The sequence below is a fragment of the Vibrio marinisediminis genome (genome assembly GCF_014050145.1).
GTDB lineage: Bacteria > Pseudomonadota > Gammaproteobacteria > Enterobacterales > Vibrionaceae > Vibrio > Vibrio marinisediminis.
This window is the reverse complement of the sequence record NZ_JACFYF010000002.1, coordinates 288,358-345,613: the sequence shown is the minus strand read 5'-3', so window position 1 is coordinate 345,613 and position 57,256 is coordinate 288,358. Positions and strand designations below refer to the sequence as shown.

General features: G+C 45.1%; 57 protein-coding genes and 1 riboswitch (1 of these 58 cut by a window edge). Of the genes, 31 read left to right on the top strand and 26 right to left on the bottom strand.

Features of this window, described 5'->3' with window-relative positions:
* From fabG to H2O73_RS05720, 10 genes are all read left to right on the top strand, one after another.
* On the top strand, positions 1-548 hold the 3' portion of the coding sequence (gene fabG, locus H2O73_RS05765; RefSeq protein WP_182107882.1) for a 3-oxoacyl-ACP reductase FabG. The gene continues 187 nt to the left of window position 1, outside the view; 548 of the gene's 735 nt are visible here — the last part of the coding sequence; its start codon lies beyond the left edge, outside the window; it ends in the stop codon at positions 546-548.
* A gap of 236 nt (positions 549-784) precedes the next feature.
* Entirely contained in the window at positions 785-1,018 is a 234-nt protein-coding gene (acpP, locus tag H2O73_RS05760) for an acyl carrier protein (protein WP_004406112.1), read from the top strand.
* A 98-nt stretch (positions 1,019-1,116) separates the two neighbouring features.
* Positions 1,117-2,358 carry a beta-ketoacyl-ACP synthase II gene (fabF, locus tag H2O73_RS05755; RefSeq protein ID WP_182107522.1) on the top strand — a complete coding sequence of 414 codons (1,242 nt, stop codon included), beginning with the start codon at positions 1,117-1,119 and terminating at the stop codon, positions 2,356-2,358.
* Positions 2,359-2,430: 72 nt separating this feature from the next.
* On the top strand, positions 2,431-3,234 hold the full coding sequence (gene pabC, locus H2O73_RS05750) for an aminodeoxychorismate lyase (protein WP_182107520.1): 804 nt from the start codon (positions 2,431-2,433) through the stop codon (positions 3,232-3,234).
* Positions 3,231-4,247 (top strand): endolytic transglycosylase MltG, encoded by a 1,017-nt coding sequence (gene mltG / locus H2O73_RS05745; protein WP_182107519.1) that lies wholly within the window; start codon positions 3,231-3,233, stop codon positions 4,245-4,247. The genes pabC and mltG overlap by 4 nt, the downstream gene beginning before the upstream one ends.
* 2 nt (positions 4,248-4,249) lie before the next feature.
* A complete protein-coding gene (tmk, locus tag H2O73_RS05740) occupies positions 4,250-4,882 on the top strand; it encodes a dTMP kinase (protein WP_182107517.1) in 633 nt (210 codons plus the stop codon).
* Entirely contained in the window at positions 4,882-5,844 is a 963-nt protein-coding gene (locus H2O73_RS05735) for a DNA polymerase III subunit delta' (RefSeq protein ID WP_182107516.1), read from the top strand. Before tmk ends, H2O73_RS05735 begins: the two co-directional genes overlap by 1 nt.
* Positions 5,835-6,605 carry a TatD family hydrolase gene (locus H2O73_RS05730; RefSeq protein ID WP_182107514.1) on the top strand — a complete coding sequence of 257 codons (771 nt, stop codon included), beginning with the start codon at positions 5,835-5,837 and terminating at the stop codon, positions 6,603-6,605. Before H2O73_RS05735 ends, H2O73_RS05730 begins: the two co-directional genes overlap by 10 nt.
* A 442-nt stretch (positions 6,606-7,047) precedes the next feature.
* On the top strand, positions 7,048-8,475 hold the full coding sequence (gene ptsG, locus H2O73_RS05725) for a PTS glucose transporter subunit IIBC (RefSeq protein ID WP_182107512.1): 1,428 nt from the start codon (positions 7,048-7,050) through the stop codon (positions 8,473-8,475).
* 205 nt (positions 8,476-8,680) lie between these two features.
* Positions 8,681-9,100, top strand: coding sequence for a hypothetical protein (locus tag H2O73_RS05720; RefSeq protein ID WP_182107510.1), 420 nt, complete (start codon positions 8,681-8,683; stop codon positions 9,098-9,100).
* 85 nt (positions 9,101-9,185) lie between these two features.
* Here the strand turns inward: H2O73_RS05720 and H2O73_RS05715 are convergent, their stop codons facing one another.
* Both H2O73_RS05715 and H2O73_RS05710 read right to left on the bottom strand, forming a co-directional pair.
* The gene (locus H2O73_RS05715; protein WP_182107508.1) at positions 9,186-9,281 is read right to left on the bottom strand and encodes a MetS family NSS transporter small subunit; all 96 of its coding nucleotides are present in this window, start codon (positions 9,279-9,281) and stop codon (positions 9,186-9,188) included.
* A gap of 2 nt (positions 9,282-9,283) precedes the next feature.
* The gene (locus tag H2O73_RS05710) at positions 9,284-10,756 is read right to left on the bottom strand and encodes a sodium-dependent transporter (RefSeq protein ID WP_182107506.1); all 1,473 of its coding nucleotides are present in this window, start codon (positions 10,754-10,756) and stop codon (positions 9,284-9,286) included.
* 606 nt (positions 10,757-11,362) lie between these two features.
* Here H2O73_RS05710 and H2O73_RS22195 point away from each other — a divergent pair.
* On the top strand, positions 11,363-11,875 hold the full coding sequence (locus H2O73_RS22195) for a type II secretion system protein (protein WP_182107504.1): 513 nt from the start codon (positions 11,363-11,365) through the stop codon (positions 11,873-11,875).
* On the opposite strand, the gene H2O73_RS05700 is transcribed toward H2O73_RS22195, so the two are convergent.
* Complete coding sequence (locus H2O73_RS05700; protein WP_182107502.1) at positions 11,872-12,468, bottom strand: outer membrane protein; 597 nt, start codon at positions 12,466-12,468, stop codon at positions 11,872-11,874. The genes H2O73_RS22195 and H2O73_RS05700 overlap by 4 nt on opposite strands.
* A 129-nt stretch (positions 12,469-12,597) precedes the next feature.
* Here H2O73_RS05700 and cydH point away from each other — a divergent pair, with 129 nt between their 5' ends.
* The 4 genes from cydH (at position 12,598) to H2O73_RS05680 (ending at position 16,373) form a co-directional block, all read left to right on the top strand.
* Positions 12,598-12,690 carry a cytochrome bd-I oxidase subunit CydH gene (gene cydH, locus H2O73_RS05695; RefSeq protein WP_182107500.1) on the top strand — a complete coding sequence of 31 codons (93 nt, stop codon included), beginning with the start codon at positions 12,598-12,600 and terminating at the stop codon, positions 12,688-12,690.
* An 11-nt stretch (positions 12,691-12,701) separates the two neighbouring features.
* Positions 12,702-13,850, top strand: coding sequence for a patatin-like phospholipase family protein (locus H2O73_RS05690; RefSeq protein WP_182107498.1), 1,149 nt, complete (start codon positions 12,702-12,704; stop codon positions 13,848-13,850).
* A gap of 256 nt (positions 13,851-14,106) precedes the next feature.
* Positions 14,107-15,324: a sugar metabolism global transcriptional regulator Mlc gene (gene mlc, locus H2O73_RS05685; protein WP_182107496.1), complete on the top strand. Its 1,218-nt coding sequence runs from the start codon at positions 14,107-14,109 to the stop codon at positions 15,322-15,324.
* 101 nt (positions 15,325-15,425) lie between these two features.
* Positions 15,426-16,373 (top strand): chemotaxis protein CheV, encoded by a 948-nt coding sequence (locus tag H2O73_RS05680; RefSeq protein WP_182107494.1) that lies wholly within the window; start codon positions 15,426-15,428, stop codon positions 16,371-16,373.
* Positions 16,374-16,444: 71 nt separating this feature from the next.
* Here H2O73_RS05680 and H2O73_RS05675 read toward each other — a convergent pair whose 3' ends face one another.
* The 4 genes from H2O73_RS05675 to H2O73_RS05660 all read right to left on the bottom strand — a co-directional run bounded on the left by H2O73_RS05675 (position 16,445) and on the right by H2O73_RS05660 (position 22,502).
* Positions 16,445-19,528: an error-prone DNA polymerase gene (locus H2O73_RS05675; RefSeq protein ID WP_182107492.1), complete on the bottom strand. Its 3,084-nt coding sequence runs from the start codon at positions 19,526-19,528 to the stop codon at positions 16,445-16,447.
* A gap of 14 nt (positions 19,529-19,542) precedes the next feature.
* A complete protein-coding gene (locus H2O73_RS05670) occupies positions 19,543-20,958 on the bottom strand; it encodes a Y-family DNA polymerase (protein ID WP_182107880.1) in 1,416 nt (471 codons plus the stop codon).
* A gap of 2 nt (positions 20,959-20,960) precedes the next feature.
* A complete protein-coding gene (gene imuA / locus H2O73_RS05665; protein ID WP_182107489.1) occupies positions 20,961-21,638 on the bottom strand; it encodes a translesion DNA synthesis-associated protein ImuA in 678 nt (225 codons plus the stop codon).
* 120 nt (positions 21,639-21,758) lie between these two features.
* Positions 21,759-22,502, bottom strand: a complete 744-nt coding sequence (locus tag H2O73_RS05660) for a YciK family oxidoreductase (RefSeq protein ID WP_182107487.1) — start codon at positions 22,500-22,502, stop codon at positions 21,759-21,761.
* A 90-nt stretch (positions 22,503-22,592) separates the two neighbouring features.
* Here H2O73_RS05660 and sohB point away from each other — a divergent pair, with 90 nt between their 5' ends.
* Complete coding sequence (sohB, locus tag H2O73_RS05655; RefSeq protein WP_182107485.1) at positions 22,593-23,654, top strand: protease SohB; 1,062 nt, start codon at positions 22,593-22,595, stop codon at positions 23,652-23,654.
* Between the two features lie 195 nt (positions 23,655-23,849).
* Positions 23,850-24,350, top strand: a complete 501-nt coding sequence (locus H2O73_RS05650) for a fasciclin domain-containing protein (protein ID WP_182107483.1) — start codon at positions 23,850-23,852, stop codon at positions 24,348-24,350.
* A 126-nt stretch (positions 24,351-24,476) separates the two neighbouring features.
* Here H2O73_RS05650 and H2O73_RS05645 read toward each other — a convergent pair whose 3' ends face one another.
* From H2O73_RS05645 to agaR (H2O73_RS05605), 9 genes are all read right to left on the bottom strand, one after another.
* Positions 24,477-25,331, bottom strand: coding sequence for a tagatose bisphosphate family class II aldolase (locus tag H2O73_RS05645; protein WP_182107480.1), 855 nt, complete (start codon positions 25,329-25,331; stop codon positions 24,477-24,479).
* Complete coding sequence (gene nagA, locus H2O73_RS05640) at positions 25,322-26,560, bottom strand: N-acetylglucosamine-6-phosphate deacetylase (RefSeq protein ID WP_182107478.1); 1,239 nt, start codon at positions 26,558-26,560, stop codon at positions 25,322-25,324. Before nagA ends, H2O73_RS05645 begins: the two co-directional genes overlap by 10 nt.
* Positions 26,550-26,990 (bottom strand): PTS galactosamine/N-acetylgalactosamine transporter subunit IIA, encoded by a 441-nt coding sequence (gene agaF, locus H2O73_RS05635; RefSeq protein WP_182107476.1) that lies wholly within the window; start codon positions 26,988-26,990, stop codon positions 26,550-26,552. Before agaF ends, nagA begins: the two co-directional genes overlap by 11 nt.
* Positions 26,991-27,065: 75 nt before the next feature.
* A complete protein-coding gene (agaE, locus tag H2O73_RS05630; protein WP_182107474.1) occupies positions 27,066-27,950 on the bottom strand; it encodes a PTS N-acetylgalactosamine transporter subunit IID in 885 nt (294 codons plus the stop codon).
* Entirely contained in the window at positions 27,940-28,716 is a 777-nt protein-coding gene (gene agaW / locus H2O73_RS05625; RefSeq protein WP_182107472.1) for a PTS N-acetylgalactosamine transporter subunit IIC, read from the bottom strand. The genes agaE and agaW overlap by 11 nt, the downstream gene beginning before the upstream one ends.
* A gap of 17 nt (positions 28,717-28,733) precedes the next feature.
* Positions 28,734-29,207 carry a PTS N-acetylgalactosamine transporter subunit IIB gene (agaV, locus tag H2O73_RS05620; protein WP_182107470.1) on the bottom strand — a complete coding sequence of 158 codons (474 nt, stop codon included), beginning with the start codon at positions 29,205-29,207 and terminating at the stop codon, positions 28,734-28,736.
* A gap of 22 nt (positions 29,208-29,229) precedes the next feature.
* Positions 29,230-30,387, bottom strand: a complete 1,158-nt coding sequence (locus H2O73_RS05615; RefSeq protein ID WP_182107468.1) for an SIS domain-containing protein — start codon at positions 30,385-30,387, stop codon at positions 29,230-29,232.
* Positions 30,384-31,694, bottom strand: a complete 1,311-nt coding sequence (locus H2O73_RS05610) for a D-tagatose-bisphosphate aldolase, class II, non-catalytic subunit (protein WP_182107466.1) — start codon at positions 31,692-31,694, stop codon at positions 30,384-30,386. The genes H2O73_RS05615 and H2O73_RS05610 overlap by 4 nt, the downstream gene beginning before the upstream one ends.
* A gap of 8 nt (positions 31,695-31,702) precedes the next feature.
* The gene (gene agaR / locus H2O73_RS05605; RefSeq protein ID WP_182107464.1) at positions 31,703-32,479 is read right to left on the bottom strand and encodes a transcriptional repressor AgaR; all 777 of its coding nucleotides are present in this window, start codon (positions 32,477-32,479) and stop codon (positions 31,703-31,705) included.
* Between the two features lie 627 nt (positions 32,480-33,106).
* Between agaR (H2O73_RS05605) and cspE the strand changes: the two genes are divergently transcribed.
* Positions 33,107-33,319 (top strand): transcription antiterminator/RNA stability regulator CspE, encoded by a 213-nt coding sequence (cspE, locus tag H2O73_RS05600; RefSeq protein WP_182107463.1) that lies wholly within the window; start codon positions 33,107-33,109, stop codon positions 33,317-33,319.
* Positions 33,320-33,670: 351 nt separating this feature from the next.
* On the top strand, positions 33,671-33,880 hold the full coding sequence (locus H2O73_RS05595) for a hypothetical protein (RefSeq protein ID WP_182107461.1): 210 nt from the start codon (positions 33,671-33,673) through the stop codon (positions 33,878-33,880).
* Between the two features lie 60 nt (positions 33,881-33,940).
* Here H2O73_RS05595 and agaR (H2O73_RS05590) read toward each other — a convergent pair whose 3' ends face one another.
* Together agaR (H2O73_RS05590) and rrtA are read right to left on the bottom strand one after the other, a co-directional pair.
* Positions 33,941-34,711: a transcriptional repressor AgaR gene (gene agaR / locus H2O73_RS05590; RefSeq protein ID WP_182107459.1), complete on the bottom strand. Its 771-nt coding sequence runs from the start codon at positions 34,709-34,711 to the stop codon at positions 33,941-33,943.
* Between the two features lie 97 nt (positions 34,712-34,808).
* The gene (rrtA, locus tag H2O73_RS05585) at positions 34,809-35,381 is read right to left on the bottom strand and encodes a rhombosortase (RefSeq protein WP_220457482.1); all 573 of its coding nucleotides are present in this window, start codon (positions 35,379-35,381) and stop codon (positions 34,809-34,811) included.
* Between rrtA and H2O73_RS05580 the strand changes: the two genes are divergently transcribed.
* Positions 35,361-35,963: a tRNA-uridine aminocarboxypropyltransferase gene (locus H2O73_RS05580; protein ID WP_182107457.1), complete on the top strand. Its 603-nt coding sequence runs from the start codon at positions 35,361-35,363 to the stop codon at positions 35,961-35,963. The two genes, rrtA and H2O73_RS05580, sit on opposite strands and share 21 nt — an antisense overlap.
* Before the next feature lie 102 nt (positions 35,964-36,065).
* Positions 36,066-36,165: riboswitch (purine riboswitch) on the top strand.
* Positions 36,166-36,248: 83 nt separating this feature from the next.
* Entirely contained in the window at positions 36,249-37,259 is a 1,011-nt protein-coding gene (locus H2O73_RS05575) for an adenosine deaminase (protein WP_368737150.1), read from the top strand.
* A 60-nt stretch (positions 37,260-37,319) separates the two neighbouring features.
* On the opposite strand, the gene H2O73_RS05570 is transcribed toward H2O73_RS05575, so the two are convergent.
* The 3 genes from H2O73_RS05570 to H2O73_RS05560 all read right to left on the bottom strand — a co-directional run bounded on the left by H2O73_RS05570 (position 37,320) and on the right by H2O73_RS05560 (position 41,399).
* The gene (locus H2O73_RS05570) at positions 37,320-38,636 is read right to left on the bottom strand and encodes an anti-phage deoxyguanosine triphosphatase (RefSeq protein ID WP_182107453.1); all 1,317 of its coding nucleotides are present in this window, start codon (positions 38,634-38,636) and stop codon (positions 37,320-37,322) included.
* Positions 38,637-38,723: 87 nt separating this feature from the next.
* Positions 38,724-40,223 carry a DHA2 family efflux MFS transporter permease subunit gene (locus H2O73_RS05565; RefSeq protein ID WP_182107876.1) on the bottom strand — a complete coding sequence of 500 codons (1,500 nt, stop codon included), beginning with the start codon at positions 40,221-40,223 and terminating at the stop codon, positions 38,724-38,726.
* A 111-nt stretch (positions 40,224-40,334) separates the two neighbouring features.
* The gene (locus H2O73_RS05560) at positions 40,335-41,399 is read right to left on the bottom strand and encodes an HlyD family secretion protein (protein WP_182107451.1); all 1,065 of its coding nucleotides are present in this window, start codon (positions 41,397-41,399) and stop codon (positions 40,335-40,337) included.
* 127 nt (positions 41,400-41,526) lie between these two features.
* Here H2O73_RS05560 and H2O73_RS05555 point away from each other — a divergent pair, with 127 nt between their 5' ends.
* The gene (locus H2O73_RS05555) at positions 41,527-42,423 is read left to right on the top strand and encodes a LysR family transcriptional regulator (protein ID WP_182107449.1); all 897 of its coding nucleotides are present in this window, start codon (positions 41,527-41,529) and stop codon (positions 42,421-42,423) included.
* A gap of 26 nt (positions 42,424-42,449) precedes the next feature.
* Here H2O73_RS05555 and yfbR read toward each other — a convergent pair whose 3' ends face one another.
* On the bottom strand, positions 42,450-43,034 hold the full coding sequence (yfbR, locus tag H2O73_RS05550) for a 5'-deoxynucleotidase (protein WP_182107447.1): 585 nt from the start codon (positions 43,032-43,034) through the stop codon (positions 42,450-42,452).
* 98 nt (positions 43,035-43,132) lie between these two features.
* Complete coding sequence (locus tag H2O73_RS05545) at positions 43,133-44,347, bottom strand: pyridoxal phosphate-dependent aminotransferase (protein WP_182107445.1); 1,215 nt, start codon at positions 44,345-44,347, stop codon at positions 43,133-43,135.
* Between the two features lie 221 nt (positions 44,348-44,568).
* Here H2O73_RS05545 and H2O73_RS05540 point away from each other — a divergent pair, with 221 nt between their 5' ends.
* The 7 genes from H2O73_RS05540 (at position 44,569) to H2O73_RS05510 (ending at position 52,137) form a co-directional block, all read left to right on the top strand.
* Entirely contained in the window at positions 44,569-45,876 is a 1,308-nt protein-coding gene (locus H2O73_RS05540; RefSeq protein WP_182107443.1) for an isochorismate synthase, read from the top strand.
* The gene (gene menD / locus H2O73_RS05535; protein ID WP_182107441.1) at positions 45,876-47,585 is read left to right on the top strand and encodes a 2-succinyl-5-enolpyruvyl-6-hydroxy-3-cyclohexene-1-carboxylic-acid synthase; all 1,710 of its coding nucleotides are present in this window, start codon (positions 45,876-45,878) and stop codon (positions 47,583-47,585) included. Before H2O73_RS05540 ends, menD begins: the two co-directional genes overlap by 1 nt.
* Positions 47,572-48,363, top strand: a complete 792-nt coding sequence (gene menH, locus H2O73_RS05530; protein ID WP_182107440.1) for a 2-succinyl-6-hydroxy-2,4-cyclohexadiene-1-carboxylate synthase — start codon at positions 47,572-47,574, stop codon at positions 48,361-48,363. The genes menD and menH overlap by 14 nt, the downstream gene beginning before the upstream one ends.
* Positions 48,364-48,384: 21 nt before the next feature.
* Positions 48,385-49,251: a 1,4-dihydroxy-2-naphthoyl-CoA synthase gene (menB, locus tag H2O73_RS05525; protein ID WP_182107438.1), complete on the top strand. Its 867-nt coding sequence runs from the start codon at positions 48,385-48,387 to the stop codon at positions 49,249-49,251.
* Between the two features lie 206 nt (positions 49,252-49,457).
* Entirely contained in the window at positions 49,458-50,444 is a 987-nt protein-coding gene (menC, locus tag H2O73_RS05520) for an o-succinylbenzoate synthase (RefSeq protein ID WP_182107436.1), read from the top strand.
* Positions 50,444-51,823, top strand: a complete 1,380-nt coding sequence (menE, locus tag H2O73_RS05515; protein WP_182107434.1) for an o-succinylbenzoate--CoA ligase — start codon at positions 50,444-50,446, stop codon at positions 51,821-51,823. Before menC ends, menE begins: the two co-directional genes overlap by 1 nt.
* A gap of 140 nt (positions 51,824-51,963) precedes the next feature.
* Positions 51,964-52,137, top strand: coding sequence for a hypothetical protein (locus H2O73_RS05510; RefSeq protein ID WP_182107432.1), 174 nt, complete (start codon positions 51,964-51,966; stop codon positions 52,135-52,137).
* Positions 52,138-52,149: 12 nt separating this feature from the next.
* Here H2O73_RS05510 and H2O73_RS05505 read toward each other — a convergent pair whose 3' ends face one another.
* The 3 genes from H2O73_RS05505 to H2O73_RS05495 form a co-directional block, all read right to left on the bottom strand.
* Entirely contained in the window at positions 52,150-53,073 is a 924-nt protein-coding gene (locus H2O73_RS05505) for a YeiH family protein (RefSeq protein ID WP_182107430.1), read from the bottom strand.
* 165 nt (positions 53,074-53,238) lie between these two features.
* Positions 53,239-55,113 (bottom strand): MFS transporter, encoded by a 1,875-nt coding sequence (locus H2O73_RS05500; protein ID WP_182107428.1) that lies wholly within the window; start codon positions 55,111-55,113, stop codon positions 53,239-53,241.
* A gap of 16 nt (positions 55,114-55,129) precedes the next feature.
* Positions 55,130-55,720, bottom strand: coding sequence for a TetR/AcrR family transcriptional regulator (locus H2O73_RS05495; protein ID WP_182107874.1), 591 nt, complete (start codon positions 55,718-55,720; stop codon positions 55,130-55,132).
* Between the two features lie 210 nt (positions 55,721-55,930).
* On the opposite strand from H2O73_RS05495, the gene H2O73_RS05490 reads away from it, so the two are divergent.
* Both H2O73_RS05490 and H2O73_RS05485 read left to right on the top strand, forming a co-directional pair.
* Positions 55,931-56,806: a Tim44 domain-containing protein gene (locus H2O73_RS05490; RefSeq protein WP_182107426.1), complete on the top strand. Its 876-nt coding sequence runs from the start codon at positions 55,931-55,933 to the stop codon at positions 56,804-56,806.
* Positions 56,807-56,920: 114 nt separating this feature from the next.
* Positions 56,921-57,238, top strand: a complete 318-nt coding sequence (locus H2O73_RS05485) for a DUF1244 domain-containing protein (RefSeq protein ID WP_182107424.1) — start codon at positions 56,921-56,923, stop codon at positions 57,236-57,238.
* Positions 57,239-57,256 lie beyond the last annotated feature (18 nt).

Here is a 57,256-nt window from a genome sequence, read left to right as displayed (position 1 = left end):
TTGAGTCTATCGAAGCGACACTTAAGACCATTAATGATGAGTTTGGTGTGATTGATATTCTAGTGAACAATGCTGGTATCACACGCGATAATCTATTAATGCGTATGAAAGATGACGAATGGAATGACATCATCGACACGAACTTAACGCCTATCTTCCGCATGTCTAAAGCAGTACTGCGTGGCATGATGAAAAAGCGTGCAGGTCGTATCATTAATGTAGGCTCAGTCGTGGGCACTATGGGTAATGCGGGTCAAACAAACTACGCAGCAGCGAAAGCAGGCGTCATTGGTTTTACTAAGTCGATGGCACGTGAAGTGGCTTCACGTGGTGTAACGGTTAACACTGTTGCTCCTGGTTTTATCGAAACTGATATGACTAAAGCTTTGAATGATGACCAACGTGCTGCAACACTTGCGAACGTTCCAGCCGGTCGTTTGGGTGATCCTCGTGAAATTGCTTCAGCTGTTGCATTTTTAGCATCTCCAGAAGCGGCATACATCACAGGTGAAACTTTGCATGTTAACGGCGGCATGTATATGGTTTAATAGCTGAGTTTATACATGAAAGAGCGGCGAACTTGTAAGGTTTTCCCAGTAAAACTGTAAAACTTGCTATTAGCTTGCACAAGATTTGTGCATGATATAAGTCAAAAATGTATTGAATTTCGGTTAAAATCGCTAAAATTGTGGTTTGACCAGCAAGGTCCCACTTGCAACTTTCAATAGTTCTAATAAACTACGGAACTATCGCATTGAGCGAAATCTGTAAAGGAAAAGAAAAAATGAGCAACATCGAAGAACGCGTAAAGAAAATCATTGTTGAACAGCTAGGTGTAGACGAAGCAGAAGTTAAAAACGAAGCTTCATTTGTTGATGATCTAGGTGCTGATTCTCTAGACACTGTTGAACTAGTAATGGCTCTAGAAGAAGAATTCGACACTGAGATTCCAGACGAAGAAGCTGAGAAGATCACTACTGTTCAAGCTGCAATCGACTACGTGAACAGCGCTCAGTAATATCTCCCCCCAGGCGGCCTTCTGGCCGCCTGAGTTTTTTTATAACTCTTCTATATATCTCATAGAATCATTTCATTTCATTTCCGGAGAATAAAATCGTGTCCAAGCGTCGTGTTGTTGTCACTGGCATGGGTATGTTGTCACCGGTAGGCAACACTGTAGAATCATCATGGAAGGCCCTGCTAGAAGGTCAAAGTGGCATCGTTAATATCGAACACTTTGATGCTACTAATTTCTCTACTCGCTTTGCAGGTCTAGTCAAAGATTTCAACTGCGAAGAGTACATGTCTAAGAAAGACGCTCGTAAAATGGATTTGTTTATCCAATACGGTGTCGCTGCTGGTATTCAAGCTCTAGACGATTCAGGCTTACAAATTAACGAAGAAAACGCACCACGTGTTGGTGTTGCAATCGGTTCGGGTATCGGCGGTCTTGATTTAATTGAAACTGGTCATACTGCACTGGTTAACAAAGGCCCTCGCAAAGTTAGCCCATTCTTCGTTCCTTCAACTATCGTAAACATGGTTGCAGGTAACCTCTCTATCATGCGTGGTCTTCGTGGTCCTAATATAGCTATCTCGACTGCATGTACGACAGGTCTACACAACATCGGTCACGCTGCGCGTATGATTGCTTACGGTGATGCCGATGCAATGGTAGCGGGTGGCTCAGAGAAAGCTTCTACGCCACTCGGCATGGCTGGGTTTGGTGCTGCGAAAGCACTGTCTACTCGTAACGATGAGCCTCAGAAAGCATCTCGTCCATGGGATAAAGATCGTGACGGTTTCGTACTAGGTGACGGTGCTGGCATGATGGTACTTGAAGAGTACGAACACGCAAAAGCACGCGGTGCTAAGATTTACGCGGAGCTTGTTGGCTTTGGTATGTCTGGCGACGCTTACCACATGACTTCACCAAGTGAAGATGGGTCAGGTGGTGCACTAGCGATGGAAGCAGCAATGCGTGACGCAGGTATCGTAGGTACTCAAGTTGGTTACGTAAATGCTCACGGTACATCAACGCCAGCAGGCGATGTAGCTGAAATCAAAGGTGTTAAACGTGCTCTTGGTGAAGAGGGTGCTAAACAAGTTAAAGTATCGTCAACTAAATCTATGACAGGTCACCTTCTAGGTGCAGCGGGTTCAGTTGAAGCGATCATCACTGTTTTGTCTCTTGTTGACCAAATCGTTCCACCAACGATCAACTTAGACAACCCAGAAGAAGGTTTGGATATCGATCTTGTTCCTCATACGGCTAAGAAAGTCGATATGGAATACGCTATCTGTAACTCTTTTGGTTTCGGTGGTACTAACGGTTCTCTAGTCTTCAAAAAGATTTAATCGAGAAACGGATTTGTGATAAAACGGCTTAATGCTTTTGGCATTAGGCCGTTTTTATTTTAGGGATATATTGTGTATTGGCTTAACGGACACCCAGCCGATTCAATTTCACTACTGGATCGCTCTTTTCAATATGGTGATGGCTGCTTTACGACTATGCTGACCAAACAAGGCAAGCTCGTATATTGGTCTTATCATCTGCAGCGCATGCAAGCTTGTTTAGATGCACTCGCAATACCTCATCCTGATTGGGCTCAAGTAAAAAATTGGTTAGACCTCGCGGCGACTGGCGACTCACTCGCAGGGTTGAAACTTCATATTAGCCGAGGAGAGGGCGGCAGAGGCTATAGCGCTACTCAAGTCAGTACTCCTAATGTTACTATTAGCAACTTTGCTTATCCTGCGCATTACCGACAATGGCAAGAGCAGGGTATTGAGCTTGGAGTTTGCACGACGCGATTAGGTATTAATCCGTTGCTCGCCGGGCACAAACACAACAACCGCTTAGAACAAATACTGGTAAAGGCTGAGTTAGATCAGCGCAAGCTTGTTGACGGGATAGTGCTGAATTTTGCCGGTGATGTGATTGAAACCAGCATGGCAAATCTGTTCTGGTGGCAGGGAGAGCAGCTTTGTACGCCAAATCTTGAGGCTTCCGGTGTGGCTGGTGTCGCAAGGCGAAGAGTGTTGGAATTCGCGGAACAACAAGCGATCGATGTTCAGATTGGCTCGTTTGAGCTGGTTAGTTTACTCAATGCCGATGAAGTGTTTATCACTAACTCTTTGTTAGGTGTTGCCCCTATTAAGGCAATTGAAGGTCACCGCTTTCCTATTGGTGCGATGACGAGAAGTATTCAGGAGATGTTATCCCCGTGATTAAGAAAATCACCTTTCTATTTGTCCTGGCAGCAGCCGTTGCTGCGGGCGCGTTTTTCTATGTAACGAAACAAGTTGAACTTTTTGTACAACAACCGTTGCAGCTTTCTGAGCAACAAATTTTTACCGTAAAAGCGGGAACCAGTTTTCAACGAGTACTGGCACAGTTGACCGAAGAAAAGCTTATTGTGTCTAATGACGTTGCACGTGTTGTCCGCCATTTTCATCCAGAGTTGACACAATTAAAAGCGGGTACCTATTTAATTACCCCGCAGATGAACTTAACTCAAGCGTTAGAGCTGTTTAAAACTGGTAAAGAACACCAGTTCTCTTTGACTTTTGTTGAAGGCTCTCGCTTTAGTGAGTGGCGCACCATTTTGCAATCTGCCCCTTATCTTGAACATAAAATCAAGGATATGAGCGAGGCGGATATAGCCGAAGAGCTTGGGCTAACCCACGAAAAACTTGAAGGCTTATTCTTAGCGGAAACCTTCCATTACACATTTGGTACGTCTGACTTAGACATCTTGAAACGCTCTGCAGATAAGCTCAAATCGGTGCTTGATTCTGCGTGGCAAAGCCGACAGAAGAACCTGCCATTAAAAACTCCGTATGAAGCGCTAATTCTTGCATCCATTATTGAAAAAGAAACCGCGGTGGAATCTGAACGCGAGCGAGTGGCGTCGGTTTTTGTCAATCGTTTAAATAAACGTATGCGTTTACAAACCGATCCTACGGTGATCTATGGTATGGGTGATAAGTACAAGGGTAATATCCGTAAGAAAGATTTACGCACAGCGACCCCGTACAACACTTATGTCATTTTCGGTCTGCCACCAACACCAATTGCCATGGCGGGTGAAGCATCTATTCAAGCGGCTTTAAACCCAGAAGATAGCAATTACTATTACTTTGTGGCGAGTGGTAAAGGAGGGCATGTGTTCTCAAAATCACTGGCTGAACATAACCGAGCGGTTCGCGCATACTTAAGACAATTAAGAAGTAACAAATAACTATGAAACCAGCGAAATTTATTGTTGTAGAAGGTTTAGAGGGTGCGGGCAAAAGTACGGCTATTAATGCCGTACTGAATGTACTTCAGCAAGCGGGCGTGGACTCGATTAAGCATACACGTGAGCCTGGCGGTACGGTTCTAGCGGAAAAACTTCGTGAGCTTGTCAAACAAGAGCATGAAGGCGAAGTTCTACAAGATATGACCGAACTTCTAATGATGTACGCGTCTCGAGTTCAGTTAGTTGAGAATGTCATTAAGCCGGCTTTAGAAAGTGGTACATGGGTGGTGGGTGATCGCCATGACATGTCTTCTCAAGCATACCAAGGCGGTGGTCGACAAATTCCAAAAGCGACGATGAAAGCATTACGCGGCACCACGCTTGGTGAGTTTAAACCTGATTTTACTCTGTATCTAGATCTAGACCCTCGCATCGGTCTTGAACGAGCTCGTGGTCGTGGTGAATTGGACCGTATCGAAAAGATGGATATGGGCTTTTTCGACCGCACACGTGAGCGCTATCTAGAGATAGCCGCTGCGGATAGTAGTATTGTGGTGATCAATGCAGAGCAAGATATGGATAAAGTCGCTGCTGATATTGCAGCGGCTCTTCAACAATGGCTGGAAACACAGTAATGGCATCGCTCTATCCTTGGCTAACGCCTCTTTGGCAACAATGGCAAACGCATCTTGAAGCCGACCGCTTCCCAAATGCGGCACTGCTGATTGCTAAGCCGGGTTTTGGCGAAGAACAGCTTGTTAGCCAATTTAGCCGTGCTGTGATGTGCAGTAACTTTGCTGCAGAACCTTGTGGTTTTTGTCACAGTTGCCAGCTTATGGAATCTCAGAATCATCCGGATTTTCATTGGATTAAACCAGAGAAAGAAGGCAAGGCAATTACAGTCGATCAAATTCGCCATTGTAATCGTTTGGCGCAAGAGTCGTCACAGTTATCAGGTTATCGCCTTATTGTGATTGAGCCTGCTGACTCGATGAATGAATCTGCGGCTAATGCACTATTGAAAACGCTAGAAACGCCTTCGACAAGCTGTTTATTCTTGTTGGTTAGTCGTTCTACAAGTCAACTGCTACCAACCATTACTAGCCGTTGCCAGCAATGGCATGTGACGCCACCAGAGGCGGAAGAACTGGTTCAATGGCTGACTAGCCAAACACAACAGCAAGTGCCAAATTACGCTGCGCATATCAACGGAAATTCGCCGCTCAATACGCTAAAGTTTGTTGAAGGTGGTGAACAAAAACGTTACGAGTCGATAGAACGACAAGTGATCGACGTGATTTGTCAGCGTGGTGATGCGGTCAAACTAGCCAAAGAACTGAGTACTGATATTGAAAAATCGTTACTTTGGGTGTGGTACCTACTGACTGATACACAAAAAGCACATTTTGGGTTACAGCTTCCTTCCGCTGTCCCAGGTGCTTGGGGACTGGTTGAGCATATTGATTACGATCTGCTCTATCGTCAAACGGATGCGTTGCAAAAGTTAATTGAACAGTTAGTTCAACATACAGGGCTCAATCGTGAGCTATTGATATTAGATTGGTTATTTAAATTTAACGGGGAAACATGTTTGTAGACTCTCACTGCCATCTCGATAAACTGGATTATAAAGACTTACACCAAGGGATTGCAGATGTCGTCGCGAAAGCAAAAGCGGCAAACGTAAACGAATTACTGTCGGTTGGTGTCACGTTGGATGCTTTTCCAAATATGATTGAAATGATCACGCCATTTGACAATGTATATGCATCATGTGGGGTACACCCATTGGATGTTGAAAGTGATTTTTCTTTTGAGTTGATGCGCGAGTATGCTCAACACCCTAAGGTCGTTGCTATTGGTGAAACGGGGTTAGATTATCATTATCAGCCTGAAACCAAAGCCTTGCAGCAACAGCGGTTTGAGCAACAAGTATCACTAGCGGTTGAATTGGACAAGCCTTTAATCATTCACACTCGTAATGCACGCCAAGATACATTAGATATTCTTAGAAATGGCGGAGCGGACAAGTGCGGTGGTGTGATCCACTGTTTTACTGAGGATCTCGCTTTTGCTGAGGCGGCAATGGAGCTTGGCTTCTATATCTCTATTTCGGGTATTGTGACTTTTAGACAAGCGACAGAGTTAAAAGAAGTTGTGAAAGCGATTCCTCTTGAACGTTTGTTGATCGAAACGGATTCGCCATACCTAGCTCCAATTCCTCATCGTGGAAAACAGAATCAGCCAGCTTACGTTGTTGAGGTCGCAGCTTATATTGCTCAACTTAAGCAAGTTGCTCTTTCTCAAGTTGGGGAAAAAACCAGCAAAAACTTCCGAAAACTTTTTTTGAGACAATAAAAGTAACTTGGTGAAAAAAGGAGCGAAAGCTCCTTTTTTTTATGCCTGTTTTTGATGTAATCGATTTATTGTTGGTTGATTTGCGCAAATGTTGCTTTATTTGCCTGTTAAGTTGCTATATGTAAATTTGTTATAAAAAATAACATTGAGCTTTATTTTATTCGATGGCTAAAATTAATGCTTTTTGGAAATTTTTTCTTTTTTTTCAACCTGATAGGTGCGGTTTTGCTTTGTTAATTCTCTTTTTTGCGTGTGATCTATCTATTAGTTTGCAATAAAAACTATATACGCACTAGCAAATGCGGCGAGCCTCAATATATATTTAGAGGCGGAAAATATAACGCAACAACTGGTTACATTTTCAATGGGTGCTAACATTTAGGCTACGGGGGTGTGCCGTTAGAGCCCAGATAACTCTAATAATTCTTTCAGGAGCATGAACATGTTTAAGAACCTTTTTGCTAACCTGCAGAAAGTCGGTAAATCTCTGATGCTACCAGTATCAGTATTACCGGTTGCAGGTATCCTACTTGGTGTAGGCGCGGCCGATCTTAGTTTTATCCCAGATATCGTTTCTAACCTAATGGAACAAGCTGGTGGTTCAGTCTTCGGTCAAATGGCATTGCTATTTGCTGTAGGTGTAGCACTTGGCTTTACAAATAACGACGGCGTTGCAGGTCTAGCTGCAATCGTTGGTTACGGCATTATGACAGCAACACTTGGTGTGATGGCTGGCGTAATGGGCGTTGAAAAAATCGATACAGGTGTACTAGGTGGTATTCTTGTGGGTGGTGTTGCTGCTTGGGCATTTAACCGCTTCTTCAAGATTCAGCTTCCTGAATACCTAGGCTTCTTCGCTGGTAAGCGCGCAGTGCCAATTATCACTGGTTTCACTGCTATCGGTCTAGCTGTTGTACTATCTGTAGTATGGCCACCAGTTGGCGGCGCTATCTCTGCATTCTCTGATTGGGCAGCGCACCAGAACCCACAACTAGCATTCGGTATCTACGGTGTTGTTGAGCGTACGCTTATCCCATTCGGTCTACACCACGTATGGAACGTTCCATTCTTCTTCGAAGCTGGTACTTGTGTAAACGCTGCTGGCGAAACACAAAACGGTGTTCTTACATGTTACCTAGTTGCTGATGAAGCATCTCGTGCAGCAGGCAATGGCTTCGGTCAGCTAGCTGGTGGTTACATGTTCAAGATGTTTGGTCTACCAGCTGCAGCAATCGCTATTGCTCACTGTGCTAAACCAGAAAACCGCGCGAAAGTAATGGGTATCATGGCATCTGCTGCTTTGACTTCATTCCTAACGGGTATCACTGAACCAATCGAATTCTCGTTCCTATTCGTAGCACCAATCCTATACGCAATCCACGCTCTACTAGCTGGTTCTGCATACGTATTGGCTAACACGCTAGGTTTCGTACACGGTACTTCATTCTCACACGGCTTGATCGACTTCCTAGTTCTATCTGGTAACGCTCAAAAGATGGGTCTAATGGTAGCTTGTGGTCTAGCTTACGCAGCGATTTACTACATTGTGTTCCGTGCAGTAATCACTACGCTAGATCTTAAGACTCCTGGTCGTGAAGATGAATCTGACGATGCAGTAGCAGTAACTGGTTCAGAAATGGCTGGTGAACTAGTAGCAGCATTTGGTGGTAAAGAAAACATCACTGGTCTTGATGCATGTATCACTCGTCTACGTGTTGCCGTTGCTGATACAGCAGCCGTTGACCAAGACAAACTTAAACAGCTAGGCGCAGCGGGTGTTGTAGTTGTAGCTGGCGGTGTACAGGCTATCTTTGGTACTAAATCAGATAACCTAAAAACTGACATGGATGAGTGGATTCGTAACCACTAATCACAGAATATACCTTCCCCTATAGGTATTCAAAGGAGGCTTCGGCCTCCTTTTTTCATATCTACGGAACCCGATCGAAGGTTCTTATCTTCAAAGTTTCCCTGCCTTTTTCTCTATTTTGGCACGCCGTTAACGTGGCTCTGACCCATTAGTTTGTTAAACGATGAAAATATTACTGGTTTAATTCTTAATGGCTGGAGAGGTTATGAAAGCAGTGGTAGGCAAGTTTGTGTTGGGTAGTGTCGTGGTCGTCACTAGCTTAAGCGCATATGCAAATAACGATAAGCCAGCAGATCTAGCAATCGGTCTTGCGGTGGATCAACAGCTAAGTGTTGTGGTTGAGCTAGACAACCAATACCGTTTCATTATTGGAAATCAAGGTGCGGCGTTTGACTATATTGCTAAACGCGGTCAATTCAATACTGAGGAGCCTGTGAATTGGTATGTGGGTCTCGGTGGATGGGGAGAATGGGATGACGGCTTTGGGGTTCGAGTCCCACTTGGTGTTAGCTACCAAGTTAGCGACGGTTGGCAACTGTATGGTCAAGTTCAACCTGAGCTTGATATGCATAAAGGCTGGGAGTTAGGCGTTGGAGCCGCTATGGGCGCAACCTATCATTTCTAATTATCCTAGTTTTAGGATAACGACAATTTGCCCAACAAAAATGCCGGCTGTTAAGCCGGCATTTTTATGATCTATTTACTTTGAATTACTGCTTTTTCATTGCTCGTCTGATGCATATTGCTGCACCACCCCAAGTAATAGAAAGACCAATGACCATCATGATAATTGCACTTGTAGTCATGATTATACCTCCTGTGGTTTATTACGGCTGGTGGTGTTGATTAGAAGACCAAATACAAACAGCGCGGCAATCACAGCCCATCCCATCGTTAGGTCGTAGCCGCCATAGCCTTCAGTGAATAGTGTTTGCAATTTTGTCGCTAGAATAATCGCCAGCATCACCGGTGTGATAAAGCGCATGCAGACATCAAACCACTGACCAATGGTGAAGTCAGACGTAGAGTTAACGTACTCACGTACACTTGGTACTTTGTTCAGCATCCACGCCATCAAAATAACTTCAACCAGAGCGCCCAGCATAATACCGACGTTATTGGCAAAGTGGTCAATCAAATCAAGAAGTAGTAGACCACCGTTAGTTGCAAAGGCCATTGAAACCACTACACCTACACCGATTACTACATTTGCGGCTTTCTTGCGGCTCCAGTTGAGTTTGTCGATGATGGCAGAGGTTACCGCTTCCATAATTGAAATGTGTGAACTCAAACCCGCGACCACTAGAGCAAAGAAGAATAGTGGACCTAGAATGTAAGGTGCTGGCAGCAAGTTAATGGCTGCTGGTAACGTAACAAATGCAAGGCCTACACCAGCTGAGACGACTTCTGTTAGTGGTTTGCCTTGTTCTTGAGCCATGTAGCCAAGTACTGAGAAAATCATGATACCGGCAAGAATAGAGAAGCCACAGTTGATCAATACTGTCATGAAGGCATTGTTTGTGATGTCCGATTTCTCAGGAAGGTAGCTTGAGTAAGCCAGCATGATGGCAAAACCGATACTCAGAGTGAAGAAGATTTGACCATATGCCGCAGCCCAAACTTTCACGTCCCAGATTTTGTTGAAATCGGGCTCGAACATATAGTTCACACCATCTAAAGCGCCCGGCAAGAAAATCATACGACCGATCAGCAGTACAACCATAATAAATAGTATTGGCATCATCACCTTGGATGCGCGCTCAATCCCAGATTTTACCCCACTCACGATGGCTGCATAAGTAATCGCCCAAGCTAGTAACATTGCACCAGCGATTTTCCATTGGATGCTACCTAGTGCTGTTGGTGAGTTATCTCCGCCCAGCTTTAAGTACTCTCCAAAGAAGAAGGCATTGGTATCGGTTCCCCAACTTTGGGTAAACGACATGCCAAAGTATGAAATAGCCCAACCGATAACCGCAACATAGTAAACGGCAATGACAGCCGCGACTCCAACTTGGAACCAGCCTAGCCATTCAAATTTTGAGTGGATTTTTGATAGTGTTTTCGGTGCACTGCCACGGTATTTTTGACCCATGCTGAATTCCAAAATCATAAATGGAATACCAGCGGTGATCATGGCAAATAGGTAAGGAATGAAAAAGGCGCCACCACCATTTTCGTAGGCCATATATGGAAAACGCCAAATGTTACCCAAACCGATAGCTGATCCTACTGCGGCTAGAATAAATCCAGCACGGGACCCCCATTGTTCTCGCTTCATAATTAACTCCTGTATACAACTCCCTGAGATATGAAGCTCTTCTTAGACTATATCGCCTGAAAATTGGATGTGAGGAAACAATAGCTAGAGGTAACGCGTCTTGTTTTGCTTAATCATCCATGAATCGGCAAAAGTTTGAATTTAAATTTTGTTAGCCTGAAGAAGACTCAGAATATTGTTCTTAAAAATGCGATGTGTGTTTGCGTAAAGTGAAATTTTCAACTACGCGTGAGGTAAAGACTAACGATAAAACTCCGTTAACGCAATAGATTGTAACTGTTAATTTTTGGTTTCCGTATGGTATATAAATTGTACTTTTGATTTCTGTGTAGTTAATAGCTGATGTTTTTGTGCGCTTAGTCTTGGTTAATAATCTATTGAATTGGGCTATGGCGATATAAAAAACTATTTTTTCAGGCAGGGTGTCTGACTGAAATATAACCAATGAGCTCTTTTATTTACTAGTAAGTCGCAGAATGGAAAAACAATCAAAAAAGCATACTTGATTATGCGTTTCTCTGAGAGAATATGCGCTTAGTTGACTTTAGTGCTGTGTTACGTAGCTGGTAATAAACGTTAGAACTATGATGGGAATTTGTCCGAGTAATGGAAAATAATAAAAAACAAATGGGCTTTAGTTTAATTGAATTGGTTGTCGTGATGGTGGTGATTGCAATACTGGCGGTTACTACAATTCCTCGAATATTAAATTTTCAGACAGATGCGCGTATTGCCGTGTTGGAAAGTGCGTTGGGTAGTATTAAAGCAATCAACGACCAGGTTAATGTGATGTCGAACCTTGATTACGTCAAAGCAAGGCAAGGGCACAGTCCAGATAGCCGCTTACAATTTATCGATCTTAATCGTGACGGAATACAGCAGGAAGAGCAGGGGGAGTGGAGCCTTATTTGGGGTTACCTTGATAATACCCACATGTCACAAGCGATCTCTGTGCAAGGGGATCTTGTAGATCTGTTGGACGGTAGGGCTGACTATTATTTAGGCTTTGACCGTGATGGCTCTGGTGATCCAGCACCGGGTCAGTGCTGGGTTATGTATCGCCAACCTGATTCTGCTGGTGATACGCCGGATTATAAACTTGAAAGTTCCGGTTGCTAATATCTCATCACCACTCCGATACCCACTGTAAATTGGTTCATCCAATCGGTTTTGAACTGAACGATGCAACCGTTCGTTGAACTTGACGGTAAGTTACAAGCCGCTGCGGTATCGTTGTCGACCACAGTGCCCAGCCAGCGGGCTTGAGTCGTCAAACGAATACTGTTGGTTATTGGGTATTCAAAACCACCAAAGATACTGGCAGCAAAACCTGTGCTGTTGTCTACCCAATTTGCATCTATATATGACCCCCCAACGCCTACCCCTATATAGGAATAGGCATCATTGGGCAGTGCGTAGTAAATACTGCTTTGGAACATTAGGTATTGAATCGATGATTTTAACTGTACTTCACTGACATCGCTGGACTGATGGGCGTAAAACATCCCAATGCGACCAGTTTGGAAATCTGTTTCAGCGGAGAGGGAATAACTGGCACTTGGTTCGATGTCAAAATTGCTTCCATCGCTGCTTTCTAGCTCTCCACCTCCGGTGAAGTTTAACCAAGGCGTTAAATAAACCTCAGCATGAGACTGCGTTACTGTTCCACTTAATACTAAGGCAACCAGTAGCCATTTTTTCAACGCTTTCATACGCACATCCTTTCATTTGAGCTAATCTAATTGTGATACTAACGTCATATTTGTGCACGAAAAAAACGCATAAATTGAATGGTTTCCGATCGAGTGTTATTTTTTTGTTAAGCGATGACGGAGGTGCTTATGGAATCAGATCTAAAATATGCTTTGATTATTACCGCGACAATTTTTGCTATTTTAATTAGCTTTGGTGTTGTCGCGATTGCGACGGCGTAAAGGCTTTAGCCATGAATAACAGCGGTGTCATTACCAACACTGCTAATATGGTCGACATCGATCGACTCTCCAAATACACCGGTGGACTGAACGCTTTAGTCGCGCAAGGCGGCGGGCAAAGAGGTATTTTTACCGCTGGTGTATTGGATGCCTTTCTTCTCTCAGATTTTGACCCTTTCCACCGTTTTTATGGTACTTCGGCTGGGGCTCTCAATTTATCAGCCTATTTGTGCAGGCAGAAGGGGATAGGGCGCTCATTTATTCTTGACCTCACCACATCAGCAGAGTTTTTCCACCTATTTAGCTACATTCGCCGCAAGCAATACCTTGGGTTAGATTGGGCATTGGAAAAGATTTGTGATTATCCATATCGCTTAGATATCGACATGGGCAGACGGGTGCTGGGGTCGCGGCAAGCGTATGCGGCGGTTACTGATGCTTCGCGTTTAATTGATTGTTATTTACCTATGCTTGCCGAGGATTGGAAACAAGTTTTAACGGCCACTTGTGCTATTCCTCGTTTGTATGAGCATGAAGTTAACTTTCCTCATGGGAGTTATATTGACGGCGGTGTATCAGCGTCTATTCCGGTGCAAGAAGCATGGCGACAAGGTGCTCGCTGTATTGTTGTGATTCGAACCGAAGGTGATGAAGTCCCTATTCCAGAACCGTTAGTGAGTAAGCCATCGGATGCCGAATGGTACCGAGATCCACTGAATCTTGTTCAAGACCATTGGCAGCAAAAGTTGACTCAGTGGAAAGGCGAATGGAATGACTTTTTTAATGATCGAATTCAACGTTCGAAGCAGCAAAAGCAAATATTGGCATCGCTTAATGGTGGGCGCTGGTTATTTGGTGCCGATGATATTTATCGACTGAGTCACCTGTTAGGTGATGGTTTTGATTCTAGTCTCATGGACATGTTAATGGTGCATTATCAAACGTATTCGCTAACCCGTGACTTCTTGCATACGCCTCCGGATGATTGCTTTATTGTTCAAATCAAACCGTCTCAACCACTACTATCAAGCTCACTAATGAGTAGCCGAGAAGAGCTCTTGCATGACTACCAACTAGGCTTAGATGCGGGATTTCGTTGTGTGGAAACTTTTGATCAGTGCGGCATTACGCAACTAGAGGGGTATTTCAACTTAAAATAGCATCCGATCGACAACAAGCTTCTTGATGAATCCATGGCTAATATTGACTCAAAAACGTGCGGAGCATCTAAAAGTTGTATTTTTTCACACCGCAAAATAACTGGGTTACAAGACAAATTATTACTGCGCTATATGACAGGGAACACAAACAATTAGTATTATGCGTGATGCCGGTCACGGCAATCTACCAAGGCGCTTCACAATTACTTCGCAAAGTAAAAAAATTAATTAGTTGTTGATTCTCGGAGTTTCTTTCATGTACATGGCTCAACCTGGCCATATTGATCACATCAAGCAGGTCAATGCTGGCCGTGTATATAAACTCATTGATCAAAAAGGCCCTATTTCTCGAATCGACTTATCGAAGCAGAGTGAGCTTGCGCCCGCAAGTATTACTAAAATTACTCGCGAGTTGATCGAGGCTCACCTTATTCACGAAACGACAGTGCAAGAGTCAATTAGTCGTGGTCGCCCTGCTGTAGGGCTACAAGTGAATAACGAGGGCTGGCAGTTTTTATCAATGCGTCTTGGTCGTGGATATCTTACCATCGCACTGCATGAGCTAGGCGGTGATGTTCTTATTGATACCAAAATCGATATTCACGAAATCGATCAGGAAGATGTGTTAGCACGACTTCTGCACGAGATCGAAGAGTTCTTTCAAACCTATTCCGATCAGCTAGATCGTGTGACCAGTATTGCCATTACCTTACCGGGCTTAGTGAATTCTGAGCAAGGCATTGTATTGCAAATGCCTCACTACAATGTTGAAAACCTCGCGCTTGGTCCAGAGATCTATAAAGCGACGGGTTTGCCTGTTTTTGTGGCTAACGATACCCGAGCCTGGGCATTGGCTGAGAAGCTATTTGGTCACTCACAAGAGAATGAAAACTCTGTGCTCATTTCCATTCACCATGGTTTAGGCGCGGGTATTATTCTTGATGGGCGCGTTTTACAAGGGCGTCACGGTAACATTGGCGAACTAGGTCACATTCAAATTGATCCGAATGGCAAGTTGTGCCATTGCGGTAATCGTGGTTGTTTAGAAACAGTGGCGAGCTCGCAAGCGATTCGGACTGAAGTGACAGAACGTATTGCTAACGGTGAAGAGTCAGTGCTTGCTGATATCGAAGATGTGTCTGTTGAAGACATCTGCGAAGCCGCGGTAAATGGTGATGCGCTAGCGATTGACGTAATTGAAAAGTTAGGTCGATATTTAGGTGCCGCTACCGCGTTAGTTATTAATTTATTCAACCCTGAGAAAATCCTGATTGGTGGGGTGATAAACCAAGCGAAAGAAGTGTTGTATCCGGCGATTCAAAAGTGTATCAAAGAGCAAAGTTTACCCGTTTATCATCAAGATCTTGAGTTAGTTGAGTCACGCTTCTATAAACAAGCAACTATGACTGGTGCTGCTCTCGTAAAACAGGCACTATATGATGGTTTATTGCTTATGAAAGTGATAGAAGGGTAATGAATTCATCTCGTTGCGTGATTTAGCTAGATCTATAGCCATTTGCTGACAGCGAGATATTACGCATCGTGTGATCCAGATAACTGCTGTAGAGAATCGATATGACCGGAGTATTAAACACTGTAGACCAACGAACAAAGTTGGTGGGTGAAAACCGTTTGGAGTTGTTGCTGTTTAGTCTAAATAGCAGCCAAATGTTCGCTATTAATGTGTTTAAAGTGCGTGAAGTAATTAAAGTACCGCCATTGACTAAAATGCCGGGAGCACACTACAACATCACGGGTGTCGCTTCTTTGCGTGGTGTCTCGGTGCCGATTATTGATTTACGCGCTGCGATTGGATTTCCGCCATCTCGTCTTGAAAACCAAGAAGAAAACCTGATCATCACTGAGTATAACCGCACGGTGCAGGGCTTTTTGGTTGGGCAAGTTCGCAATATTGTGAATACCACCTGGAGTGAGATTCAGCCACCGCCGAAAACGGCTGGTCGTTCAAACTATTTAACCGCGATTACTCGAATCAAAGACGCAGAAAGCGAAAAGATTATCGAGATTATTGATGTTGAAAAAGTACTGGCTGAAATTATCGACTACGATGTGTCTATCTCCGAAGGCGTATTGGACGAGCAACTTGCAGCGCAGATGATTGGTCGTAATGTCTTGATTGTTGATGACTCATCAACCGCACGCGCACAGGTCAAAGGAACACTTTCTCAGCTTGGACTTAACATTCTCGAATGTTGTGATGGTTTACAAGCATTGAGGTTGCTGCAATCTTGGTGTGATGAAGGCAAAGACGTTGCTAACGAATTGCTGCTGATGATCACTGATGCTGAAATGCCAGAAATGGATGGTTATAAACTCACTCATGAAGTGCGTAGTGACCCAAGAATGAAAGACCTACACGTGGTGTTGAATACTTCATTAAGTGGTAGCTTTAATGACGCTATGGTTAAGAAGGTCGGCTGTGATCGCTTTATCTCTAAGTTCCAACCCGATCTACTGGTTGAAGTGACGCAAAATCGTTTGAGAACGGTTCTCGGTCTATGATTTGAAAGAAGGGAGCGAATCGCTCCCTTTTTTAATTCGGTTGGTTTAGGTGGTCTTACTTAGATAACGAGTTAATGAAAGTCGCGCGATTTACTGTGCAACCCTGTTAGTGTATCCGTTAGGTCTTCTAATTTCCCTGCGATCACATGTGTCACCTCTCCCTCTCGTTCTAAAATCCCTTTTACGCGTAGTATCTTTGCTGTTAAGTAGGCTTGCTGTTGTGCTCTTGCCGTTGCTCGCCAAACGACGACATTGATATTGCCGGTATCATCTTCCAAGGTGAAGAAGGTAACGCCAGCCGCGGTACCGGGAGATTGTCGTCCGGTGACCACACCGACGACGGTCACCAAAGACTTGTGCGCTTTGGTGTACAGTTGATTCATACGAGTAAAGCGTCCCAATATCCCGGCTTTGTCTAATAGGTTAATTGGGTGCTGGGTCAGAGACAGACCAGTAGCCGCATAATCTTCTAACAGTGTTTGCACGTCAGTTGGCGCGCTGATTGGCGAACGCATAGCAGGACTGCTTTGATCTTCTAATGTTTGGAAAAGTGGCAAATCGGAAAGTGAGTCCATCATTGCCCAGCGTGCTTGGTAGCGATTATTCGCAATAGCCTGCATAGCATTTGCCGATGCCAATAATTCAATATCGCGCCTGTTTAGACCAATGTGTTTAAGTTGGTGTGGATGCTGAAAGCCATGGGTGCCACGAACACGAACCAGCTTTTCACTACTTTCTTTACTTAACCCTTTTATTTGCCGAAAACCGAGTTGAATCGCTAAACCATTTTGTATGCCCACGACTTGATGATCGTACAGTGAGTGGTTAACACAGACTGGCATGACAGTTAGCCCATGACGCTTAGCATCTTGTATTAGCTGTGAGGCGCTGTAGAAGCCCATAGGCAAGCTATTAAGCAGAGAAGTATAGAACGCCTCAGGATAATAGAATTTAAGCCATGCAGAGCAATAGGCGAGCACAGCGAAGGACGCCGAGTGGCTTTCAGGGAAGCCGTATTCACCGAAGCCAAGAATTTGGTCAAATATTCGTTCAGCAAATTCCGCTTCATAGCCACGGTTAAGCATGCCTTCGATGAGCTTGCTTCTAAATTTTATTAAATCGCCATTTTTTTTCCAAGCAGCCATGGCGCGGCGTAACTGATCCGCTTCACCACCGCTAAACCCAGCGGCGACCATCGCGAGCTTGATCACCTGTTCTTGGAAAATAGGTACGCCCATGGTGCGTTCAAGCACTTGTTTTACCTCTTCGGAAGGGTAGGTCGTCGCTTCCTCACCATTACGGCGTTTTAAGAAAGGGTGCACCATATCGCCTTGAATGGGACCGGGACGAACAATGGCTATTTGGATCACTAAATCGTAGTAGCTGGCAGGTTTTAACCTTGGCAGCATGCTCATTTGCGCGCGAGATTCAATTTGGAATACGCCAACCGTATCCGCGCGTTGGATCATGCCGTAAACATTAGCGTCATCTTGGCGACGCGTGATTTCGGCAATGCTCAATGACTCGCCATGAAAGCGTTTGACGAGCTCAAAGCATTTGCGAATCGCACTGAGCATGCCAAGAGCTAATACATCCACTTTAAGCAGCGCTAAGCTTTCTAGATCATCTTTGTCCCATTGAATTACCGTGCGATCCGGCATTGAGGCATTTTCAACGGGCACCAGTTCATATAAAGGACCAGATGAGATCACAAAGCCGCCAACATGCTGAGATAGATGGCGAGGGAAGCCGATGATCTCATTCACTAGCTGGATAAACTGCTCACCTTTGAGTGAGTTTGGATCTATGCCCAATTGTACGATTTGCGCTTGCCAACCTTGAGCGCTATCACGTCGATTGACATGCTTGATGAAGTAATCGAGTTGGCTCTCTTCGATGCCTAGCGCTTTACCCACATCACGTACCGCACTTTTAAAGCGGTAGGAGATCACCGTTGCGGCTAAGGCGGCACGTTCACGACCATACTTTTGGTAGATGTATTGAATGACTTCTTCGCGGCGTTGATGCTCAAAATCAACATCGATATCGGGTGGCTCATCGCGCTCTTTGCTGATAAAACGCTCGAACAACACTGAAATCTGGCGTGGGTCAACCGAGGTGATCTCTAAGCAATAACACACCACCGAATTTGCAGCGGATCCCCGACCTTGGTAGAGGATCTGGCTGCGTTTAGCGAACATCACAATGTCATGAATGGTCAGAAAATAAAACGGGTAATTTAGCTCCTCAATGAGTGTCAGTTCTTTTTCAATCGTCTGTTCGATATCTTCGGGTACACCATCAGGAAAGCGCTGCTGCTTGCCATAAACGACGAGCTTACGTAGGAAGCTCATTGGTGTTTCACCATCAGGGATCAGCTCGCTTGGGTATTCGTATTTCAGTTCACTAAGGCTGAACGTACAGCGCTGCGCAATCTGTACACTCTCTTGTAACCATTGAGGTTTAAACAGCTTATTGAGTTTATCGATACTACGTAGTGAGCGCTCGGTATTGACCAGAAGGTGGCTGCCGATGCTATCGACACTGGCACCGTGTTTAATCGCGGTAAGAGTATGCTGCAAGGGTAAACGAGTCGCCGTGTGCATCAGTACGCCACCGCAAGCCGTAATGGGTAACTGCAATTCACCGGCTAATGATTCACAGTACCTAAGGTAGAGTGAATCATCAGACTTTAGGTGGCGCTGAACAGCAAGCCATAAGCGTGACTGGTGATGCTGGTAGAGCCATTGTCCCCATTTGCGGTCTTCTTCTTGATGGGTTGGCAGCCAAAGGATGAAGCAATGGCGGATCGACATTAAATCCCACTCAGAGAGCTGGTAATGACCTTTTTCGGAGCGACGCCTCGCATTCGTGATAACACGGCATAATTCCGCATACGCTTGTCTGTTAGGGCACACTAAAACGACTTGGCACTCGTCGTTGAGCCAAAACATACTGCCAATAATAAGCTTTATGCCGAGCTGGTGGTTTTTGATTGCGGTATGGGCGCGAACCACACCGGCAACGGAACACTCATCGGTAATCGCGAGTGCACGGTAGCGAAGAAAATCGGCTTGTAGTATTAGCTCTTCTGCATGGGAAGCGCCGGTCAAAAATGAGAAGTTACTTTGACAAAAAAGCTCTGCGTACGACATGGTCTTTTCTCCGTTTAACTAAATTGCCCGTGGAGAAACCACTGCTTGTCTTGGTTGCGAAAGATCCAGAGCCAGCGGCCTTTATTGCTGCGAGCAATGAAGTAGTCACGTGTAATATCGTTGCCATCCCACCAGCCGGTGACAAAGCGCTCCGGACCTTGAACAATCGAGACTTTCTCTTGTAAAAGTTGCGGAATCGGCAAAAGAAAGCTTGGTCGGCAGCGACTGGCTGTTTTCCTTGGTGAAATGACCAAACTAGCGTCACACAGTTGAGTTGCTTTTTCTGGGCGAGGATCATTACTTAGCGTGATTTTGTGGACCTTGTCTTTGCCCAGTTTTGCTTGCAGAAAACCAATCAGTTCAAGCGATGTTTGTGTGCCTTGTGGTCCATTAAACATATCACGGCTACTGGCATCTAGCAGGCCTCCACGTTCTATCGCCAGCGTTAAACCTTGTACGGGCGCTTCGAGCTTGATTGATTCCAAAGTCAGTTGGCACAGCTTTAGCCACTGTTTGGACGTATAATCACCACTGGCCGAGGTAAAGTGAATATAGCTGGTTTGATTGTCTCGTTGGTGGAGTTGCAGAGTCAGTTCGTAGGCAACATGATTACGTAAAGTTAAAAATAACTCTAACCGTTCAAGCAACTTTTTAAGCGGTCTTTCCAGCCATTGAACATTTTCAATCTCATACAGTAACTCTAGGTAACTGTGGAATTTTTCTGGCGGGTGATAAAAGTCGACGGGGTGTTTGAATTGCCCTAATAGTCGACCGACATAATTGACCAAATCGATATCAAATCGGCGTGCTAACTCTGCCATTGGTAAGCTGAGTAAATCATCTAATGTATTCACCCCAACGCGTTGCAATGCCGCGATTTGTTTTGCTGCTAACTCAGTTTGAGTGAGCGCATAAGGGCGGATAATGTTCATCAATTTATCTTTATCATCTGATATCAACATCGTCGCCGATTTAGCGAGTAACATCGCTGAATATGGAGAAAACCCAGTAGAAAAAGCGTATTGATAACCCAGTTTATCAAGGTGTATTGATAACGCTTGCCAATAAGCTTCTATACCACCATAGAGACAAAGCATATCGCTCACTTTAAGCAAGATTCCCTGTGGCGGAAGTAGCACAATATCGGAGGTGACAAGATAGAGCCATTGCGCAATATCGGTCAGGGTTTGTTGCTCTAGTTTTTGTTGGTAAGGATGCACTTGTAACTCATGGCAAAGTGCACTGGCACTGCCTAACCCCATACCCAGTTGGATACCAAGTTTTAAAGCGTGTTGATTCGCTTGCACGATCTGGAAATGTTGCCCGTCGACGATAACAATAGGTTGTTCGGCTAGATGAGAAAGCGATGTTTCTGAAAACAGCGCGTCCAACTGTAAGGTTGGAAAATGTAGATAGAGCCATAACTGCATCATTAGCCTTGCTTACGCAGCGGAAAAGGGATCACCACAGGATCAGCTTGTTCTACAGTCAACTGAGACCAACGAGAGCGCATATCAAGCACAAAGCTCCCGTGCACCCAGCCGCCTTTGCGTTTGGTGATGGTCACATTCAGCCCATAGTTATGCGGCTCTAAACGCATACAAAGGCTAACAGGCAGTGAAAATAGATGCGCTTGTGCTTGCTTAAATAAAAAGTGCAAGCAATGACCGGTTTCACTGGCGACTTGTAAACGGCGTGCTTGGTGGACTTCCAAGTCAGATTGCCATAACAACACGTTGCTGCAAGCTCCACTTTTCAGGCATTGCTCTGCCGCCCATAAAGCATGTTGTGGGTTGTCAGGGTAGATAAGTAGAATTTGATTTAGGTCGAATCCTTGCTCAGCAAGCATTTCGGCGCATAGGTAACCGGGAGGCTGAATAAACACGCTCATGCGCTCTTCACTGCTGGCAAGTAAATGGGGCAGTAGTAGTCTTAATTCACCAATCCCAGAGTCACTTTGTAGTTCAACCACCCCGTATTTAGGAAAACCACCTTCTAGTTTGCTGTCTAATAGTGGAAAGCCAGTTGAGTGGGTATCTAAAGGGTGGTGTTGGGCTGTGCCTTGCCATAACCACTGTTTCTGTTTGAGGTGTTCAATCACTTCGTACATAGGCTGCTGTCAATTAATTAACCTGTATATTTATACAGTATAAATTATCTTGTAAACACGGCAATAGCTAGCACAAAGAAAAACGCCTTGTGAAGTCACAAGGCGTTGATGTAATGGGAATTATTTTTTGGGTTGGGCATCAATACATTGCCCGTGGATTTCTCTGCCTTCTGGAGCCATCAAATAGAGATACAGTGGCATAATGTCCAGTGGTGTTTTCAGCAAATCCGTGTCTTCTGCAGGGTAAGCTTTAGCGCGCATACCAGTACGAGTACCACCTGGGTTAATCGCATTAACGCGAATCGTACTATCGCTTAGCTCATCAGCTAACACTTGCATCATGCCTTCAGTTGCAAATTTTGAAATGGCGTACGTGCCCCAAAAAGCACGACCAACATGACCCACGGTAGAAGAAGTGAAAACAATACGCGCATCAGGTGATTTGTGCAGTAGTGGTAAGACGGCTTGCGACATTAGGAATTGTGCTTTGACATTCACTTGCATGACGTCGTCGTAGCTATCTTCACCAATTTGATCAAATGGGCTAATCACGCCTAACAGTCCCGCATTGTGGAGTACGCCATCAAGACGACCGAACTGGCTTTCAATGGTATCAACCATGTCTAAGTAGTTCTGTTTAGTCGCCCCTTTCATATCGAGCGGAATAATAGCGGGTTGAGCATAGCCGGCCGCTTCAATCTCATCGTAGGTTTGTTCCAGTTTTTTTACTGTACGTCCAAGTAAAATCACGGTTGCACCGTGCTCCGCAAAACTGATAGCGGCTTGTTTACCAATGCCAGAACCTGCACCAGTAACGAGAATGACTTTGTCTTTTAGGGCGTTATCAGCAACTGAATAATCCACGCTATGCTTCCTTATTGTAATGAACTACTTTTAGTCTTCGTGACAAGATGGTTACAATACACCAATTCGCACATTGAGAGGATATTCAGCTTGGAATTTTTGTTGGACTACGGGCTATTTTTAGCCAAGATTGTGACTGTGGTAGTCGCATTGGTTGCGATTTTAATTGTTGCTAAAAGTGTTGGTGGTAAAAGCGGCGCGGCAAAAGGTGAGTTGGAAATTACCAACCTTACCGAGCAGCATAAACAAACCGTTGAGCAACTAGAACATCATTTGCATGATGATGCATTTCTAAAAGCACGTGATAAAGCCGAAAAGAAAGACGAGAAAGAAAAAAATAAAGCACGCGAAAAAGAGATCAAAAAAGCAGCGAAAGAGGGTGAACTTGAAAGCAAGCGTGAAGCACACCTGTTTGTACTGGATTTCAAAGGCAGCATCGATGCAAAAGAAGTGGCGTCACTGCGTGAAGAAGTGACCGCAATTTTAGCGGTTGCTCGTGAAGGGGATGAAGTGTTGCTTCGCCTTGAATCGGGTGGTGGTATGGTCCATGGCTATGGTTTGGCTTCATCACAACTTGATCGCTTGAAATCCGCAGGCTTACCACTGACGATTTCCGTGGATAAAGTGGCGGCCAGTGGCGGCTACATGATGGCATGTATCGCAGATAAAATCGTTTCTGCTCCGTTTGCGATTGTTGGCTCGATTGGTGTTATTGCTCAGTTACCAAACTTCAATAAAGTGCTGAAAAAATACGATATAGAATATGAGCAACTGACAGCGGGCGAGTACAAACGCACGCTCACTATGTTTGGTGAAAATACCGATAAAGCTCGTGAGAAGTTTAAAGAAGAGCTTGAAGAAACTCATGTGTTGTTTAAAGACTTTATTCGTGATCACCGCCCAGAGCTTGATCTAGAAAAAGTGGCAACGGGTGAGCACTGGTTTGGAACTCAAGCTTTTAACCTTGGTTTAGTTGACGAAATTAAAACCTCAGATGACATTGTGGTTGAAGCTTGTAAAGACAAAACGGTATTGGCGATTCATTACGTAGAGAAGAAAAAAATCACCTCTAAGCTTGCAGCGCTAATGGGCGAAGCGGCTGACAATGTATTGATGAAATTGATCGACCGTGGTCAACGTCCAATCGTTTAATCGCTAATTGATTGTAATGGCAACATATAATGCAGTGCTGAGTGGTGAACTCGCACTGCATTTTTTATTCCTCACATAAAACCTTTTTTATCTTCTGAGCATTCGGGTTTGATCTAGGCAAAGAAAACTTGCGTAAACAACACCGATTAGCAGAGTAAACACTCGCTTGCCTAAGTTAATACAGAGGAAGGTATTATGTTCAAACGCATCTTAATTATTATCACTGTCATGTTCAGTACATTAGTTATGTTGTCGCCTGTTAAAGCAGGTGATCATGGCATGGACAAAGGCGATATTGTCGACGTTGCCGTTGAGAATGGCTCTTTCACCACTCTTGTTGCCGCTGTCAAAGCTGCAGGGCTAGTGGATACGCTCAAAAGTGAAGGTCCTTTTACGGTATTTGCCCCAACGGATGACGCATTTGCAAAATTGCCAGATGGCACAGTAGAGATGCTGTTAAAACCAGAGAACAAAGATAAGTTGGTTGCCATTTTGACTTATCATGTGGTGCTAGGAGAAGTGATGGCAGCAGACGTGGTGAAACTGGATAAAGCGAAAACCGTGCAAGGTCAAGACGTGATGATTGCGGTAAAAGACAACAAAGTGATGGTAAATAACGCCCAAGTTATTGCTACTGATGTCAAAGCCAGTAATGGGGTCATTCACGTAATTGATACCGTCATTATGCCCAAGTAGTGAAGGTACCCAAAGATAGAAAAAAAGGGAGCCTTGACTAGAGGCTCCCTAAAATAACACCGGAAATAGGGGGTGGGTGTTAACCCCGCATGACCATAAATGGACGTTTGGGGATGTTAGGAATAATTAAAGTTTGCCTTCGCTACCACACATGCGGATCTTGTCCATCACCACTTGTTTCATCGCTGCTTTACCCGGAGTGATGTATTTACGTGGGTCATTAGCATCTGGGTGCTCAGCAAAGTGCTGTTTCACTGCATTTGAGAAAGCAATTTTCAGCTCTGTTGCCACGTTAACTTTACATACGCCTAAATCAATACAGCGACGAACCATCTCATCAGGCACGCCCGACGCGCCATGTAGTACCAGCGGAATATCAACCACCGAGCGGATCTTCTCTAGGCGGGCAAAGTCTAGTTTTGGCTCTGCTTTGTATAAGCCGTGAGCCGTACCAATGGCGACCGCGAGTGAATCAATGCCTGTTCGACGAACGAATTCAGCCGCGGATGCTGGATCAGTCATCAGTGCGTCGGCGCTATCAACGATAAGATCATCTTCTTGCCCGCCTAAGCGACCAAGCTCGGCTTCAACACTGGCGTCAAAACGGTTGCAGTATTGAACCACTGAACGAACGATTTCGATATTCTGATCAAAAGCGTGGTGTGAACCATCAATCATCACAGAGCGAATGCCGTGCTCTACTTTGTTGCGAATATCTTGCAAGTCTTCATGGTGATCAAGGTGCAGTACCAATGGAATTGAATGTTTGTGCGCCGCTTCTTTACAGATGCTGATCAAGTAATCGGTACCGGCATAATCATATGTACCCGGCGTACCAGCCAAAATAACAGGAGAACCCATCTCTGATGCTGTTTCGACAATGACTTGCACCGTTTCTAGGTTATGAATATTGAATGCAGGAACCGCGTAGCCACCTTGCTGAGCACGTTTAAGCATTTCACGAGAAGAGATTAGATACATAAAGCCTCCTGACTTGGTACTGATTCAGCCTTAAAAATAAGACGTCCATTAACCCAAGTTTTTTCAATTGAGAAATCTGATTTGACGGCCACCATGGAAGCACGTTTGCCCACTTCTAAAGTGCCGATTTGATGTTGTAAGCCCAGCGATTGCGCTGGCGCTAAAGAGGCCATTAGCCACGCTTGCTCTAGCGGTAAGTTGAGCCATTGTTGAATGTTCTTCACTGCGGTGAGCAACGTGAGCGTGCTACCGGCTAATCCACCCGCATCGGTGGTAACTACGCCGTCTTTCATGTGCACGGTATATTCGCCGAGGGTATATTCACCGTCAGGCATGCCAGTAGCACTCATTGCATCGGTGATCAAAGTCAAGCGAGAGCCACTACAGCGGTGAGCAACATCAATAGCCGCAGGGTGTACGTGGTGACCATCGGCAATCATTTCGACATAGCAGTTGGGGTGAGTGAGACCTGCACCGACAACTCCGGGGTCTCGGTGGTGCAAACCACGCATACCGTTGTAGCAGTGCACAACACCGCTTGCGCCAGCATCGAACGCCTGTTTTACTTGTTCATAACTGGCATCGCTATGCCCAAGCGTTACCTTGATACCTTGCTTGCATAGATGACGAATCGCATCAATTGCCCCAGCTTTTTCTGGAGCCAGCGCCACAGTGATCAAGTTGTTATCACAATACGAAATCCAATCATCAAGCTCTTCAACAGACAGGTCGCGGAACCATTTGGTGGGTTGTGCGCCTTTGTGCTTTTCAGTGAAGTAGGGACCTTCTAAATACGCACCAAGGATCTCGGCGCCTTCAACACCATGTTGTTTACTTTTGCCTACTTGTTGCAGTGCAGCGCGCACTTTGGCAACGGGTGCGGTGATGGTTGTTGGAACAAACGCTGTTACGCCTAAACTAGCGAAAAAGCGTGACATGGTGTCTAAGCTTTCGTGGCTGGCATCCATGACATCACAGCCTTTTGCACCATGTACGTGGGTATCGACCATACCCGGTAGTAGGTTGACCTTGCCTAAATCAATAAAGTTCGCATGCTGAGTCGCATCAAATTTTTCAATCGCAGCAATGATACCGTCGCTATCTATAGTGATCAGCGCATCATCAAGCCATGTCTCACCATGCAGCACTCGTTGAGCGCGGTAGCTATGTTGACTGGAGCTATGTTGACTGGAGCTATGTTGATTAGCGCGGTTTTGGTTAGATTCCATCATCTTCTACCACAGCTGTTTGTTGTTCTTTAGCTGCCATTTCAGCGGCTAAAGAGGTGATCCCGCGGTGTCCACATTCGACCGCTTGGTCACGAAATTCAATCAGATTGAGTTCATCTCGTTCTAGCAACATTTCCGCTGCCATTTGCATATTGGTGCCCGTAACGACTTGAATATCATCACGCTCTTGGCTGAGTAATGATGCGGTGCGAAATGGCGTACCACCTAGCAGGTCGGTTAAGAAAACAATCCCTTCTCCTGAGTCGATGTCGGCAATGGCACTGCGCATCGCTACTTCGAGTTGTGGCGTAGTCATCTCTTCTGGAAAGTCGATAAATTTAAATTGATCTTGCTCGCCAATCACTTGGTGAACCGCTTTCGCAAGACCTGAAGCGAAGCCACCATGGCCAGATAAAATTACTGCAATCATGTCTGTTTCCTTATGGGGCTAGCGAACTAGCCCCGTTGTTATAGTCTGGAGAATGGTGTGTATAAATAATGGTGCTTATAGGAAGCCCATAAAGCGTCCGGCAACCCCAAGTACTACGGTAATACCAATCAGTTTTAGAGGGCTCCAACCGCGTTTCACGAGTGCGTACATAGTTAAGGTGTAAACCAGTGGTAAGAACGCAGGCATAAGCTTGTCGATAACGTCTGCTTGCAGTTTTACTACAGCGTCACCAGCGGTGATTTCAGCAGTCGTTGATAGACGAACATAGGTTGCAACAAGTGCACCGATAACCGTCATACCAACCATTGAAGCGGCGTGACCGACCTTCTTAGTGTTGGCCTTGATCACTGGGATAGCGGCAACACCCATACGGTAGGCGTAGTGCGCCAAACCAAAGCGCAGACCAAAGTGAACAACGTTAAACAGTACGATGAAGAACACAGCGCCCATGATTGAGCCTTGCAACGCAAGGTCAGCACCGATACCACCACAGATAGGGAGTAGGGTTAGCCAGAACATCGCGTCACCGATACCACCCATAGGTGCACCAACTGCAATCTTGGTACTTTGAATACTGTTGATGTTCTGTTTTGAACGTTCCATCGCCAGTACGATACCCATAACAAATGTCACCAAGAATGGGTGGGTATTGAAGAAGCCCATGTGACCTTGCATTGCCTTAGATAGGTCAGCTTTATTGGTGTGAATTTTTTTCAGTGCAGGGAGTAAGCCATACAGCCAGCCAGAAGCCTGCATACGTTCGTAGTTGAAAGATGCTTGGAGCAATAGTGAGCGCCATGCCATGCGGTTGATGTCCGCTTTGGTTAGCTCTGCGCCAATTTCCTTATTCTCATATTCATCTTGAGCCACGCCTGGAGCTGGTTGCACGTCAGCGTTTTGGCTACGGAGGTCGAGTTCGTTACTTACATTAGATTCCATCTTCAAAGTCCTCAGCTGGTGCAGTTACAGGTGTTGGTTCGGTTTTGCGCATAAAGTCGATGATGGCCATAGCCGTGGCTGCAGCAGCAATAGCGAGGATTGGTAGTTCTATCCATGCTGCGGCTACGAAACCAAGAATGAAGTACGGGATGTAGGCATTTTTCATCATGATCTTCATCAGTACAGCAAAACCGATAGCAGGCATGATGCCACCCGCGACACCTAGACCGTCGATAAGATCTTTCGGTAGGATTTCAACCATCTTTCCTGCGTGTTCAGCACCAAGGTAGACTGGTAAGAATGCGCATAAGAAGTAGAAAGTACCCAGTACAGCCAATGCTGTGTAGTTAACGCGTTCAATACCTTTGGTATCGGCGTCCTGTGCGTACTCATCACACTTAGACATAACCGCTGACATTGCAGAGAAGAGTAGGGTGATACCCATTTGTACTGCGACCGCAAAAGGTACAGCGACACCAACCGCGACATTAGGCTCAACTTTGGTGGTGATAGCGAAAGCCGTACCGACGATAGTACCGATGATGACGTTTGGTGGCTGAGCACCTGCAAGAGGTGCAAGACCCATCCAAATCAGTTCTAGCGTACCGCCGACTAAGATACCGGTTTGCAAGTCGCCTAAAATTAGACCAACAAGCGGACCAAGTACCACAGGGCGGTGGAAGTGAGTGAGACCGTTGAATAAATCTAGGCCAGCAAAGAAGGCTAGGATGCCGAGCATCAACGCCTGTAAGAGTCCTATTTCCATGATTGGTGTCCTTATTATTAGATAAGAGTAAAGAGGTCAGTGGCGCTTTCAGTCGGTACACCTTGAAGGGTGCATGTCACTCCTAGCGCTTTTAGTTGTTCAAATTCCGCTACGTCTTCAGCATCAACTGAAACCGTTTTGGCAATTTGTTTCTTTCCTTCCACGTAGTGCATGTTACCTACGTTGATATTGCTAATTGGTACGCCGCCTTCCACCAATTGACGGAAGTCTTTTGGTGTACGACAAACCAATAGAATGCGTTGGCGATCAGCCGCTTTATGGATGGTGTCGATGGTTTTTTGTACCGTCCAAAAACGGATTGCAATGCCATCGGCAAGTACCATTTCCATTAGGTTCTGCTGAATCGTGTCTTCAGCCACTTCGTCGTTAACCACAACGACGATATTGGCGTTAGCAAAACCTACCCACTGCACACCCACTTGTCCGTGGACAAGGCGCTCATCAATTCGACTTAAAACGATATTTGGCATGGTCAATTCCTTATAAGATTCTTTATTTGTTAAGTGGGTAGATGGTGACGCCTTGCACCACTCGGTTTACTTCGCCCGTTGGGCATGGATTGTCTGGTCCAAAGCCCAGCTGAAGTGATTTCTCAAATGCCAGCATTTGGCAGAATAAAATGTATGGGAAGCAGAGCCATTGGTCGCCAAGACCAAGTTGACCAAGCTCGAAGACATCTTCTTCGTTGAGGGCAACCTCAGTGATCGCCACATGAGCGAGCGTTTGCTTGTCTCGACGGATTTCATTGAAGAGATCCATGTCGTATTGGCGGGTATAGCTATCACTCGAAAGCAATTGAATAACGAGTGCTTGGTCATTAATGGTGAATTTAGGACCGTGGCGGAAGCCAAGTGACGAGTCGAATGCGGTCATCACTTCACCGGCGCTGAGTTCTAATGATTTCAAAGAAGCTTCGCGAGCAAGACCAGCAAAACCGCCGCTGCCGAGTACGATTAAGCGCTGATAAGGTTGCTCTGCCAACGCTTTAATCGCTTGTTGCCATTGCTCTAATTTGGCTTCGCACAGTGCGGCAGTTGCTTCAATTTGAGCATGCCATTGCTTTGGTGTTTGACCGCCCAGGAGTGTTAGCGTTGACATCAACATGCAGCTGAAGCTTGATGTCATGGCAAAGCTCTTATCGTTTGAGCCTTCTGGCATTAGCATGCAATAAGCGTTTTGCGCCACTTTCGCGTAGCGGGAAAGCTCACCTTCTGCGTTACAAGTTAAAAATAAGTGGTGGCAATCAGGGATCAGTTGATCGACTAAAGCGACGGCTGCAACACTCTCAGGGCTGTTACCTGAGCGCGCATAAGAGACAAGCAGTGTCGGGCGGCTCGGATCCAAGTATTGCTCTGGGTTTGAAACCAAATCGGTGGTTGGAATAGCCTCTACTTGAAAGCGTAACCCCGCTTGAATAAAGGGCGCAGCGGCATCGCCAACAAACGCCGATGTACCAGCACCCGTTAAGATGATGCGTAAATCTTGTCGAGCTAATAGCGGGTTAAGAAAGGCGCTAACCGTATCGTATTGCTGCTCCAAGATGGTGGAAAGAGCACGCCATAAACGAGGCTGGTGGCTGATTTCCTGAGCAGTGTGAACGCCGTTGTGCTGTTCTAGCCACGGTAACTCATAGCCTAAAAACGAACTCATTTGATAGTCTCCTTGCGAGCCACTGTGTTGGCATAACAAGCTTGGGAATAGACTTCGGTCACTTCCATAATCTTGTGCATGACAATATCAGCGGGTTGATTCTGAATTTGATGTTGAGAAATAGCCTTAGCTTGGTTCGGTAAATATTGGCTAAGGAGAGTCACTGGCAACGGCTTGGCAGTTAGGTTGTCAAACAGAGCTTGCTGCGCCGCTTTTACTTCTGGATGAGTCCAGTAATAACGAATGCGATCACTCAAGCTGTAACTGCAATCAAGGTATTGCTGATGCCCTTTGCTTGAGTAGTGTGAACGCCAGTAATTTGGTTGCTCGTGCATCACCTGTTCAATGGTGTCACGTAGGTGTGATGCGTGATGCGTACCCAGCCATTCTTTCTCTGCGCGATCTAGCCCATAAAGCGCCTCTCGCAGGGCGAAAGTTAACGCCGGTCCGACTTTCAAAATGGCAAAGTGATCAGCGACCAATTGGTGGTATGCGATTGGGTTTTGGTAATCAGTGGAATGCGCTTCAAAAACAAGGTTTGGTTGGCTCTCGATAAGTTGACCTAATGATTGCGCTTCGTCACTGTTGTAGTGGTGAACACTGTGGTGGTCAAACTCAACGCCAGGTTGAACAACAAGTCCAATCACGCGAGGCCATACATAACCTAAGCCCATATCGCTAAATGCTTGATGATGGGCATCTAAAGTGGCTAACGCTTCTTGCGGTTTAGTCACTTCAATACCTTCATCTTCTAAAGATTCAAGTGCGCCTCCCGGAGTGGGTACTTCGGTGCCGATGACATAAACAGGGGACTCGCCACCCACCATCTTCCATGCATTTTCTGCTACTAAGCAAAGTTGCGCAGCGCGCTCTGCCATAACGGCTTCACTCAGTGGCGATTGCTCGTCTTTACAAGGCATCGAGCAATCTAGATGAATTTTTTTAAAACCAGCACAAACGTAGTCGTGGATCATCTGTGCGGAATATTCCATTGCTTCTGTCACGCTCAGATGTTGCCAGCAGTTTGGACCTAAATGGTCACCGCCAAGAACAATGTGCTCTGCTGGAAAGCCTAAACGTTGCGCCAGTGAAAAGACGTGCTGGGCAAAATCTTTTGGCGTCATACCAGTGTACCCACCGAACTGATTGACTTGGTTTGATGTTGCTTCAATCAGTACAAGTTGGTTGTCTTGTGCCGCTTGTTTGATTGCCGCTTCAAGAACCAGAGGATGCGCAGAACAGACCGAATAGATTCCGGTAGCGCTTCCTAGCTTGTGTTGTTCGATGAGAGCAAGTAACGATTTCATGATGATTCCTAGTTAACAGTTTGGTCGGCGAGGATGACTTCAACGCCCATTTCAATCAGCGCTTGGTGTGTGGCGTGAGGGATATTGCTATCGGTCACTAACACATCGATTTGATTTGCCGCTCGGATCATGCAAAAGCTTTTGCGCCCAAATTTGCTTGAGTCAGTAACAGCGATAACTTGACGAGCCACATCGCACATTGCTCGGTTAACCTGAGCTTCATAGTTGTCAGGTGTGGTGATGCCAGCTTGTAGATCGAAGCCATCTACGCCCAAAAACAGCTTGTCGAATAGATACGAGCGGATTTGTTGTTCACCGTGGTGCCCAATCAGTGAGCATGAAGCGCGACGTAAACTGCCACCAACAACGTGTAAATCGATACTTTCGATGTTGCTCAGTTGGTAAGCAGTGTTGAGGGCGTTGGTCATTACGACCAGTTGTTGTTTGTTTGCGAGATATTGAGGCATTAAGCCGATGGTAGTGCCTGAATCTAAGATGATGGCTTCACCATCATTGACTAACTTAGCGGCGGCTTGGGCAATGCTTTGTTTTGCACTGCGGTTTAGTTGATCTTTTCGGTAAAGAGGTTGGTCGAAAGCGAAGTTAGGGTTGAGTGTGGCACCGCCGTAACAACGAAATACACAGCCTTCTTTCTCAAGCAAGTTGAGATCATGACGTATAGTCACAGTAGAGACATTATAGTGATGAGCAAACTCATCTACTTTGCCAGAACCATGGGTGCGAATATGCGCCATGATTTGTTGTCTTCGTTCTGCACTCGTCATTGACCGAATCCTCTTTCGTTGCATTTCATTTTTAATGTTGAAATGTTTCGATTTCTTTTGATTGGTATTAAAGCAGGCTCAGAGAAGGAAATGTGAAAGCTAGATCACACTCGAATGCCTTTCGTTTTTGTACTAAAAAACCTTTCGTTTACTGATAAGTGAAAGTATTTGCTTTCAATTGAAAGTGGCACTTTCGAATCAAGATAGGCATGAACATTGGCTTTGAATGATGAGAGAATGAAAGAGTGGTTGAAATGCACTCAATTGAATGGGTTTCGGATTGTGAGATGACCTAGATCACAAAATGACAAATGGAAGGTCGATAACAGCGGCATTCGTGGGGAATCCGGTTTATAAAAGTTCTGCTTGGTTGTGATTCGATCGGTAAATATTATGGTACGTAGTAGTTTACAAACGTATTCAAAGGTGTATGATGTGTTGAAACTCTGTTAGGTAGAGTTATTTAAAGTTTGTTAGTAAAGTAAGTCTTCAGAAAATTTCTTCATTGTAAACCTCTGTTTTTCCCTTCGCTTCATCGTAAAATTAAATAATTCCGCGCACAGTTTTTTATATGGCTATTTTTATATAGCTATAGTAGTTATCAATTAAATTCAAAAGGGGCATTACATGTCTAATAAATCTACAGGTACTGTAAAGTGGTTTAATGAAGAGAAAGGTTTCGGCTTCATTTCTCAAGATAACGGCGGTGCAGACGTATTTGTACACTTCCGTGCTATCGCTTCAGAAGGTTTCAAGACTCTTGCAGAAGGCCAAAAAGTGTCTTTTGAAATTGAGCAAGGTCCAAAAGGTCTACAGGCTGCTAACGTAGTTCCTGCATAACTTTTTGATTGACGCAGACTAGCATTGTCTAGTTTGCGTCTCTCTTATCGATAACCTAAGCCTTCTAATTTCAAACCTTTCTGTTTACCCATTTTCATATTAGTTGTCTTGTCACACTTCATTAGTGGCTTGCGGCTACGCATCTGAAATATACAGCTTCGTTTATACCGTTACTTGTCATCAGCCGTGCTTATCGTCGTTTCGATACAGTGCCGACTGTGCGTTGTCTTTTGGTATAACTATTTAAAAAATATAAGGAAAACATATGTCTAGATCATCTGGTCGTCATCGCTTTTGGTTCCATAAAGCGAAAACAAAGAGTCATTCTTTTAACAAAACACAGGGTCATAAATGAGAATAGAGTTTAATATTTTTGCCAGTAACCAAAACTGGTCTGCAACATCGCACCAAATTAATAGTGATATTTTGATTCGAAACGTACTTGCGAAAGGGCAAGTGTCAGATATAAATCTCAGCTTCACATACGATGAAGTCGAACAGCAAGGCAAAATCATCAACAATCACAATCAGGTGATTGGTGGTTTTCAGGTGACCTTCTAAACGAAATTAATTTGCCATCTTCGGTCGCTTCAAACGAGGAAGTGATGAGCAAGGCGATGGTCAAATATCAACGATCCTAACATCCACACCAAGCTCACGTAGTGCGGTGGCGTATTCATCAGGAATACCGCTGTCAGTGATCAGCATATTGAGTTGCTCTGGTCGAGCAATCAAACAGAAGCTTTGGCGCTCGAACTTTGATGAGTCAGTCACTGCAATAACCGTCTGTGCGGCATCGAGCATTTTACGGTTAATATCGGCTTCACCTCTATGAGGAGTCGTAACGCCAGCGCTTCTATCAAACCCATCAACACCCAAAAAAAGTGTGTTAAAACGAAAGCCCGTCAAAAACTCCTCTCCCCCTGTACCATGTAACGAGTAAGAATTCTTGCGCATAGAACCACCGGTAACCATCACCGACACGTTGGTCTGATTGGCAAGGTGATAAGCGATATTGATGCCGTTAGTCATCACCACTAGGTCTTGTTTATCGTCAAGATGATAAGCAATCTGCTCGGTTGTTGAACCAGAGTCGAGAATGATTTTGTCGCCATTTTTAATTAACGAGGCGGCGTATTCGCCTAACTTTGCTTTAATACTGCTATTGATGAGTTTTTTGTCATTCAATGGTTGGTCAAAGGCAAACTGATTATTGAGTAAAGCCCCGCCATAACAACGTGTGACGCAGCCTTTCTTCTCAAGCTGATTGAGATCATTACGCACTGTCACTTCTGATACGTTGTAACGCTCAGCGAAATAGTTCACTTCACCTTTCTGGTGAGTTTGTATGTATTGAAGTATCTCTTCACGTCGTTCGGCGGTGGTGGTCATGGGTTATTCGTTATCGATAATTAATGGCAATATATGGAACGAAAAGCATATCAAGCTTTTAGGCTAAGGCAATAATAAACACCATATTTACTGCGACTTAGCGGTCATTTTTGTACAGTGGGTAGGAAACGAGCGCGAACAGTATGCCATTAATGACACCAAGAAAGTGAGCTTCAACTGCCACTCGTGCATTAATTATTTCAGCGGTTGAGATGGGTGAGCCAACCGTCAGTTCCCAAATGATTTTGGTAACGACGCCTGCCACCAAAATCCAACTACTCATTCGGCCTTGTAATGCCTCTCTTAGTGCATAATATGCGAATAGACCGTGTAAAGTTCCCGACAGCCCCACATAGCTTTTTATTGGGGTATAAAGAATCCCAATACCCACTCCAATACTAATTATGACCAGTAGTGCGGCATAAGAGCGTACACTAGGGCGAAAAACAAACGCAATCACCCACAGTACTGCAAGGTTCATTGTGAGATGAGCAAAGTTGGTATGAGCAAAGTTTCCTGATAGGATGCGCATCCATTGCCCTTGCTCAATATAGTCAGCTCGCCACTCCGCTAAGGCGGTAAGGTTAAGAGACTGGAGCGTGGTACACAGTAAACTCACCGCTAATAACAGAAAGATTAACCCTACATCATGTCTCGATATTGTTCTCAATGTGGAAAGTCACTCAAAGCGTGTATTTGTCAATGGATACAAAGCCTAACATCGAATGTTGAGTTAATCATCCTTCAACATCCATCTGAATCAAAGCGTCCTATGGGAACCGCTCGCATTTTGACGCTGTCGCTCACCAACAGCCACCATTTTGTGGGTGAAAATTTTAGCGACCATGCTGAGTTAAACGCGCTGCTCCAACAATCCAATGTTGCTCATTTTGTTCTATATCCGGGCGAGTCGGCTGAGGAAGTCTCTACGCAACTGACTCAGAATCACGACAAGATTCGCGTCATTCTGCTTGATGGAACGTGGAAGAAAGCCTACAAGATGTGGCAGCTATCGAGCAACTTGCAAACCTTGCCTTTGCTGCGTTTACCGACTGTACTTAAAGGCAATTATCGGATCCGTAAAGCTCCGAGTGACAATGCACTTTCAACAGTCGAAGCGGGTTACCATATTCTTAGTTTGTTAGAACCTAAAAACGATTTTACGCCTTTGATGGTGGCGTTTGATAACATGATTCAGTTTCAGATTGAGCAGATGCCTCAAGGGGTGTTTGAGAAAAATTACCGTCACTAGGCTGGTCGTAGTTTTGCGAGATAGGTTGATTGAGACTTGTAAGCAGTGGATACGCTGTCTATAATCCAGCGCAATCGTTTACAGTAGCACCCATTTGGGGTGACCAGCTGTTAGGCGGTGCTTCGTATAATCCCGCTGATATGGAGTGGGAGTCTCTACCTGGAGCCTTAAATTCCAGATTACGAAGAGTAAAGTGCATAGCGCTTTTCTCTTTGTATGTTTCAAAATTCTGCTGAGAAAAGTGCTTGTTATAGACCCATCGTCATATTGAATGGAGAGACAAGCGTGAACCAAACTGATTTTATCCAACAACTGCCCAAAGTGGAGTTACACCTGCACATTGAAGGCTCTTTAGAGCCAGAGATGATGTTTGAGCTTGCCCAACGTAACCAAATTAAATTGCCGTTTTCCACACCGGAAGCAATCAAAGCTGCCTACCAATTTTCCAATTTACAATCGTTTCTTGATATCTACTATCAAGGTGCCAACGTATTACAGCATGAGCAAGACTTTTATGATTTGACCTGGGCTTACATGCTGCGTTGTCACCAAGACAATGTCATCCATACAGAAATTTTCTTTGACCCACAAACTCATACTGAACGTGGAATTGCTTTTGCTACTGTCATTGATGGCATCCATCGTGCGCTAGAAGATGCCCAACAAAAGCTGGGTATTAGTAGCCGAATCATCATGTGTTTCTTACGTCATTTAGATGAAGAGAGTGCGTTTGAAACCTTGCAACAGTCGTTGCCTCACAAAGATAAGATTGTTGGCGTGGGGCTCGACTCTTCAGAGCTTGGACACCCACCAGAGAAATTCACTCGCGTGTTTCGCCAAGCACGTGAAGAAGGCTTTTTAACCGTTGCTCATGCCGGAGAAGAAGGTCCCGTCAGCAACATTTATAACAGCGTGGAGCTGCTTAAAGTGTCACGTATTGATCATGGCGTGCGCTGCTCTGATGATGAAAAATTGGTCGCAGAGTTAGTGCAAAGTCAGATGCCACTAACGGTTTGCCCACTTTCAAATACCAAGCTAAAAGTGTTTGAAAAAATGGAACAACACAATATTGTTGAACTGTTAAGAGAAGGGGTTCAAGTGACGATCAACTCTGATGATCCGGCTTACTTTGGCGGATATATGACAGACAACTTCCTCGCAGTCGCCCAAAGCCACACGTTAACGGAAGATGAATTGGCACAGTTTACCCGTAATGCGATTAATGCCACCTTCATTAGCCAAGCAGAAAAGCAAGCGTTGATGAATAAGCTAGACAGTTTTGTCGCTGGTCGTTAAAGACAAGTTAGAGCCAACATTGCGCTGAGGTTTCTCAATTGCAATGTTGGCGAAATATGATCAATGGGAGGAGAACAGTTGTTGATGGAGTCTTTTCGCATGCCCATCGGTCATTGAAGAGATGTAATCTGCAATGATGCGCATTTCTTGTGTTTCACACTCCGTTGATTGCCAAGTATGGCGAATTTCAAGTGGCAACAGACGTTCTGGATCGGCGCTTAAAGCCTCGAAAATATCCATAATGATTTGCTGACCTTTGTACTCCATGACTTGAACATGTGGTGCTTGAATCACGAACTGGCTGACAAAGCGTTTTAAGATCTCAAGGGCGCTTGCCATGCTCGGTTCCAAAACAGCATTGAATGCCAATAGGTGTGAGACAAACGGTGCATCAACAGGGCGAATTGAGATGCTGGTCAATAGCGCATTTACGATGCCACCAATGGCATCTTTACGCTGGTGGTGCGTACCTGCAAACAGCATGTCACTGACGGATGCGATATGTTTTTCAAACCACGGATCGCCACATTCAGCCAATTGGCTGGCGGCTGATTCTAGCCATTGATGGCGAGTCACCATACCTAAAACAATCGCATCTTCTAAATCGTGCACGCCATAGGCAATATCATCAGCCAATTCCATGATAGAGCAATCAAGGGATTTAAAACGTGTTTTCTGATGTTGCCGAGCATCTAAAGATTCGCTGCGCATTTGCGAGAACAGCATTTTCTCTTCGCTAGAGAGTGGTTCCAACACCCAATCAAAGAGAGGCTTGTCACAATCATAGATGCCTTTGGCAGGAGACCAATCTTTTGCACGTAACTGACGTTGATGTGTGACTGGCTTTGGCTTTTGCTGTGCGTGTGTGGCGCTGAGCAAGGCTGGGTATTTCATTAACCCAATCAAAGTACGTCTGACAAGGTTCATACCAAAATGCTCAGTGTAAGGCTCAAGCTTAGTCACTATGCGAAATGTTTGTGCGTTGCCTTCAAAGCCACCATGTTCTCGCATCATGTAATTGAGCGCCACTTCGCCGCCATGACCATAAGGAGGATGACCAATGTCGTGCGCCAAACACAGTGAGTCAATTAGGCTATCTGACGGTAGTAAATCATGAAACTCAGGCTGTTTCTTTTTGATTTGAGCAACGATGCCTGTGCCTAGCTGGGCTGCCTCAAGAGAATGGGTTAATCGGGTGCGATGGAAGTCATCAATACTGTTGCCATGGATTTGTGTTTTGGCTTGCAGTCGTCGAAATGCGGCCGAGTGAAGGATACGTGCTCGATCGCGTTGAAATGGGCTTCGATGATCATCCCGGCGAATTTTATGCTCGTCATCATGACGCTGCTTCCATAAGGGACTGATTTTAAACGTCATAGCTGCTCTCCCTTGTTTTTTCCTAACCTACACCCATACGCAGGTTAGTTCAAGTGAGAGCGTATGATTCTCAAACTTTGAGAGCAGTTAGTCTTTCATCAATAGAATCAAGACAGCCGCTAGCCCGAGAAAACCTGTCATCACCAGAAATACATCATTATAAGCCATGATTGCCGCATCTCGCTGCATGGTCGCGAGTAGACTGGCTTGTGCTTGATGCATTGCGGTAGCGGCATCACTGCCAGTTTGGATGAAAAAGGCTTGTTGTTGATGCAGCGTTTGCCAACCTAGCTGGCTTACCGAGGTGACCGATTCTTTAATGTGACCGAGGTGCTCGCGGGTTTTGTTGTCGAGTAAGGTCGCGATAATCGCGATACTAAAAGCTCCCCCTAAATTACGCATTACATTGGTAAGAGTTGAGGCATCTGGCGTATCCATTTTGTGGATGTTTTTCATCGCTACCAGAGAAAGAGGTACCATGATGAACGGGCTACCAATAGCACGTAAAACCATAGATAGAATCAGTTGTTGACCGCCAAAATCTACGGTCATATGGGTATTGACGTAACAGCTGATACCAAACATAACGAAGCCAAATGTCACCAAATACTTAGGCTTTATGATCTGAGTAAGCTTAGGTACCAGCGGAAAAATCAATAGCTGAGGAAGCCCCATCCACATTAACACTTCACCAATTTCCATTGCATTGTAATGCTGAATTTGGGTTAAGTAGAGTGGCAATACATAGATCGACCCAAGTAGCGCCATCCCCAAAATCAGGTAAGCAATACAGGCCATGGCAAACTGAGTGTTGCCGAGTAACCGTAAGTTCACCAACGGTTTTTTATGTTGGATCTCATTGATGATGAAATAGACCAAACTGACTGCTGAAATAACACTTAAAGCAATGATAAAACCTGAGCTAAACCACTCTTCACGGTTTCCTTCTTCGAGCACGACTTCTAAACACCCAAGCCCTAACGCCATGGTCGCAATACCAAACCAGTCCGCCTTCTTGAGCAGGTTGAGATCCGGCTTTTCATCATCTAATCCATAGCGGATCATCGAGATCATCAATAATGCTGGTGGGATATTTATGTAGAAGATGTAGTGCCAAGAGAGGTTTTCAGTTAACCAGCCGCCAAATGTTGGACCGATGGAAGGTGCGAAGGTGGCGGTAATGCCAAATAGCGCCATACCAACCGCACGTTTATTGACGGGCAGTAGTTGCACGACCAAAGAGAAGGCTAACGGGATTAATGCACCGCCGCTAAAACCTTGCATAGCACGGAATACAATCATCGAGGTCATGTTCCAAGAAAAAGAACACAATAACGACGACAACGTAAAGAGCACGGTAGTCCATGTAATATAACGACGCTTACCCAGCGACTTAGATAGCCAGCCACTGAGTGGAATCGCGATCATTTCAGCGACAAGGTATGAGGTTGAAATCCAAGAGCTCTCATCTAAGGTGGCAGAAAGCGCACCTTGAATGTCTTTTAATGATGAGTTGGTGATCTGAATATCTAAGATCGCCATGAAGGCACCAATCAGTCCACCAATTAGCGCGATCCAGTTGCGCATTGGTACTTCTGAGTTGGGTACTTTCAAATTGGGTACGTTCGCAGCAGAGCGTGTTAACTCCGCGGACGGCATACTGTTTGTGTTGGTTGAACTGGATGAATGGCTCATGGCTTAGCCTCGAGTGTCAATCGTTGCCACAACAGATAAGCCTGGCAATAGACGACCCGCGAGGGCATTTTGCGCTGGTAAGATAATTTTAACCGGTACTCGTTGAACGATTTTAGTGAAGTTACCCGTGGCGTTTTCTGGTGGCAGCAGCGCGAATTTTGCTCCAGTCGCTGGCGAGAAGCTATCGACTGTCCCTTCTAGTGGTTGGTCTGGAAAAGCATCAAGCTCAACTTGTACTTTCTGACCTTTGTGAATTCCACTGAGTTGTGTCTCTTTGAAGTTGGCTTCAATCCAAATTTCATTGTTTGGTACTAGGCTCATCAGCGGTGCGCCCGCCTGTACTAGCAGACCTTGTCGTACACTGCGTTTACCAATAATACCGTCGGCAGGTGCGTAAATTTTTGTGTAGTCAATATTAAGTTGAGCTTGTTCAAGCTGTGCTTGTGCTTCGGTCACGGAGGCCTGGGCTTGCTTGATCTGGCTTGCGATAACCACTAACTGGTCATTACTGGCGACTAAATTCGCTTTCGCTTCTTCAAGTTCCGCTAGCGTCACTTTTTGCTGTGCTAGCATGCTATCGACTTCGTCTTGCGAAGCGTAGTTGCGTTTAAGAAGGCTACGTGAACGAGCGACTTGCTGAATGGCACGATCGTACTCGGCTCGAGCAGAATCAACACGGCTTTGCGCTTGATTGATTTGGCTGCGTTGTAGGTGCTGCTGAGCGATTAGGTTGTCTACGCTGGCTTTGGCAACGTTAAGGTGTGCTTGTTCTTGATCTAGTGCGACTTGATAATCACGGTCATCTATCTCGACCAGCAAGTCGCCTTTTTTTACTGATTGATTATCGGATACATGAGATTTGATGATATAGCCTGAAACTTTAGGGCTGATATTGGTGATATCACCTTGCAGATACGCGTTATCCGTTGACTCAAAATACTGACCATAACCAAACCAGTAACCAGCACCTAATACACCAAGCGATAGCATAATTGCAGTGGCAATAAGTGGTGCTTTTTTTCTTTTATTGTTTGCCTTTGAATGGTTAGGGGCGCTGTTTTCAGCCATATCGTTATCTCGTTTATTCTGCTTTTATGAAGAAGCGCAGTGTAATGATAACTACATTGGTTGATAAGATAGGAAAAAAAGGAAACACTGTTGCACAGATATTACTAATCAGCGTGGAGGAAGGTGCATGGATTTAAATGCGATTTCAGTTTTCGCTCAAGTTGTTGATTGCGGTAGCTTTACCCAAGCAGCTGAAAATCTCAATATGACGAAATCAACTGTCAGCCGAAAAGTGGCAGAGTTAGAACAGCATTTAGGTGTTAAGTTGATCACACGTTCTACCCGCAGTTTAGTATTGACGGCTGAAGGGGAGAAATTCCACCAATCGAGCATGCAAATGCTTGAGATACTTAATCAAGCAGAATTGGAAGTCTCAGCCAATCAAGATCTAGTGCGAGGTCCTCTAAAAGTGGTTCTGCCTGTTGAGCTTGGTCATCAGGTGCTTGGCAGCTATATTCACCAATTCATGCATCAGTATCCTCAGGTGACGATGAGTTTGGAGTTGAGTAACCGTGAAGTCGATATTATCGCCGAAGGAATCGACCTCTACGCGCAAATAGGGGAGTTGGCCGATTCAACGTTAGTTTCACGTCATTTGACCCGATCGCCTCGAGTGCTTGTGGCAAGCCCAGATTATTTACAGCAGTTTGGTGTTATCAATTCCCATCAAGATTTAACGTTTCCACATCAGCAGGTAGAGGTTGCTAATAAAGCAGCGCGCATTCCAAAATGGACGATTCAAGATGAAAATGGGGACTCTTACCCATTTGAGTTACCGAATAGGTTGCGAGTAAACACAATAACGGCGTGCTTAAAAGCGTGTATTGATGGCTTGGGGGTGGCAGTTTTACCTGAGTTTATCTGCCTTGAACATTTTGAAACGGGTAAGTTGGTACGTTTATTACCCAATTACAAGATGCCCGAAGTAGAAGTAAGCTTGGTCTACACTGATCGACAATTAATGCCAAAACGCAAAAAAGTACTGATTGATTACTTACTGCAATCGTTTCAAAGCCGGGTCTAAGTTCGCCGATTTATTGCGGTGTGCGCTTAACTGATCTCATCCAAAGAGAGTTCAAAACTTGGTGCAAAAGTGTTCAGAAAGTATTCCATTTCTGGCGTATGGCGTTCTTTCAGCGTTACATCAAGACGTTTTTTTGCCAATGCGTATTCGTGGTTGCCCGCACTCAACTCTTCTAAACATTTCAGGTAAGCGCAAATTGTGTCTGCTTGCTTAACAATTTCGGCATCTTCGGGGTGAGCGGATTCGGTGAGTAGGTAAGGGGCAAAGTCTTGTTGAAACTCTTCCGGTAGCATTGATAGCAATCGCTGCTCTGCTGCGGCTTCAATTTTTTTGTACTCTTTGGCGATTTCAGGGTTGTAGTATTTGACGGGAGTAGGAAGATCACCGGTAAGTACTTCGCTGGTGTCGTGGTACATTCCGAGGATCGCAATGCGCTCGGGGTTCAAGTTACCCGCAAATTTTTTGTTTTTGATCAGTGCCAATGCATGGGCAACAAAGGCAACTTGTAAGCTGTGCTCGGAAATGTTCTCGCTAGACACTGAACGCATTAACGGCCAACGCTGAATTAACTTCATTCGTGCTAGATGGGCGAAAAAATGACTTTCTTTCATAGTACTTCCTTGACTACTAACTGAGAATTACGAAACACATCGTAATAAAAAGGCACTCATAGAGTGCCTTTAAGAATATGTAATTTCCCGCGAAATAGCTACTGACGGTAAGTTGATAGGAAGCGCTCGAAGCGACCGATAGCCGTTTCTAAATCTTCAACATGAGGCAGCGTTACAATACGGAAGTGGTCTGGTTTTGGCCAGTTAAAGCCAGAGCCTTGCACCAAGAGTACTTTTTCTTGAACTAAGAAATCGAAGACCATTTTTTGGTCATCATGGATTTTGTATTTCTTGGTATCAATCTTAGGGAATAGGTACATCGCGCCTTTTGGTTTCACACAAGAAACGCCCGGTACTTGGTTGATTAGCTCCCATGCGCGGTCACGCTGCTCTAGCAGACGTCCACCCGGGAGAATGAGCTCGTTGATACTCTGGTATCCGCCCAGCGCCGTTTGAATAGCATGCTGCATTGGTACGTTGGCACACAAACGCATGGATGAGAGAATCTCCAGACCAGCAATATAACCCTGTGCGATTTGCTTTGGACCGGTTAGGAACATCCAACCACCGCGGAAACCACATACACGGTAAGCTTTTGACAAGCCATTAAAGGTTACAACTAATACATCTTCAGTCAGTGTTGCTACTGAGGTGTGCGTTGCTCCGTCGTAAAGGACTTTGTCGTAGATTTCGTCGGCAAAAATAATCAGTTTGTGTTGGCGAGCGACTTCAATCACTTCTAGTAGGAAGTCACGGCTGTATACCGCACCAGTTGGGTTGTTCGGGTTGATCAGAACAATACCGCGAGTTTTAGGCGTGATCTTGCTCTTGATGTCGTCTAGGTCTGGATACCAATCTGACTCTTCATCACACATGTAGTGCACGGCTTTACCACCAGACAGCGCCACAGATGCCGTCCATAGTGGGTAGTCAGGTGATGGTACTAGCATCTCATCGCCATTGTTCAGTAGCGCTTGCATCGACATAACGATCAATTCAGAAGCGCCATTACCAATGTAGACATCTTCTACGTCAAGCGAACGGATACCTTTTTTCTGGTAATGCTGTACAACAGCTTTACGCGCAGAATAGATACCTTTTGAGTCACAGTAACCTTGTGAAGTTGGTAAATTTCGGATTACATCAACTAAAATTTCGTCTGGGGCGTCAAAACCAAATGGGGCAGGGTTACCAATATTGAGTTTTAGTATTTTATGCCCTTCTTCCTCCATGCGCTTAGCATGTTTGAGCACTGGTCCTCTAATGTCGTAGCAGACATTATCGAGTTTTGACGACATCCCGATATTTTGCATTGTGTAAAACCTAAATATAATTAAAATCTTTTATTAAAGTACACCAAAATAAGGTTTGGTAGAATTAAAATCTGTAAAAGTCGCTTTTTTTCATGTTGCTAGGTTTGTCTATTATCACAGGATTTTGTAAAAGATTGAGTACAGCCTTGATTTGGGCTCGCGGTAGAAATACATTACTCAATTCATCCGTTGTTTAGAAATCTCCAGTGAACGAGGTTTATTTGTCATATTTTCAGCAAGCCGTTACCGAACTGATTGAACGAGTAAAGGATGCAAAAGGCGAGGCGACTCGTCTAGTTCAAGTTCTGGAGTACAAGCCTGATTTTGCTTTCATTGATTGGTTGCAAGCTCAGCCGCTTTTCCCTAAGTTTTATTGGCAATCTCGCGATACGCGTGAAGAGGTTGTCGCGTTAGGGCAGTTACATACATTTACCGAACCAGCACCTGCTTATGCCTTTTTATCGGGTGAGCAGCGTATCTGGGGCGGACGTTCATTTGATGGTCAAAGTGCTAAAAATCCACATTGCCCTGCCTCTTTCTTCTTTTTGCCGCAAATTGAGCTTGTTCGTCACGATCAAACTTGGTCTCTGGTGGTGAATGTTGAAGGCTCGAAACAGCGTGTTATTCAAAGCCTACAGCAATTGCGGTTTGACGTTCCACGCCTTATGCCGCTTTCTGCACGCATTGAACACATAGACCATACCCCGACTCGACCACAGTGGAATGCTCTGGTAGAAAAAGTGCTTAACGGCATTGAGGCAAAGGAATATAAAAAAGTAGTTCTAGCACGTAAAACCACCCTGGAGCTTCATTCGCCAATTTGCGCCGCTCAACTTCTTAAATCGAGTTCTGAGCACAACCAACACAGTTTTCATTTTTTGTTGGCGCAAAATGAAGGTCACAGCTTTATCGGCTCAACGCCTGAGCGCTTGTATTGCCGACAAGGCAAAGACCTTTATACCGAAGCGTTGGCTGGCACCATTGGGCGCGGTGATAACGCAAGCCATGATATGGCTCTGGCAAATTGGCTAAGCCAAGACACTAAAAACCTCAATGAAAATCAGTATGTGGTTGATGATATTATTGATCGTCTAAGCCCGTATTCAGATTTAGTCGAAGTTGAGGCTGAAGCACGTTTAGTCCGTTTGCGCAAAGTTCAGCATTTAAAACGTTGTATTCACGCTCACTTGAATGAGGGTGTAAACGGCGTTCAGCTTTTATCTGCCTTGCAACCCACGGCTGCGGTGGCGGGTTTGCCTCGCAAAGAATCGATGGAATTTATTCAGCAGCATGAACCGTTTGAGCGCAGTTGGTACGCTGGCTCAATGGGTTTTATTAGCTTAAAACGTGCCGAGTTCTGTGTGGCGATCCGCAGTGCACAAATTGTTGATGATGAAATTCAACTTTACGCGGGGGCGGGGATTGTTCCAGGCTCAGTTGCTGAGCATGAATGGCAAGAGCTGGATAAGAAAATGTCGACCCTGCTCTCTTTGATTTCAGACCACCCACCACTAGGAGTGGCGTCGTAATGCATAATCAAGCTGTACTGAACCGTATTTGGTGCCAGACATTACTTGAAGAGTTGACTCGTTTTGGCGTTGAGCATGTTTGTATCGCGCCGGGCTCTCGCTCTACACCATTGACGCTCGAAGCCGATGCGAATCACAAACTGACTCTTCACACGCATTATGATGAACGTGGTTTGGGATTTTTAGCCTTAGGCATGGCGAAGGCAAGTGACAAGCCTGTTGCTATCATAGTCACCTCAGGGACCGCGGTTGCAAACTTATTGCCAGCGGTTGCCGAAGCCAAATTAACCGGTGAGAAGCTGGTGGTCTTAACGGCAGATCGCCCTGTGGAACTTGTCGGATGCGGTGCCAATCAAGCCATCGTGCAACAAGGTATTTACTCAAGCCATGTTTGTGCAGAACTGGCGTTACCGAGCCCGAGTGAGCAAGTTCCTTTGCGTTGGTTGCTGACCTCAATTGATGATGTGATGCATAAGCAGATTCGCGAGGGCAGTGCGGTGCACATTAACTGCGCATTCCCAGAACCTTTGTATTCAGACCAGCCTAAATCTATCTACCAAGCTTATTTTGATACGGTCTCAAAGTGGCAGACTGGCAATACTTGTTATAGCCAACAGTTGCAGCCTACTGCGCACAGCAGTTTTGATATCGGTGCGTGGCAAGATAGCAAAGGGCTAATTGTGGTTGGTAGCGTTACTCGCCATCAAGCGAAACTCGCCAAGCAATTAGCGGCACAGTTAGGTTGGCCAGTGCTGTGTGACCCGCAATCGGGTCAAGGCAGTGAATGGGCATATTATGACGCTTGGCTGCAAACGGAATCGGGTAATGCGCTAATCAAACAAACGCAACTGGTGTTGCAGATTGGCTCACGTATTGTTTCAAAGCGCTTTAATCAGTGGATGGCCAAAGCCGATGTTGAGTACCACTACGTTAGCAGTAGTTTGACGCGCAATAACCAAGATCATTTAATGCAAACTCATCATGTTGCGGAAATAACCGCATGGCTTGAGCATGCGTTATCGCAACAAAATAGATTGCAGCAAAGTGAGCAACAAGACGCCGATTGGGCAAGTTCGGCACGTACACTTAGCCAAGCGGTTCAACATGCGGTTGCAAGCCAAATCAGCCACGATACTCAATTGAGTGAAATGGCACTGGTAACGACGTTAGTTAATCTGCCTGAAAATACCAATGTGTTTTTGGGCAATAGTTTATTTGTTCGCATGGTGGATATGTTCGGACAGGTGAACCGAGAAGTCTATTCCAACCGCGGTGCTTCGGGCATTGATGGCTTAGTCGCTACCGCGGCGGGCACGGCGCGCGTGACCAATAAACCGAGTGTGCTATATATCGGTGACACTTCGTTGCTTTATGATCTCAATTCACTTGCTCTGTTTACTGGGCACTCAGTGCCTTGTGTCATCGTGGTTACCAATAACGATGGTGGGGCGATTTTTGATTTGCTGCCAGTCCCGGTTGAGCAAAAGCAAAGTTTGTATCAGATGCCGCATGGCTACGAGTTTGCCGCCGCCGCGCAGCAATTCAAATTAGAGTATTACTTAGCGGAGACGTTGCAAGGCTACCAGAGTAAACTGGAACAGCATCTGCGAAACGGAAAGGGCTGTTTGATGATTGAAGTACAAACACCTGCTGAGCAAGCCTCAACGCATATTAAAGCGGCAATTAAAAACCTCCATGCTAGCTTATAACTACTACCGCCCTGCCAACCTAAAGGAGGAAATGCCCACATTGGTGTTTCTCCATGGTTTGTTGGGCAGTGGTGAAGACTGGCAAGCTTGTATAAAGCATCTCGACTCTTTTCCTACCCTCACACTCGACTTGCCCGGCCATGGGCAGAGCCAAACAGTAAAATGTGATGGTTTTGAGTCTGTTTGCCAGCACATTATTGATACTCTTTATTCGGCTTTATCACCAAATCAACCTATTATTCTTGTCGGCTACTCTCTAGGTGGTCGAATTGCCATGTATGGCGTTGCCAAACTCCTTTTTGATCAGCTAAACCTAGTGAAGGTCATTATTGAAGGGGGAAACTTTGGTCTGCAAGATGAAGAGTCGCGAGTACAGCGTTGGCTAAGCGACAGCAAATGGGCGGAGCGCTTTAATAGTGAGCCTATTGAGCAGGTATTATCCGATTGGTATCAACAATCGGTATTTTCTTCATTAAACCATGAGCAAAGACAAACACTGATTGCCAAGCGCAGTGCTAATCTAGGCGCATCAATCGGACAGATGTTGCTGGCGACATCGCTAGCGAAGCAGCCGCCGTTATTGCCTGAATTGAGTCGCAGCGGTATCGATATACACTATATTTGTGGCGAGAGAGACAGCAAGTTTAGCCAACTGGCGAAACAAAGTGGTTTGTCTTTCTGCCAGGTTGCACAAGCGGGGCATAATGTTCATCACGAACACCCGAAGGCTTTTGCGGTCGAAATTATGAATCAAATCCAAACTCGTCTAGGCGAGTAATAAACAACAACAGGAATCACCATGGCTAAAACAGTAGGTATTTCAGAAGAAGAACTATACGCACCAGTAAACTGGAATGACTGCAGCGGTGAGTATGAAGATATTCAATACCACAAATCAGAAGACGGCATTGCAAAGATCACGATTGCGCGTCCTCAAGTGCACAATGCGTTTCGTCCACAAACCGTGAAAGAGATGATCAACGCTTTGGCTGATGCTCGCTACGATGAGAAAGTTGGCGTGATCATTTTGACTGGTCTTGGTGAGAAAGCATTCTGTTCTGGTGGTGACCAGAAGATTCGTGGTGATTACGGCGGTTATCAAGATGAAGGCGGTACTCACCACCTCAATGTTTTGGACTTCCAACGCCAAATCCGTACCTGTCCAAAACCTGTCATTGCTTCTGTTGCTGGTTGGGCTGTTGGTGGCGGTCATGTACTGCATATGATGTGTGATCTGACGATCGCGGCAGAAAACGCACAATTTGGTCAAACTGGTCCTAAAGTGGGTTCATTTGATGGCGGTTGGGGTGCGTCTTACATGGCTCGCATCGTTGGTCAGAAAAAAGCTCGCGAAATCTGGTTCCTTTGTCGCTTCTATAATGCTCAAGAAGCTTTGGATATGGGGCTTGTTAATACCGTTGTCGCTATCGAAGATCTTGAAAAAGAAACGGTACGCTGGTGTCGTGAGACGCTACAACATAGCCCAATGGCGCTGCGTTGCTTAAAAGCAGCACTGAATGCAGATTGTGATGGTCAAGCTGGTTTGCAAGAGCTGGCAGGTAACGCCACTATGATGTTCTACATGACTGAAGAGGGTCAGGAAGGACGCAATGCATTCAACGAGAAGCGTCGTCCGGACTTCGACAAGTTCCCTCGTAACCCATAATCTCGTTTTGTCTCTGTTGTCATTAGAGTGGCAGCCAGTCAAAGGTGCTCACCTTTTTGAAGGTGGCGCGCCTTTTTCTTACGCTTACTCAATGGCTTAAAAGCTAAGCTCGAATAACGCATAAAAACTACTTACGCTGGCTTAATTTTGATGACCTACGACAAAAGTTGCGACGTATAACAATAAAGAATAAGGGAAAGATTGGTATGAGATCTGCCAAACTGTATCGCTATGCCTTACCGATGGACAGTGGTGTGATTCTGCGTGATAACCGCTTGAAAGAACGTGAAGGGTTTATTATCGAACTTAACGACAATGGTCGTGTAGGTCGAGGAGAGATAGCACCACTGCCAGGCTTTAGTACAGAAACCATGGACGAAGCCTACACCCAACTGATCGAGCAGCTAACGAGTTGGAAACAAGGCAATATGCCGGATTACCAACTGCTTTCATCTTCGGTTGCTTTTGGGCTTTCGATGGCCCTACTTGAATTAGAGGGTGGTTTACCTGTTGAAGGCGTGTACCGCTCTGCACCTTTGTGCAGCGGTGACCCAGATGAATTACTTCCGAAATTGATGGCAATGGAAGGTAAGAAAGTCGCTAAGATCAAAGTAGGTCTATACGAACCGATCCGAGATGGCATGGTTGCCAACTTGTTCTTAGAATCAATTCCTGATCTTAACTTACGTTTGGATGCAAACCGAGCGTGGACCAAAGAGAAGGCGCTTAAATTTGCCAGCTATATTACCCCTTCTTTCCGCCAACGAATTGAATTCATCGAAGAGCCTTGCGAAACCCCGGGAGATAGTTTCTCTTTCGCTATCAGTACAGGTATTGCCATTGCTTGGGATGAGACGCTACAACATTCCGTACGTAAACCAGACTTTCAATTAGATGACTTTAATGGCGTCAAAACCATTATCATCAAGCCGACTTTGATTGGCTCAGTGCAACTCTGTATTGCCCTAATAACAAGGGCAAAAGAGCTGGGCATTAAGGCGGTGATCAGCTCAAGTATCGAGTCAAGTTTAGGCTTAACACAGTTAGCGCGTTTTGCGCACTGGCAATTGCCAGAAGAAGTTCCAGGGTTAGATACCATTGGCTTGTTCACCGAGCAGTTGGAAGTGCCATGGCCTGAATGTCAATTACCGCTGCGCAAGCTTGCTGATCAAGCGTTAATATGGCAAGCGTAATGTGTCAATCACCACTACAAAACTGGGCTCTTATGAGCCCAGATTGTTTAGCGCTGGTGACACCAAGCCGTCGCTATACTTGGTATGAGCTTTACCAAACAGTGCGAAGCTATGCTGATGCCTTATCTCAACAGGGTGTTCAAACCAACAGCGTAGTGACTTGTGTCGGCAAAAATAGTACAGAGATGTTACTGGTCTATTTAGCTTGTTTGGAACTAGGTGCGGTGTGTGCGGTGACTATGCCCCAGACCCGATCAGCTTTTCTCGATAAACTCATCACGTTATATCGCACCGATGAGCAGCAATACATCTGGTCACAACAATGCAGTGAAATAGCGACGACTCTACACATTGATAATGATGGTTCTGCCGAATCTCACCCATTTTATTCGCACTACAATATTGATGCATTGGCATCCATTATTTTTACCTCTGGCTCTATGGGCAAACCCAAAGCGGTAGTTCACACGCATGCCCAGCACTTCGCTTCTGCACAAGGCTTGCTTGAGGGCTTTCAGTATACGGCTGGTGATACCTGGTTACTGAGTTTACCTATGTACCATGTATCAGGGTTGGCGATTGTTTATCGCTGGTTGCAAGCCGGTGCCAGCTTAAAAATTGGCATGGGTGATTTGCTACAAGATATCAAAAATGTCACTCATGCTTCACTTGTTGCCACTCAATTAAGCCGTCTGTTACAAGCCAAGATCTCTTTGGATTTAACCCATGTATTGCTTGGCGGAAGCCATGTGCCATTAATTCTAAGCCAACAAGCTGCAGCCCAAGGCATAGAAACGTGGTTGGGCTATGGTATGACTGAAGCGGCTTCGACGGTTACCGCAAAACGTATTGATGCGACTTACAGCGCGGGTAAAGTGCTACCAAAGCGCAAAGTTGAACTGCGGCAAGGGCGTATTTTTATTGGCGGAGAGACGCTAGCAAGTGGTTACTATCAACAAGGTAAGGTTGTTCCTATCCTCGACCAGCATGGCTGGTTTGATAGTAAAGATCTCGGCGAATTAACCGCCAACGATGAGTTGGTGATAAAAGGACGCGCAGACAATCAATTCATCTCCGGAGGTGAGAATATTCACTGTGAGGAGATTGAAGTGGTACTCAATCAAATGCCTGGCATCACTCAATCTATTGTAGTCCCAATCGCAGAGGCAGAATTTGGTCAACGACCGGTTGCAGTGTTACAAGCGGTCACGCTTCCAGAGCGAGATAAAATTGAGCAACATCTAGGGCAAAAACTGGTGAAATTCAAATGGCCAGTTGCTTACTTTCTCATGCCTGAATCGTTATTGGAAAGTGGTATAAAAATCTCGCGTAAACAAGTAAAAGATTGGCTGGCTACGCAGCTAAAAGACGATGATTAACTTCTTTATTTATTGTGCCGGTATGCGCAAACGGTATTTAACTTAGTTAAATTAGCAATGTCATAGTACAAAACTGAATTTCTCAACCTTATAACGCTGATTCATAATAAAACTCGATGGATAGCGATAAGGATATAAAAATGAAGTTGATACTGACAATAGGAGCGGTGTTACTGATTGCCACGGCAACGCAAGTTGAAGGACTCTATCGATCGTTAGCCGAGCTATCCGCATTTCTCTTCGTGGCAGCCTTAGTTACTCACTACCGTAAAGAGAAACGCGAAAAGAGGTGCATTGAACCAGAAGAGCTTTAAGCATTTAATGGTTTACGCCAGTGTTAGCCAAGCTAATGAACTGGTGGAAATGAGTACCCACAAGGTCACCCCAAAGATCAACGGCTTTGCCCCCGCCGCTTTCAGTTTGGAAACTGAAATTCCACAGCCTATTAAAAATAAGCACACCACTAACGCTCGTTTTGATATGTCGAAAATGAGGGTATAGGCATCTTCAAATTGCGGCAATAAATCACTAAATGCGATGGCGGCACAATAGAACAAGATAAAGTACGGGATGGTGATCTTTTTCGAGTCATTGCGGAAGATAAATGCGCTCAAAAACGCCACGGGGATGATCCATAGTGCACGTGCTAACTTGAGTGTAGTTGCTGTGGTGAGCGCTTCCTCACCATAAGCGGAAGCCGCACCGACCACTGAAGACGTATCGTGAATGGCAATTGCCGCCCATGTACCAAATGTCTGTTGGTCTAAGTTTAATGCATGCCCAATGACTGGGAATACAAAGAGTGCAATTGAATTGAGCACAAACACGGTTGCCAGTGCTAAGCCGATATCTTCATCTTCGGCTTTGATCGCGGGAGAGACAGCGGCAATCGCACTGCCACCACAAATTGCAGTACCAGCGGCAATCAAATAGCCCAGTTTCTGCTCAAGTTTGAGTAACTTAGTAAGCCACCAGCCAATAACCAGCGTGCCAACAATGGAAGTGATGATTAAACCAATACCGTTGGACGTAACAGCAAGCGCCTGTTCAAAGTGAATACCAAAGCCAAGACCAACAATAGAGTATGCCAGTAGTTTCTTGGTGATTTTCGCTAAGTTGACCTGGCTAGGTACTAAGCCGAATGAGGCGAGAAAAAATCCAATTACTAAGGCGGTAGGGGAAGTCACAAAAGGCGTCAGACAGGCAAGCAGGGCTAAAATAAAAGGTACGGTTTGTTGATATGGTTTCATGGTTTACGTGCGCTTATGCGTCTAAAGGGGGAGGGAGCGCAATAAGGCTCACTTATAAAGAACGCCATATTACATTACCGAAGTCGATCAGTAAGTCTGAATGAATTGAACAGCTGTTCAAAAAAGATGAACAACTGTTCAATGACGTTTATTGATGAAACTAGATTAGCGCCAGTCGCCGCGTAACTCGCTGACTTTTTGGTGCATCGTTTGTGTCGTTGCTTGCTCGGGTGACACAGGCTCTCCTGCTTCAATCTCAACCTTAGACCAAAATCGAGTTGGTCGGCCCTTACAAGCTTGACCCTTGTAACGGCTAAAATAGCTGCCCCATAAACCTTTAAGTGCCATAGGGATCACCGGTACTGGGCTACGACGTAAAATAATGTCCATCCCACGCATAAACTCTTCGATTTCGCCACTACTGGTGAGATGTCCTTCCGGGAAGATACACACAATGTGACCATCATTTAAATCTTGCTCTACTTGATTAAATGCACGACGAATAGAGCCACGATTGGTGGAAGATATTGGGATAACGCCAGCACGTTTTAAGAAGCGACGGATTGGCGGTAAGTTGGCGTACTCTTCTTGCATCACAAAGCGAATCAAACGAGGGTAAGCGCCGCTAAGCAGCAGTGCATCCATATAACTCACATGGTTACACACAATCAGCGCGCCACCTTTTTCAGGCAGGTTATGCAAGTTCTTATGCGTAACACGATACATGGTGTGGGTGATAATCCACAGCAAAAAACGCACAACAAAAATAGGCACTTGGAAGAACAGATAGCCGGCAACGAGTAGATTGAGTGCAGCCAACAGCGAAAACAGTTGTGGTATCGATAGCTCAAGAACCGTCAGACTAACAATGCCCAAAATGGCACTGCCCACCATAAACAGTGAGTTATAGATATTAAGAGCCGCAATCACTTGAGCGCGTTCAGTCACTTTTGCTCTTTGCTGCATTAATGCATAGAGCGGCACGATGAAGATGCCCCCAGAAGCGCCTAGCAGCAATAAATAAGCAAATAATGCCCATAGAGGTTGGTAGCCAATAAACTGTGAAAAGCTGTCAAACTGAGGCAGGTTTTCAGGGATAGAACTCGCCATTAGCCAACCAAAAATCGTAATACCAAAACTGCCTAATGGTACGATGCCAACATCAATTCTATGATTTGATAGTTTGTCGCAGGCTAGTGAGCCGATCGCAATACCGACTGAAAAAAGCGCGAGCAAAAAAGAGACTGAGCTTTCGTTGCCATTTAGATAGATTTTGGTGAAGTTTGGAAATTGAGTTAAATAAGCCGCGCCAAGGAACCAAAACCAACTGATAGCCATAATAGATTGAAATACAACGCGATCGGACTTAGCTATCGCCAGTGTATTCTTAGTGTGCTTGATAGGTTGCCAACGAAAAGAGAGGTTTGGAGCTGCCGCAGGAGCCTCTGGAATGTGGCGGCTAGAGAGGTAACCAAACAGTGCAAATAGCACGACACAAGCGGCAGCAACGTAATTGGCATAAGCTGAAGACGCGATAATGCCTGCTCCAATAGTACCAATGAGAATGGCAAGAAATGTCCCTGTTTCAACTAGGGCATTACCAGAAACAAGTTCGTTGGGTTTTAACTGTTGAGGCAATAGTGCGTATTTGACCGGACCAAAAAAAGCAGATTGCGTCCCCATCAAAAATAGCAATACAAGCAAGATAAGATAGCTTTCAGTTATAAAACCGATTGCACCGAGCAACATGATGCCGATTTCAGCCAGTTTTACTTTACGAATAAAGCCGGCTTTTTCATATTTGTCCGCTAAGACCCCAGCAGATGCCGAAAACAGAAAGAAAGGCAGGATAAATAAACCTGCAGCCAGGTTGATAAATAGATTGCTTGAAACGGGTAGTGCGTTAACGCTGGCAAAAGCGACAAACAGCAATAAAACGTTTTTGAATATGTTGTCGTTGAATGCCCCAAAAAACTGTGTGACAAAATAAGGAAGAAAACGTCGTTGGCGTAAAAGTGACGTTTGGGTTTGATGGGGCATTGCAGATCCTTTTGCTTTACCAGTTCGTCAGATAGTTAGAAAGTAGGTTTTTAATCAGTTCATTACCGTCGATAGGCTCAGAAGCAAAGAATTTATCATCGACGCTGAGTAGTGTAATACCATGTACGCCAGACCATAAAACACGACTTGCTTGAATCACTTCCTTTTCACTACGATTTGGGGCAAGTTGTCGGAGTAGACCTTCCAACATGCCTGTCATATTATCGATGCGGTCATTTTGCCATTCTGGTAATGGATCGCCATTCATATTGTGCTCAAAGATTAGCTGCCAACGGTATGGATGACGTTGGGCAAAATCATGGTAGCAATAAGCGAGTTGATACAAAGCTTCATTTGGATCTTGGCTGCTTAATACCACTTTTTTTGCTTCACTCGATAGCTCATCAAGTGTTTGTGCGACAGCGTGAAGTAATAAAAGGTTATAGCTTCCGAAGACGTTAACTAGGGTGCTTGGTACATAACCAATCATTTGGGCAATCTTGCGCAGGCTTAATTCATGGTGTGAGCTTTCATTTAGAAATTGCTTCACCGCATTAAGCGTAAGGGCAATGAGTTGTTCGCGTGTGTGATCGTTTCTTCGAGCCATAGTGGTGTAGACAAAAATGAACAATGTTCGATATTCTAGGGGGGAGCTCATAGAGCGTCAACTAAACAGCATCGCAAATTTGCAATATTCTGATACATCATATCAGCTGCGGAATCTATCTTTATCGTCTCTATAAAGCTAAGATTAAGATCCTAACTAAAATTAATGCGAGTGAGTGACAAACTCAGCCTCGTACCCTAAAGGAAACACATGAAACGACTTTTTTCTCTTGTGGCGTTGTTGATGGTTTCAGTCGCCATTACGCCTATAGCTGAAGCTAAAAGGTTTGGTGGTGGTAAGTCTTTTGGTAAAAGCTTTAAGACCGCTCCGGCACCAAAGCAGCAGCAACAAAATACGAATAGCATCGGCAAAGATCAAACTACGAAAAAAGCCTCAAGCAAAAAAGGCTTGATGGGTGGTATTTTAGGCGGTTTGCTAGCGGGTGGTTTATTAGCAGCCTTCTTTGGCGGTGCTTTTGAGGGTATCCAATTTATGGATATTCTGATTATGGGCTTGATTGCGTTTGTTATCTTCAAACTGATGCGTGGAATGCTTGGTGCTAAGCAGGGTAGTATGAATCAGCAGCGTCAGCAGCACGCTTATGGCGGTTCTGCACCAAAGTTTGAGCAACCTAACGTCCATAACTTCGAGCAACCACAAAACGTAAACCAAGGCGGCTTTGGTGGTTTTGGCGCACAAACGGATGTACCACATAACTACCCACCGGGTTTTGACCAAGCGGCATTTGTAAACGGTGCGCGTGAACACTACCGCATTCTACAAGGTGCGTGGAATCACAACCAACTTGAGACTATTGAAGAGTACGTATCACCAAGTCTGTTTGCAGATTTGAAAGAAGAACGTGCGAAGTTGGAAGGCGATCAACATACTGATGTGATGTATGTGGATGCGGAAATTGTTCGAGCAGATCACGATGCAAGTAAAGCTCAACTTAGCTTGCAGTTTAGCGGTCGCTACCGTGACTCAGTTGAAGGTGTTGAAGAAGATATCGCTGATATCTGGCACTTAGAGCGCGATCTAACGGTTGCAAACGCACCGTGGCTAATCGTGGGTATCCAAGGATAATCCTTCGATTGACTCGTCACTGATATATTGAAAACGCCTAAGCGAATCGCTTGGGCGTTTTTTTATCTATCGCGTATAATGGAGCACAACAAAATTAAAAATAAGGAAAGTGAAGTGGCTGAATTTAAATATAAAAATCTGACTCAACAACAACAAGATTCACTGGATGCGGCGGTATTTCGTAAGCTACTCTCGCATCTTGATGAGAACAAAGATGTGCAAAACATCGATCTTATGATCCTAGGCGGCTTCTGCCGTAACTGTTTTAGCAAATGGTATAAAGCAGAAGCGGAAACAAAAGGGTTAGCGCTGGATATTGATGACGCTCGTGAACGCGTTTATGGTATGACTTACGACGAATGGAAACAAAACCATCAACCAGCGGCCACACCAGAGCAGCTTGCTGCATTTGAGGCTCGTCAAAAAAAATGATCTTTACTGGCTATGACT

Coding starts and splice junctions, on each gene's coding strand:
- menC (WP_182107436.1), top strand. CDS start 49,458: ATGAGATCTGCCAAACTGTATCGCTATGCCTTACCGATGGACAGTGGT.
- H2O73_RS05650 (WP_182107483.1), top strand. CDS start 23,850: ATGTTCAAACGCATCTTAATTATTATCACTGTCATGTTCAGTACATTA.
- agaW (WP_182107472.1), bottom strand. CDS start 28,716: ATGGAAATAGGACTCTTACAGGCGTTGATGCTCGGCATCCTAGCCTTC.
- H2O73_RS05680 (WP_182107494.1), top strand. CDS start 15,426: ATGACCGGAGTATTAAACACTGTAGACCAACGAACAAAGTTGGTGGGT.
- H2O73_RS05715 (WP_182107508.1), bottom strand. CDS start 9,281: ATGACTACAAGTGCAATTATCATGATGGTCATTGGTCTTTCTATTACT.
- agaV (WP_182107470.1), bottom strand. CDS start 29,207: ATGCCAAATATCGTTTTAAGTCGAATTGATGAGCGCCTTGTCCACGGA.
- mlc (WP_182107496.1), top strand. CDS start 14,107: ATGTACATGGCTCAACCTGGCCATATTGATCACATCAAGCAGGTCAAT.
- H2O73_RS05565 (WP_182107876.1), bottom strand. CDS start 40,223: ATGCGCAACTGGATCGCGCTAATTGGTGGACTGATTGGTGCCTTCATG.
- nagA (WP_182107478.1), bottom strand. CDS start 26,560: ATGGAATCTAACCAAAACCGCGCTAATCAACATAGCTCCAGTCAACAT.
- H2O73_RS05510 (WP_182107432.1), top strand. CDS start 51,964: ATGAAGTTGATACTGACAATAGGAGCGGTGTTACTGATTGCCACGGCA.
- acpP (WP_004406112.1), top strand. CDS start 785: ATGAGCAACATCGAAGAACGCGTAAAGAAAATCATTGTTGAACAGCTA.
- yfbR (WP_182107447.1), bottom strand. CDS start 43,034: ATGAAAGAAAGTCATTTTTTCGCCCATCTAGCACGAATGAAGTTAATT.
- agaE (WP_182107474.1), bottom strand. CDS start 27,950: ATGGAATCTAATGTAAGTAACGAACTCGACCTCCGTAGCCAAAACGCT.
- H2O73_RS05570 (WP_182107453.1), bottom strand. CDS start 38,636: ATGACGTTTAAAATCAGTCCCTTATGGAAGCAGCGTCATGATGACGAG.
- H2O73_RS05700 (WP_182107502.1), bottom strand. CDS start 12,468: ATGAAAGCGTTGAAAAAATGGCTACTGGTTGCCTTAGTATTAAGTGGA.
- menH (WP_182107440.1), top strand. CDS start 47,572: ATGCTAGCTTATAACTACTACCGCCCTGCCAACCTAAAGGAGGAAATG.
- H2O73_RS05495 (WP_182107874.1), bottom strand. CDS start 55,720: ATGGCTCGAAGAAACGATCACACACGCGAACAACTCATTGCCCTTACG.
- H2O73_RS05555 (WP_182107449.1), top strand. CDS start 41,527: ATGGATTTAAATGCGATTTCAGTTTTCGCTCAAGTTGTTGATTGCGGT.
- ptsG (WP_182107512.1), top strand. CDS start 7,048: ATGTTTAAGAACCTTTTTGCTAACCTGCAGAAAGTCGGTAAATCTCTG.
- H2O73_RS05615 (WP_182107468.1), bottom strand. CDS start 30,387: ATGAGTTCGTTTTTAGGCTATGAGTTACCGTGGCTAGAACAGCACAAC.
- H2O73_RS05610 (WP_182107466.1), bottom strand. CDS start 31,694: ATGAAATCGTTACTTGCTCTCATCGAACAACACAAGCTAGGAAGCGCT.
- H2O73_RS05720 (WP_182107510.1), top strand. CDS start 8,681: ATGAAAGCAGTGGTAGGCAAGTTTGTGTTGGGTAGTGTCGTGGTCGTC.
- imuA (WP_182107489.1), bottom strand. CDS start 21,638: ATGTACGAAGTGATTGAACACCTCAAACAGAAACAGTGGTTATGGCAA.
- H2O73_RS05690 (WP_182107498.1), top strand. CDS start 12,702: ATGAATAACAGCGGTGTCATTACCAACACTGCTAATATGGTCGACATC.
- H2O73_RS05645 (WP_182107480.1), bottom strand. CDS start 25,331: ATGTATCTAATCTCTTCTCGTGAAATGCTTAAACGTGCTCAGCAAGGT.
- H2O73_RS05545 (WP_182107445.1), bottom strand. CDS start 44,347: ATGCAAAATATCGGGATGTCGTCAAAACTCGATAATGTCTGCTACGAC.
- H2O73_RS22195 (WP_182107504.1), top strand. CDS start 11,363: ATGGAAAATAATAAAAAACAAATGGGCTTTAGTTTAATTGAATTGGTT.
- cspE (WP_182107463.1), top strand. CDS start 33,107: ATGTCTAATAAATCTACAGGTACTGTAAAGTGGTTTAATGAAGAGAAA.
- tmk (WP_182107517.1), top strand. CDS start 4,250: ATGAAACCAGCGAAATTTATTGTTGTAGAAGGTTTAGAGGGTGCGGGC.
- H2O73_RS05505 (WP_182107430.1), bottom strand. CDS start 53,073: ATGAAACCATATCAACAAACCGTACCTTTTATTTTAGCCCTGCTTGCC.
- menD (WP_182107441.1), top strand. CDS start 45,876: ATGCATAATCAAGCTGTACTGAACCGTATTTGGTGCCAGACATTACTT.
- agaR (WP_182107464.1), bottom strand. CDS start 32,479: ATGACGAGTGCAGAACGAAGACAACAAATCATGGCGCATATTCGCACC.
- H2O73_RS05735 (WP_182107516.1), top strand. CDS start 4,882: ATGGCATCGCTCTATCCTTGGCTAACGCCTCTTTGGCAACAATGGCAA.
- H2O73_RS05500 (WP_182107428.1), bottom strand. CDS start 55,113: ATGCCCCATCAAACCCAAACGTCACTTTTACGCCAACGACGTTTTCTT.
- menB (WP_182107438.1), top strand. CDS start 48,385: ATGGCTAAAACAGTAGGTATTTCAGAAGAAGAACTATACGCACCAGTA.
- menE (WP_182107434.1), top strand. CDS start 50,444: ATGTGTCAATCACCACTACAAAACTGGGCTCTTATGAGCCCAGATTGT.
- H2O73_RS05490 (WP_182107426.1), top strand. CDS start 55,931: ATGAAACGACTTTTTTCTCTTGTGGCGTTGTTGATGGTTTCAGTCGCC.
- H2O73_RS05710 (WP_182107506.1), bottom strand. CDS start 10,756: ATGAAGCGAGAACAATGGGGGTCCCGTGCTGGATTTATTCTAGCCGCA.
- H2O73_RS05560 (WP_182107451.1), bottom strand. CDS start 41,399: ATGGCTGAAAACAGCGCCCCTAACCATTCAAAGGCAAACAATAAAAGA.
- agaF (WP_182107476.1), bottom strand. CDS start 26,990: ATGATTGCAGTAATTTTATCTGGCCATGGTGGCTTCGCTTCAGGTCTT.
- H2O73_RS05675 (WP_182107492.1), bottom strand. CDS start 19,528: ATGTCGTACGCAGAGCTTTTTTGTCAAAGTAACTTCTCATTTTTGACC.
- H2O73_RS05670 (WP_182107880.1), bottom strand. CDS start 20,958: ATGCAGTTATGGCTCTATCTACATTTTCCAACCTTACAGTTGGACGCG.
- H2O73_RS05730 (WP_182107514.1), top strand. CDS start 5,835: ATGTTTGTAGACTCTCACTGCCATCTCGATAAACTGGATTATAAAGAC.
- agaR (WP_182107459.1), bottom strand. CDS start 34,711: ATGACCACCACCGCCGAACGACGTGAAGAGATACTTCAATACATACAA.
- H2O73_RS05595 (WP_182107461.1), top strand. CDS start 33,671: ATGAGAATAGAGTTTAATATTTTTGCCAGTAACCAAAACTGGTCTGCA.
- cydH (WP_182107500.1), top strand. CDS start 12,598: ATGGAATCAGATCTAAAATATGCTTTGATTATTACCGCGACAATTTTT.
- H2O73_RS05580 (WP_182107457.1), top strand. CDS start 35,361: ATGTCTCGATATTGTTCTCAATGTGGAAAGTCACTCAAAGCGTGTATT.